This is a genomic window from Paenibacillus bouchesdurhonensis (genome assembly GCF_900155685.1).
Classification (GTDB): Bacteria; Bacillota; Bacilli; order Paenibacillales; family Paenibacillaceae; genus Fontibacillus; species Fontibacillus bouchesdurhonensis.
Genome location: NZ_LT732548.1, coordinates 596845 through 647330 on the forward strand (window position 1 = coordinate 596845; position 50486 = coordinate 647330).

The window sequence follows — 50486 nt, forward strand, 5'->3', positions numbered from 1 at the left end:
GCGGCCCCGCTGCCGGCAGCACTGCCCGGCAGCGAATTGCCCTCGGTCAGCGTCTACCTGACGCATACCGGGGGCATCGAAACGCTGCCGCTCGAACAGTACGTCACCGGCGTGCTGGCGGCGGAAATGCCGGCTGACTTCGAGCTTGAGGCGCTCAAGGCTCAGGCGATCGCCGCCCGGACGTTCATCGTCCGCCGACTGGCAGACGGTGACCGTAGCGGTGTTCCGGTCAAGGGGGCGGACGTGGTTGACTCGGTAGACCATCAGGCCTACTTATCCAGCAAAGAGCTGAATAAGTGGCCGGAGCTCGGCAAGAGCGAGCAGTTGGCGAAGCTCCGCCGTGCGGTGGAGGAGACGAAGGGGATCATTATGACCTACCAGGGCAAGCCGATTACCGCGACCTTTTTCTCCGCCAGCGGCGGCTATACCGAGAACTCAGAGGAATATTGGTCGTTAAAACTGCCCTACCTGCGCAGCGTGCCTAGTCCTTGGGAGAAGACGGTCAATCCTTCCTTCAAACAGACAGTTACGATATCGGTGAGTGAGCTGTACGCCAAGCTCGGATTGAAGGCTTCTGCTCTACCCGTAACGGCGTCTGTCAAAGATAGGCAGTCATCGGCATCGTCACTCTTCCAAATCAAGTCGTATACGGCAGGTCATAGCATTAAAAAAATGCTCATTGGCGATCAAACCTTTACCGGACGCGAACTGCGGGAGAAGCTGGGTCTGCGCTCCGCTCAGTTTATGATGTCTCTGGACGGCGACAATGTGCAGATCACAACTTATGGCAATGGGCACGGCGTAGGAATGAGCCAATGGGGCGCCCATGGGATGGCCAAGCAGGGCTACACGACGACGCAAATTCTCAAACACTACTACACCGGCATATCATTTGCCCAAGCATCATCGCTTTTAAAGAGCTGAATTTTAAAAATATTACTATAATCCAAGTATAAAAGAGTCACCCTCGGTAACACTGGTTATTGAGGTGATAGCCATGAATGAACAAAAACCAAAAAAACAACCCCATGAGGAATCTCCCAAAAACATAATGGGCGAGCCGGAAGCACCGGTATCCGCATGGAAAAAAGTATTGTCCAAAAGATGGGTATATCCGGCAGCGTATGTGGCGGCAGCGGCAATTATACTAACCTTAGTGTGGGTCTACCAGGATGCAGGCCGCAAGCCTATGGAATCGACCCCCGCCAGCGTAACGGATACCGTTCAGCTTCCGGATGACGAAATGGTGCGAGACAACGCTTCTGACAATACGGATGCCGCAAAGACAGCCAGCACAGAGGATTTGATCTGGCCTGTAGCTAATGTTTCCGAAGTGTCTATCGTCAAGCCGTTCTATGAAAAGGAGGGCTCGGCAGAGGATCATCAGGCAGCGATGGTCGAATACAAGGATACCTTTACACCGAATACCGGCATCGATTTGGCTCGTGAGGATGACAAGCCTTTCGAAGTCAAGGCAGCGCTTGCTGGTAAAGTGACCCGAGTTGAAGAGCATCCGCTGCTCGGTTATGTTGTGGAAATTACCCATGCAAACAACCTGAAGACGGTATACGAGAGCTTAACCGACGTTAAGGTGAAGCAGGATGCTGAAGTGAAGCAGGGTGATACCATTGCCAATGCCGGGCGGAACGAGATGGAGAAGGATCTCGGCAACCACGTCCATTTTGCAGTATATGAGAATGGCGAGTTAGTCAACCCGGTTACTGTGCTTCCAGAAAACTAAATTCGGTTTTTCCGATCTGAAAAGGCGGAGAGCTTTATAGCTCTCCGCCTTTTCTTGCCGTTTGGCGCGGGTATGTAAAATAAATGATCTTGTCCGGGCTTGTCAGGCCTCCGAAACCGTGAATATATGGGCACGCCCCTCATATAATGTACCAAACTATCTCGAGTAGGGAGGCGGGAGCGTGCACGATTACATCAAAGAACGGACGATTAAAATAGGACGCTGCATCGTGGAAACTCGGCACACGGTTCGGACAATTGCCAAGGAATTTGGCGTATCCAAGAGCACGGTGCATAAGGATTTAACCGAGCGTCTTCCGGAAATTAATCCGGATTTGGCAGATCAGGTGAAGCACATTCTCGAATATCATAAGTCCATCCGGCATCTCCGGGGAGGAGAGGCAACCAAGATTAAGTATAAGAAGAAAGGGCAGAACAAACGAGAGGCGATCGGCTCGGTAAAATAACTTGAATTATAGGCACTGCGCATCTATTTAAACCATAGGATTGTCATTGAACACATCCCCCAAAGTATGGTATTTTTAAATATGGCATGGAAAAGTGGATTTTTATCTATAAATCGCGAAATATAAAGGATTAATCAGATTTTTTGTCGAATAATAGTGGAATAACGAGGGAAACTTTTACCATATACTTAAGGCAGCGTTTTCCATGATTTATAAAATACGCTTTGGGGGAGCATCGGGATGATGAGCAAGGATATTGGTATTGATTTAGGCACGGCGAATGTATTGATTCATGTGAAAGGAAAAGGGGTCGTCCTCGATGAACCGTCTGTTGTAGCGATAGAAAGCGACACGAAGCGCGTTCTTGCCGTCGGCGAGGATGCAAGACGCATGGTCGGGCGGACGCCCGGAAATATCGTTGCGATCCGGCCGCTTAGAGACGGTGTCATTGCTGATTTTGATATTACGGAAACGATGCTGAAGCATTTCATCAATCGAGTCGGAGCGAAAAGTTGGTACAGTCATCCCCGTGTTCTCATATGTGCGCCAACGAATATTACGTCGGTCGAGCAGAAATCGATCCGTGAAGCGGCAGAGCATAGCGGCGCTAAAGATGTATTTTTGGAAGAAGAGCCGAAGGCAGCGGCGATCGGCGCAGGAATGGACATATACGAGCCGAGCGGCAACATGGTCGTTGACATCGGTGGTGGAACGACGGATGTGGCGGTGCTCTCCATGGGAGACATCGTCACGGCTTCGTCGATTAAAATTGCTGGGGACACCTTTGATGTCGCTATTATTAAATATATTAAAACGAAGTACAAGCTTTTGATCGGGGAACGCACAGCCGAGGATATTAAGATTGCCATCGGCACGGTGCATCCGGCAGGCGTAGTGGCCGAACTGGACATTCGCGGAAGAGATATGGTATCCGGCTTGCCGTTAACGGTTACGATTACCTCGAAGGAGGTTCAGGAGGCGTTGTCGGATCCTGTCTATTCGATCGTGACTGCGGCGAAATCGGTGCTGGAGCGGACGCCGCCAGAGCTGTCTGCGGACATTATCGATCGGGGCGTTATTTTGACCGGGGGAGGGGCTCTCCTAAATGGACTGGACGAGCTGTTATCGGAAGAACTGCGGGTTCCCGTGCTGATTGCGGAGGATCCGATGCACTGTGTCGTTAAAGGTACAGGAATGATGCTGGATAATTTGGACAAAGTCATTAAGAAAAAGTTCTAAGCAACCGATATATAAATGAAGAACGCCATTTTGATCTTTATTAAACACTAATTATAGATAAGTTAAACAGTTTGGAGGTTGTCCCATGTTAAGAGGTCTCTACACCGCAGCATCCGGTATGATCACGGAGCAAAGACGCCATGATACGGTGACGCAGAACATAGCTAACATCAATACACCGGGCTACAAGCAGATGAACAGTGTAGCGCGAGCTTTTCCAGAAATGCTTGTATCGCTCGTGGGTGATAATACAACAGGTACGCGGCAGATTGGAAAGCTGAATACCGGGGTCTTTGTGGAGGAGAGTTTGCCTTCTTATATGCAGGGGGACCTAATGGAAACGGGTAAAAACTCGGATTTCGCTCTCATTTCCAATCTGGAATTAGATGATCCAGCTACGGGAGAGCCTATTGCGTTCGATGCATCAGGGAAATATGTGACTGAGGACGGAGAGATCATCTACCGCCCGGCGGCATTTTTTTCCGTCATGGACAGCAGTGGGAATGTTCGATATACTCGGGACGGAAGTTTTTACGTGAGCCCTGAAGGCGCACTAAGAACCATGCAAGGCTTTCAAGTGCTTGATTCGGAAGGGAATGCGATTATCCTGGGGCCGGATCAACCGATTGAATCGCTAAAGATTGATGCGCAAGGAAACCTGCAAATCAATGGCGAGGCGATTGATATTCAAATGGGAATTGCCGTTGTTACCCGGCCGCAAGCGCTCTTTCGCGAAGGAAACGGCGTGTACCTCGTTCAGGATGAAGAAGCAGCGGGAGTTCGTGCGCTGGAGGAGGACGAGCAGGTTCAGGTACAGCAGGGTTACGTCGAAGGCTCTAACGTGAGCATCGCCCAATCGATGGTCGATTTGATGGCTGCGCAACGGGCTTATGAATCCAATCAGAAAATGATCCAGTATTATGATAAAAGCTTGGAAAAAGCGGTTAATGAAATCGGCCGTGTATAGTATAGGAGGGCCACATGAATAACTCAATGATTAGTGCCATGGTATCCATGAATGGAATTCAGCAGCGTCTGGATTTAATTGCCGATAATATGGCCAATGTTAATACTGTAGGATATAAGCGCAAGGAAGCGGCCTTTCAAGATACGCTGAACAGCGTCATGCAGCAGTCCTCCGATTTTCAACTGGCCGGTCGCGCTACTCCGCTTGGTGTAAATATGGGATTCGGCTCTCGCATGTCGGAGCTTTCGCTGAACTATACGCAGGGAACAATGAAAGAGACCGGCAATATGACGGATCTTGCGATTCAAGGCAATGCGATGTTCCAGGTTGTAACTCAAGATGGCGAAGTCGGTTTCACGAGAGCGGGAAACTTCAATCTCCAGCCCAGCCCTGAGGATCCGGCAACGAGCTATCTCGTGACAAGCTTGGGGAATCCTGTATTGGATACGGATGGAGAACTCATTGAGGTTCCTTCCGGCTCCAATCTGCATATTGACGGAGCAGGGAATATTATAGCTGTAGATGGAACGACGGAAACAGAAGTTGGACGTATCGGGCTGGTTACTCTACTGCGTCCCGATGCGTTGATTCAGAAGGATAGCAATTTGTTTGTACTGCCTCCAGGCGAGATGGAGGGTGTAATTATTGCCACCTCAGATTTGGCTGAGGGAGAGCAGGCTACGATTCGGCAGGGCGTCCTTGAGAACTCCAATGTCGACCTGGCAAATGAAATGGCTGAAATGATGAAAGTGCAACGAGCCTATCAGCTTGCTGCACGCGCGCTAACTTCCAGTGATACGATGATGAACTTAGCCAATAACTTGCGTGGATAGGTGGAGAATTTCATGAGGCAAGACAAGAAACCGGTTAAGAAACGCTCCGGCTGGATTGTACTCCTGCGGATCTTTCTCATCCTGCTGTTCCTTGGCCTGGCACTGTTTGGAGGAGCAGTTGTAGGTTATGTCGTACTCGGCAAACAGGATATCAGCGGTGTCCTCGAATGGAGTACATGGAGACATGTGTTTGACTTAGTTTTTGCTCCGTAACAGGTGCTAAATCATGATATAATTGCAAAAATTGACGAACGACTCCCGGAAATCGGGAGTTTTCTTTTTTAAAGCGGAAAATGTATAATGATGGGGGTACTGTATACTAGGGAAAAATCAAAAGGGCTTGCTCCATAATCGGCACGAATGCCTCTTATGGATCAGCCCCTTATCTTAACCCTCGCTTCTGCAGAGGCGAAGGATAATTACAGTTTGGCCGTTCCCCGTCTTTTTTATACGGCAGGGCGAGTGAAAAATAGAATAGTGAAGGGAGCAGTACATATGTTAGACTCAAAGCAAATTCAAGAAATCATTCCGCATCGTCCTCCATTTCTATTGGTGGATCGCATTATCGAAATGGAGGATGGAAAAAGGGCCGTCGGTATTAAAAATGTTACGGTGAATGAGCCGTTCTTTGCGGGGCATTTTCCGGAATACCCGGTGATGCCGGGTGTGCTTATTACGGAGGCCCTTGCTCAGGTAGGGGCGGCAGCGATACTGAATGTAGAGAGCAACCGGGGGAAAATCGGTTTTCTCGCTGGTCTTGATGGCTTCCGTTTCCGCGGACAGGTTGTTCCTGGCGACACTTTGCGTCTTGAGGTGGAGATTACCCGATTAAAAGGCTCCATTGGCAAAGGCCGGGCTGTAGCTTCGGTGGAAGGCAAAGTCGTGGCAGAAGGCGAGATTATGTTTGCACTATCCTAATGGGCTTTGTTTTAATTCCACGACAAAAGTGGTTTGTATATGTATAGAGATAAGTTTAAGGAGGAGCGTTAACCATGGCTGAATTGAGTCATAACGTTGAAGAGAAAGTGAAAAGTTGGCTTCAGGATCCTTCGATCGATGAGGCGACAAAAGAAGAATTGAAAGCATTAGCTGATGATCCTGCAGAGCTGGAGGATCGGTTTTACCGGGACTTGGAGTTTGGTACTGGCGGATTGCGGGGCGTTATCGGAGCAGGAAGCAACAGGATGAACCGCTATACCGTGGGGCGGGCAACACAGGGCTTAGCCCAATATCTGCTTAAAGTACATGGTAATCAAGAAGGTCGGCCGTCGGTCGTGATCGCACATGACAGCCGCCACTTTTCTCCGGAATTTACGCTGGAAGCCGCATTAGTGCTAGCGGGGAATGGAATTGAAGCAAAGCTGTTCCCGTCCCTTCGCCCGACGCCGCAGCTATCCTTTGCGGTTCGTCACCTCGGGGCAACCGGTGGAATCGTCATTACGGCAAGCCATAATCCGCCGGAATATAACGGTTATAAAGTGTATAATGCCAACGGTGGTCAGTTGGTGCCGCATGAGGCGGAGCAAGTTATTGCGAATATCAAGGAGCTTACCTCCTTTGAACAGGTACAGCGTTTGACGAAAGAGGAGGCCGAGGCTCAAGGCTTGCTTGTCTGGCTAGGGGAAGCGGAAGATGAGGCATTTTTTGATACGGTGGCTGGCGTTAGCTTGAATCCCGAACTGCTTTCTTCCGAAGCAGGCAAAGATATTGTCGTTGTATTTACTCCTCTCCATGGTACGGGCAATGTACCCGTGCGCCGCGTGCTGGATAAGCTGGGCTTCACGCAGGTTCATATCGTCAAGGAGCAGGAGCAGCCGGATGCGGAGTTCTCGACTGTAAAATCGCCAAACCCGGAAGAACGGGATGCCTTTAAGCTGGCGATTGAGCTGGGAGAGCAAGTGGGGGCTGATATCCTAATCGGTACAGATCCAGATGCGGATCGGATGGGTGCTGTAGTCAAAAATGCAGCGGGAGAGTATGAAGTTCTGACAGGCAACCAGTCCGGCGCAATTCTTGCTCATTATATACTGAGCCAGATGAAAGAAGCCGGCAAGCTGCCAAGCAATGGCGCTGTCGTAAAGACGATCGTCACGAGTGAATTCGGCGCTGTAATCGCCCGTCATTATGGAGCGGAAGTCTTCAATACGTTGACCGGGTTTAAATACATCGGCGAAAAAATGGATCAATTCGAACAGTCCGGGGATTACACATATTTGTTTGGTTATGAGGAAAGCTACGGTTATTTGGCTGGCAATTATGCCCGGGATAAAGATGCGATCGTTGCTTCTACGCTCATTTGCGAAGCAGCCGCTTACTATAAGCAGCAAGGCAAATCACTGGTCGATGTGCTTGAAGAATTGTACGCCAAGTTCGGCTATTATCGCGAATCACTAGTGTCGCGGACATTGAAAGGCAAAGACGGGCTGGCGCAAATCGTTGCGCTGATGGATCAGTTCCGGAACGATCCGCCAAAGAGCATTGGTGCTGTTCCCGTAACGAAAGTAGAAGATTTTTCTCTGGGGCTCTATGGGTTGCCGAAAGAGAATGTATTGAAATTTTCACTTGAGGATGGCTCATGGTTCTGCCTTCGCCCTTCTGGCACAGAGCCAAAGATCAAGTTTTATTTCGCGGTAAGAGGATCTTCAGGAGCCGATGCCGCAGCGCTGTTGGAGCATTTGCAGGAAGAAGTGCTGAAGCACGTTGGCGAATGAGCTCAGCTTTATAAAGCAGAATTGAATTCGATTGAATAGTTTGCATGAAAACTCGCCATTGTAGGCGAGAGTGGATTTCATTTTGTCTTCTCCCGGGTACTTCAGCCAGTTGGATGTTGAACCGGGAGGAGGCGGGATTCATATTGAGGAGGTACCTTTGTGATCCAAGGTTGGCCGCGGTGGAATAATGCTTCCCGCAAATGGTTGTGGATATTAGTTGTAGTCGGCATCGTCGCTTCTTTGCCTGTTATTTATCAGCGCGTTCAGACGGAAGCGTCGGCGAAGAAGGTAGAATTTGTTTTTAATTATCGCGGACTGCTGGAGGTAGCATCCTATCAAGCTGATCCTACGGCCTTTATGGACGAGCAGCTCGCTCGTCTGAAGAAGGCAGGCGTCGGCTCGATGGCGATGTTTGAAACGAATTTGGACGAGCTGTCCAAAGCACGCCGGATTATGCTGTTTACGGCTGCGGATGTAGCCAAGCAGAATAATGCCGTGATTGCCGAGAATGGCAACTATACTTACGTCGCTTTTACGAACGAGGAGAATGAACGGCAGCTTAGACCGCTCATTGAGCAAGGGCTGCGCAATTTGGACATTGCGGTTTCCTCATGGCAGTATGGGGAGCACGGCGGTCTTAGGATTGCGGCGGGGCCGGAGGATGCGGTGCTGAAGCCGCTTCTGGAGACGGACCCGATTGCGTTCGCGATGCTGCGGGATAAAGGCTTTAGCATCGTGCCTCGCCTTAGTGATAATGTACCGTTTAATGAAGAAGATGTAGACAAGCTGCTGTCTTTTTATAAAGATAACGGGGTAGTGCGGATTATGCTCGACGGGGAAGGCGTAAAGGGCTATCGCGAGGATGAGGAGAAGAACAGTGTTGAGACGATGGCGGAATTATTGAACAAGCATGAGCTTGGGATCGTCGTCATTGAAAATATGAAGGTTCAGCCAAAAGGCTTCCATAAAATCGCTTATTTGACTGACTATAACGCGGTTCGCCTGTTCTCGCTGTCAGATACCGACGTTAACCTGGATAAAATGGTCGTTGCAGACAAGATCGCGTTAGCGACTAAGGATCGCAACATTCGCATGATTTATATTAATGCCGCTCCAAGCAAGGATTTGCAGAAGGGGGCGGTAACGAATCCGCTCGACAATATCGTGCATACGCTTCTGGAGCCGGGTAATGCCGTGGAGCGCGTAAAGAATAACGGCTTTGAATTAGGACAAGCCGAAGCGTTTCAGGTCGTTGATGCCTCATGGCAAAAATATTTGAAAGCCGTTGTCGTGGTAGGCGGAGTGGCGTTTGTGGCGCTCTTGGTGTCCATCTTTGCTCCATCGCTGACGCTTGGCTCGTTCCTGATCGGATTGGTGGGCTCCGCTGGACTATATGTATTGAAGCCTACTTTGCTGGAGCAGGCTCTGGCTTTGGGCGTATCCATCAGCGCGCCGACGATTGCGATGATTTTAGCCATTCGGAAGGTGAGAGAGCTCAATAGGGCGATACCGGATATGTCGGCAGGCCGCAGGCTGACTCACACGCTTGTACTGTATTTAAAAACAGCGGTGTTGTCATTGTTGGCTGTACCATTTGTAATTGCCCTCCTCAACAATATTACGTACAGTTTGGTTCTTAGCCAGTTCCGAGGGGTTAGTCTGTTGCATTTGGCTCCAATATTCTTGGTTGCTGTTTATATTATGTTGTATAAGGGTACTAACTTGGTGCAGGAATTACGGGCATGGATGCGCATGCCGATTACCCTGGTGATGGTAGTGGCAGCGGTTGTGCTCGGCGCCGCCGCATTCTATTATTTGTCACGTACCGGGAATGCGGGCACGCCGCTTCCGGGAGAAGCAGCATTCCGATCGATGCTGGAGAATACATTTGGTGTAAGGCCTCGTAATAAGGAGTTTTTATTAGCTCATCCATTGTTCATTGTCGGTATTTTTGCAGCTTTCCGTTATCGCTGGGCGTTATATGCTATGGTTGTGGCGGTAATTGGGCAGCTGTCGATGGTAGATACCTTTGCTCATATTCATACGCCGGCCGTGCTGTCGCTTATTCGCGGCGTGCTTGGATTAGGCCTTGGCTTGATCTTTGGATTACTGGCCGCTTTAGTATGGTATATCCTTGAAAGGTGCTGGGAGAAATGGTCACCTCGTCTTCTCAAACCATAGTTATTTCGGGTTACTACGGATTTCGCAACATAGGGGACGAGGCGGTGCTGCAATCGATTCTGGCTGCTCTTGAAGAAGAGAGTAAAGCGGCTGGAATCAGACTCGACCCTGTCGTCTTATCGATTGATCCGGAATGGACGACCCGAACCTATGGCGTCAAGGCTGTGCACCGGATGAAATTTGGTGAAATAAGGAACGCTATCAAGAGTAGCAGCGGTCTTATTAGCGGTGGGGGCAGCCTGCTTCAGGATGCGACGGGCATAAAGTCCATACCTTATTATTTGGGTGTCATTAAGCTGGCGCAATGGATGCGTAAGCCGACCTTCATTTATGCGCAAGGGGTCGGGCCTGTGAATCGCGGAATTTTCCGTCCACTCATTGCTTCCGTGTTTCGCCGCTGTCAGTATGTCTCTGTCCGTGATGTCGAATCGGCAGCTTTGCTAAAGGATATCGGTGTTCCAAAAAATATGATCGAGGTTGTTCCCGATCCGGTAATGGGACTGTCCTTGCCAGGCGATACGAATTCAGAAGCAGAAGCGAGCTTATCGGATAGCGCGGCTTCCCCGGCAAGCACTGAAGCTTCTGGGGCGAGCGGCGAAGCGAAGAGCGCAGCAGGAGCAAATTCTGCTAGCCAGCGTGAGCTTCCGGTTGTCGGCGTTTCCGTCCGCTACTGGAATCCGCAGCGCGCAGAGCTGATGAAGCTGGCTGAGGGGCTGAATGCGATCATGAATAGAATGCCGCTGCACATTCGCTTTCTGCCGTTCCATCATCCTATCGATGTGGAGGCCTCACGATTCGTGATGAATATGTTGAATCCTGCCGAGGAGCATGGCGGCGAAGTGAGTATCGCGCCTCAAAGCGAGACTCCGCTGGAGATGCTGGAGGAAGTCAAAAAATGTGATTTACTGATCGGCATGCGGCTTCATAGTTTGATCTATGCAGCTTCACAAAATGTGCCGCTGCTCGGTATCTCGTATGATCCTAAGATCGACCACTTCCTGGGCCGTCTCGGCAGTGTGCCTGCGGGAACAAGCTTTGATCTGGATCATCGCATCGTCGCTGCTGAGAGCGAACGCCTTCTGTTGGATCAGGAGGGGTGGCGCGCATCGCATGCAGCACAGCTGGAAGAGCTGCGGCGCGAGGCGCAGCTTCCGGCGAGACGAATCGCGGAATATTTACGAAAGTAAGGAGAGCTTGGCGTGGATGGCGACAACAACATCGTAACGATTTTTGGAATTCCCTTTTCTAAAGGGGGAATGCAGGGGACGGTTCAATATTTGACCGATGTGATTTCCGCTCGTAAACCGCATCAAGTCATTACTGCAAACCCGATTATGGTTATGGCTGCTTTGGAGGATCCTGCTTATAAGCAGATGATGCAGCAGGCGGAGCTGATCGTACCTGATGGTTCAGGCGTCGTTTGGGCTTCCCGGGTCGGTGGCGACCCGGTCGCGGAACGAGTAGCTGGCTATGATCTCCTGCATGAATTAATGAAGCAAGGGGAGCGTCACTGCTGGAAGGTCTATTTGCTTGGAGCAAGCCCCGAGGTTGTGCAGGAGACGGCGAAGCGGCTCAAGGCACAATACCCGAGGACGGAAATCGTAGGATATCGCGACGGTTATTTTGGCTTGGAGCAGGATGATGAGGTTATAGAGGAAATACGTAGAACAAGCCCGGATCTGCTGTTTGTTGCCCGCGGTGCGGATACTCAGGAGCCATGGATCGCCAAATACAAGCATCGGCTTGCCGTGCCCGTCATGATGGGGGTGGGCGGCAGCTTCGATGTTATATCCGGCCGAACCAAACGGGCCCCAAAGGTGTTCCAGAAGCTTCGGCTTGAATGGTTATATCGTTTGTTGAAGGAACCAACCCGGTTCCGTAGAATGCTTGCGCTGCCGAAATTCGTAGTTCGCGTGCTGTGGGAGAGAGGAAACCTGACAAAATCGCGTTAAATAAGTTGCTTTTGCAGGATAACGGCGCAATATTGCTCGATTACGGACTTGGTGATTTACTTTTAAACAGAGTATAATTCATTCCGGGCATAACAATTGGGGGTTGAATTTTACATGTGGCTTATATACATCATCGGGTTTATCGTGTCGCTCGGCCTGGCGCTGGGTTTGACGCCGCTCGTGAAGAAGTTTGCTTTTAAGGTCGGCGCGGTTGACGTGCCGAATGCGAGGAAAGTGCATACGAAACTAATGCCGAGATTGGGTGGACTGGGAATATATTTAGCATTTATCGTTGCTTTTTTTATCGTTCTCCCATTTATCCCTGAATCCTTCTCCGTGCGCGAAGTGAATTTTGTTAAAGCGTTTCTTGTCGGCGGCACAATGATTCTGTTGCTCGGAGCGCTGGATGATCGTTTCGATCTGTCGGCCAAATTAAAGTTTCTTGTGCAGATCGCTACGGCGTGTGTCGTCGTATTCGGTTTCGATATCAAGCTGGAATTCGCCAATATTCCTTTTCATACGTATTCATCGGTAGAAAGCTGGATCGCTATTCCGTTCACCATTCTGTGGATCGTTGGCGTCACGAACGCCATTAATTTGATCGATGGCTTGGATGGGCTGGCTGCAGGCGTTTCGGCGATTGCGATCGGTACGATTGCGGTTATGGCCTTCCTCATGGGGAATGTTGTTGTAGCTTTACTATGCTTATTGCTGCTTGGCAGCATTATTGGATTTTTGTATTTCAATTTTCATCCGGCTAAAATATTTATGGGGGATTCGGGAGCGCTCTTTCTAGGATTTAGTCTGGCGCTGCTCTCGCTTCTCGGCTTTAAGCAGATTGCGATCGTGTCCTTCTTGACGCCGCTCATTCTGATTGGCGTACCTTTATCTGATACGCTGTTTGCCATCGTTCGCCGCTGGATGCAGAAGAAGCCGATATTCTCGCCGGACAAAGGCCATTTGCACCATTGCTTGCGTGAACTTGGATTCTCTCATCGTCAGACGGTGCTAATCATTTACGGCATTGCTGCATTCTTCGGCGTGCTTGCTGTCATCCAGTCGTCGGCTGCTATGTACAATGCGAACTGGGTCACCTTTGTCGTCATTTGCATCATGGTCTTCTTCCTGCAAATTGGCGCCGAGGTCATCGGCCTGATCGGCAAGACCAAGCGCCCGCTGCTTGATTTCTTTGCCCGCCTGCGCATGAAGGTTAATGCGGAGCGCGGCTCGAAGTAATGTTGTTTAACGCAATTATAATTTTGACTTTTTATCGGACAACCCTTGCTGCTTCTTAATTGCAGTAAGGGTTGTTTTGTGTTGAGTGAGTGGACTGCTTAACGCGCGCGGAAGTAGTTGCTGCACGCACTAGCTGTATTTATGGTATTTAAAGGACCGGGTATCGCCAAATGTGAAAAACTAGTTGGAATTCTTGTATTTAAATTGCGGCCCAGGGACATGGAGAGCCCAAAGCAATGCCTTTAGTACACAAAATACAGCTGATTCTTGAAAATGCTGCGGAAGGGGAAAAGTTATAGCATGAAATCCATTTGAATCTAACGATGGGTGATGCTATTAAAGTGAAAAATTGAAAATAAACTTAGAGAAGGGCATCGGAAATGTTATTTTCTTGTTCTTACTGAATGAGACCGATCATACCACTAGAGCGATTCGTTATCATCAGGACGGGATGGATGCGAAGTTAAATGACTTTAGTATAGTTGTTCATAAACTTCGGGAGTGGATTAATCCTAATCTATTTTACATAATTCCTAAAAATTTGGATGTTATTCGCCGATAACTATTCTATACGACTCTTGGACGGTTTCCGACACGTGTTGCGGGAATCACTCAAAATTATTAGTAAAAAAGGAGAGATTATACTCATGCAGCGCATCAAGAAACCTTTCGTATGGCTTATGCTAATGGCATTGGTTGTTACGTTAGTCCCGGTTGGCATAGCTAAGCCGGTTCATGCAGCAACAAACACTTTTATGCTCGATGACAGAGAGCTTCAAGCGACTTCCTCGCTTACGACCGAAGCCGGGCCTAATCAAATCAAGCGGGAGAACGTATTGGTAACAACCAGTTCCACGCTGACCATTACAGGAACGTATACGACAGTTAGTGAAGAATCCCTGAGAGCTCGGGTGGAGCAATTGACATCTACCAAAAATGCTAATGGGGATACGGAATGGGTTACAGACAGCACACACTTCAAGGAAGGCTCTATTTCTAAAGATACTTCATCTACAGTGTTGAGATTTAAAGCGACGAATTTGTCATTGTTTCCTGGCTTTAACAAGATTACTTTGTCTGGATCGCAGAACGGAATAACCCGTTCCGACGTGTTTTATGTCCTTTATGACCAAGTGCCTTACGTTCAGGAACTGAAAATGCTAGGTTCCAGCATCGGCGAAATTTATTTGAATGAAGGAATCAAGGTGGTTTCCGACCGGGAAAACATTTCGATTCAGGGTGAGGTTAAAAATGCGACAGATGTAACGGTAGCCATTAATAACGAGAACCCGCTCATGTCGACATTGACTCAGACCGGTAAGTTTTTCTCGCCTTCCCTCAAACTAAGCACCGGACTTAATACATTGACTATTGTTGTTAAGACTGGCGCTGATTCAGTGACGCTTAAGCGCGAAGTATATTACTTTGATAAAAGCAGTCCTTTTATAAAAATTATGATGGCTCACGACGGCAAGGACTATGACCTGTTTCAAAAGACACCTACTGTAACAGGAGCAGTGACAACAAGTCCTACGGGTGTACTTGAGGTAGAAGTCCTACTGCCGGATACCGGGAAATCATTTGCCAATGCTGGTGTCGTGCATATTGATAGCACGCTTGTTTCGGCGTCGGATATAACTGATATTGCTATTCCTGCTCCAGACGGCATTAGCGCGGCATATCGCTTGGTGACATTTAAGGTCAATTCTTTTGATTTTAAGGAAGATCCGACCAATCCAGGGGTATTTTTAGAGAATCAAAATGCAGTCTTAACAGTAGCTTATGATAATGCCTTGAATGCATCTTACTCTATGAGCTTCAAATACTTGCCGGGCAGGATCGGTATCACGGATATGAAATATCTGAAAAATTTCGATCCAGCAAAAACATTGGATGAACAAAGCCAATTAGCTCTAAACGGTGCTGAAGTTGACAAGGAAGAGTTCTATATTCTAGTTACTGCGGATCAAGATATCAGCGGCGCGAATCTCGGGGCACAATACTTGCCGATCGGCGGGGCAGTAGCTTTAACGTCGGGGCCTTCTATTACTGGCTTGGCCTCCAACCAGCGAATTTACAAAGTTGAGGGCTTTTCCAGTGGGAAGCAGCAGGTAAGATTCTCATTTAATGGCTCTAATGCCTACTATGTTGCGACGATTTCATATGCAACGAAGAACTTTATCTACATTGAAAATATGTATGATGGACAGACCTTTGAAGTAGATTCGTCGGTTCCAACGACCCAAACGATCAAAATCAAGGGCGAGTATAAAGATTTCGAGAACGTGGAGAATGCTGAGTTTTTTGTGAACGGAAAACCGGGCAAGGAATTAAGTTCGCCTGTTGATTTAATGGCTACGTATCCAAAAATTAATATCGATCTTGCAGTAGATATAGACGGCCCACTGTTCTATGGAGAGAACCGGATTGTCTTTACAGGTACGTCGGTGGACGGTCAAGGGAACTCCCGCACAGTTCGCAAAGAGCTGCGGATTTATATTTTGGATAAAAATCTATCCAATATTACGATATTCCGTCCTGCCTTGGCAGACCCGGACAAGCGTGAATCCTTCCTCGGGCTGGAACTAAATGATATGTCGGTCAATCCTAAGCTGGATCGCATTTTGGAGCTGTCTCCAGAATTCGAGCTGAAGGAAGGCAGCTATGAGACAAGTCAATTGAAATATGACCTTGTTCTGCAAGGCGGTGGAGCCAAAATTATTAATCTGAATTTGGGCTCGGCTAAATTCTTCTCATCGCAGGATATTTCAGCAGCTGGATGGAATAGCGGGGACTTATCAGCGAATGGACAAGGAGATACACAAATTGTTTCCGGTACTTTCAAAGACCGGAATAATGTGGAGTACAAATATAATTTAGCGGTGTTTAAAGACAAATTTGTGTTGCGGATTGAGGATGTCCCCTTTGATACACCGGGCAGCCATATTTACAACGTAGAATTGATTAATGCTACTGGATCTCGGACTAGCCAGCGTCTTGAAATAACACGGGTATTGGCTGCATTCCGTATTTTGTCTCCGAAGCCAACGGTAGGGGATCAAATTATTGTAAATAAAAACTTTGTCCGCTTCGATATCGAGGCTGAAGGTGCAACGAGGGTCATTGTTGACAAAGAGGATGCCACAAAGCGTACAGACATGAACAACCGCTTCTTCTATGACTTTGTAGGCTTGAAGCCGGATAAAACGACAAAGATCAAGATTCAAATTATACGTGGAACTGAGACCTTAAACCACACTGTCGATGTTTACTATGCAAGTGCGATAGCGATAGACTCTCAGTACATGACGGAAAAACCGGCGAATAAATATTCGGCCTTCAACAAAGCGTTAGAGCTGAGCTTTCCGAAGGGAACTGTACTGCAGACAGCAAATGTTGGAACCAATGAAGTCACAAAGTTCTATCCGGACAATAAATACTTGTTCGGGATTGCTGATCCCAAAAATGGGATTGTAGAAATTCGAAACGACTATGGAAATATTATTAATGTGAACAAGGATGATCGTACACCAAACGGCGAAAGCAGTATCCGTCTTCCAGCGGATCTCGTTGAGCTGTTTAATCTCCCGACGAAAACCTATAACTTTACTAGAGTCTCCAACGTGTATTGGATTAGCGGAGGGATTGGCGAGAAGGGTACTAAGACCGATCCTGGTTATAAACCGGCTACGAATGGTTTGCCGCCTTATTCCGTCCTGCCGCAGTATTCAGACTATGGTAACTTTAAGGATGTAGCGATTTTCGAGCCGGAAAGAAAGCTTGTTCCATCGCAAAGAGGTACTTTGAAGCTGGCATTCGATAAGAATGTGGTTGATGCAGCGGGTACAACGATTACTGTGTTCCGGTTTAACGATAAAGCGGAATGGGAAAATATTGGCGGTGCAGTCAATACCAAAGATAACACGATCACTGTTCCGTTTGATGAATTTGGATATTACGTAGTAATGAAACAAAGCCGGGGCTACAGTGACATTACTAACCATCCGTGGGCACGGAATATTCTAAATGCGCTGTATGCCAAGGGGATTATGACTAACGTACAGGCAAGTGCGTTTGGCGCTGATGACCTGACTACGCGCGGTGAATTTGCTACCCTTATCGTGAAGGGATTAAACCTCCCGTTGAACTATGATATGAACGTTCAAACTTACTTTGACGTTGTCCCGGGTGCCAAGACGGATACTTGGGATTTCAAGTATATCGAGACGGCCTCAAGAGCTGGTATTATTTCCGGTCTCGGTGAAGGATACTTTGGCGTTGAGGAGCCGGTGACAAGACAGCAGGCTGCTATGATGGTTGCCCGAGCGCTTAAATTAAAGCTGCCTGCGAATGACAACAAGCTGAGAGATGCTCTTGCCAAACAGTTCCTTGATTCCGGCCGTATAGATCCATATGCCCGTCCAGCTGTACAAGCTGTATACAAGGCCAAAATTATGGATGCCCAACAAACCATGCTCCCAGGGCAGAAGAAGGCTTCCTATAACTTTAATCCTGAGAGCAGCATGACTCGTGCGGAAGCGGGAAAAATTGCCGTAGAGCTGCTTAAAAAGAGCACGAGCATATTCCCTAAAAACTTAAGCTAGTTACCAAAGAGCCTTACCCGTGGGACGATAAGCGGGAAGGCTTCTTTTTTTCCAATTACATCATTTTGTAATTTGTTGGAGATTACGTTACAATAGCAAAAGGAAGTAGTAGACATTTTAGCAAAAGGGTGAATATGGACAGATGAAACCGATCCTATCGAAGGCTCAGCTAGGCTATATGAAAGCAAAGACAAAATTCGAGGATAAATCGAAAGTTTTAGAGAAAAAGATCGAAGAAACGGCTAAAGCCCAAGAAGTGACGCAGGAAGTCATGGAAGTTCTAGTAGTAGAAACTGGATTCCATGAAGCATTCAACGCACTTCGTAATGCCGAGAATGAGCTCATCGATTGGTCACATGTAACGATGAAGCATGAGAAGACTTATAAAGATAATAAGAAGGCAATTGAAGATATGTATGCAAAGCTGGATACAGACCCTCAAATGCGCGCCCGGATTATTCAACTGGCGATGAAAGTTAGATAATAATCTTATAATGAATTAATCTTTATGTTCTTGAGTGAATAAGGCGTCCAATTGGGCGTCTTATTTATGCTATACGAGCATAGGATAGTAATATTGGGATTTTGGCAAATGTTGCTTAATGACTGGGATAAACAGGTATGTTATACTAATTTCCGTAAGGCGGTAAGGAAAGAAATAAGATGTAAACGAGGATAAGCTTAGAAAAGTAACAAAGTTGCAAATTTTTTTAAAAAGGGCGCAACTTTTTGAATTCTGCTGCGTTTAAGATGTAGAGCATTTACAATGATGACCAATTTATACGACGAAATTAGACAACCAAGATGTACCTTATGGGGAAACTTGTCTATCTATTAGAAAAATTAGCTTTACGGTTGTTGGTATACATTGTATAATGTCTAGGTAGGATTAGGTAACTAGTCTAGTTCTACGTTCTATTTGCTTGCATTGTTTACAAGTTTCTGCGGCCCACCCGCAGACCTAATTTATAGGAACTCGCTCAAGACTCTGGAAAGGAGGTGCAATGGCTAATGAGTAACACGAGCTATTCATTTAAAGAAAACTCTCATATGAAGGATATTCAAGGAGGAGAAAAAAAGGTTATGAAGAAAATTTTATCCGTAGCTTTGTCTACAGCAATGGCATTCTCCATGTTTGCTTCCGTAGCATTCAGTGCCGATGCAAAATTGACACCACAGCAACAATTTGATGCATTGAAATCCGCTGGTATCGTAACTGGATACCCAGATGGAACAGCAGGTCTTGATAAATCTATTACTCGCGCTGAGTTGGCAACAATCATCGTTAAAGCGATCGATCTTGAGCCGGTTACTGGCGTAGCTACTTACAAAGACAAAAACTATGATGTTAACCACTGGGCTGCTAAGTACATCGAAGCTGCTACACAAGCTGGCATCCTGACAGGTAAAGATGCTGTTAAGCAACTGTTTGGACCAAGCGACAACTTGACAGTTCAAGAATTGGCTGTAGTTTTGGTTAAAGCTCTGGGACTAGAAGTTCCAGCTGAAACTGATAACACTGCTACTGAGTGGGCTAAAGGCTATGTTCAAGCAGCAATCGATGCTGGCTTGCTCGAGTCCGGCATCAACTACCAAGCTAACGCAACTCGTTCGCAAGTAGTTGTAGCTGCTCATGCAACTTACGAAGCTAACCAAGTTCCTACTGTTGCTTCCTACACAGTATCCGAAGCTGGTAAAGTTGTTGAGTTCAAACTCTCCAACGACGAAGTTGTGAAAGTAACTTTGGAAGAAGCTCTTGCGCCTAACAAAGAAACTGAAGTGAAATTCACTCACAACGGTGCTGAGTACACGCACAAAGTAACTTACGTTACTACTGTGGCTCAAACAGTTCGTTCTGTGTCTGCTGCTGACCTGAAACAAGTAGTTGTTGAGTTCGACGGAACTGTAGATGTTGTATCTGCTGGTTTGAAAGACAACTACAGTGTTGATGGTGGTAAAAAGATTGATAAAGTAACAGTGTCTGAAGACAAAACATCTGCAACGATTTTGTTGGCTGAAGCTGACAATGCAACTCTGAAAAACCAAAAAGAAGTTGAACTGAAAATTAAAAATGTTAAAAACGAAGATGGAACAAAAACATTTGAGCAAACTATCAAATTTGTTCCTTCTGATGTAACTGCTCCTACAATCAAAGAAGTTGTAGGTTTGGGTACTAAAGCATTTAAAGTTAAATTCAGCGAGCCGATTAAAGGTCGTGAAGCTTCCATCTCCAGTAACTTCAAAATTGATGGAAAGGCAGTTGGAGCATACATCACTTACTCTTACCCTGATACAGTGATTGTATCTACTAACTTAACTGAAGGTGAGCATAAGGTTAGCGTAAGTAACGTTGAAGACTTCTCTGGTCTGAAAGTTGCTCCGGTAGAAAATGACTTTACTGTAGTTGTTGATAATGCTGCTCCTGAAATTGTTTCTGTGAAAGCTAACGATCTTCGTGAAGTTGTTGTTACCTTTGATGAAACAGTTAAAAGTGTAGAAAGTGCATACGCTAATGTTTCATCCCGTAAAGCTACAAGCATTGAAATTAGAGACAATGTAGTTACTTTGAGATTTGACAACAAAGACCAGCCATTGAATTATGGCGAAAACACAATTCATTTGACAGGTGTTTCTGACTATAGCGACAACAAAACTGATCGTGATGTTAAAGTAACTCCTGAATTGGATACTATCCGTCCAACTGTTGTAGGCCAAGAACTGAAGACTGAAGATGGATTCATCAAATTGGTTATCAACTTCAGCGAAACTCTGAATAGAACTAAAGCTGAAGACCGTGATAATTATGTTTTGAAAAATGCTGATGGTAAAGTTGCAGATAAATCAGGTGTAAATGCTGATGGTAAACCAGTTTACCAACCAATTTACAATTCTGATGATAAAACTGTAACATTGAACCTTGGTTCAGTTGGAAGTCTAGACGACAACACTGACTATATTGTTTCTATTTCTAACTTGACTGATGATGCATATGTTCCAAACACTATTCTTCCAGTAGATGTTCAATTTAATACTAAATCTGTAGCAGTAGCCGGTATTGATCGTGTTTGGGTACAAAATGTAAACTCCAATGAATCTTACATTTTTGTTCAATTCAACAGAAGTGTGAAGGTTGACGGAGAAGGTAGTGCATTGCAACCTGAGAAATATGTATTTGCAGGATCAGGAAAAGCAGTGACAACTGATAAAAATGATGTTGTAGCTATCACTAGTGATGTTATCCGTATTACTGCTAAAACAGATGATGTATATTCTAGTGTTGCTGCTAATACATTGAAAGAATCAGAACTTACTATTAGCTATGTGGCTGATGTAGATGGTAAATATTTCGTTTCTGGAAATAGCTACCACATCACAAAGGACATCAAGAGTACATCTGCTGATATTCTAGGTCTAGACAAAGCTGAAGCAAAAACTCGCAAGGAAATTAAACTTTCCTTTAACGGCAAACTGAGCACAACTAGTAGATATGACTTTGTTCTAGTTACAGGAAGCGGAGATATTACTCCTGCTACTGCTACTTTGAGTGGAGACCAAAAAAGTGTTACTCTGACATTTGATGATAAAGTGATTAAAGCTGATGCATCTAACGTTCAAATTAAAACAGCATCAAATGTCGTTTCACAAGACAGCCTTGGTAACAAATTATCGTTTGCGGCTACAACTCTAATCGATGATATTAGACCAGAGCTTGAGTTTAGCAAAATTGAGAAAGTTAACACTGTTACAAATGCAACTTATTATGACATCACGTTGACTTCTGATGAAGACATTAAACTCTCCGGCTTCTCTACTTCTGAACATATTGCTAACAACTTGTTCAAGGTTAAGTTTAATGAGGCTGAAGCTAAAGCTATTGATGGTTCTACAGCATTCGAAATTACTGGCCCTACAACTGCAGTACTTAGAGTGTATGTAACAGAGTCTGCAAAAACACCAGATAATGGTGACTTCACTGCAGCTAACTTGACAATTACATTCGATGGTGATAAGAACGATAGTTCTAAAGCGCTTGTAGATAATGGTGTTAATGCTAAGCCAGTTAATAAACTTAATGTTTCTAGAAATGTAACTATTAATTAAATCAATACAATAAAGAACGGGCTCTCTGAGCCCGTTTTTTATTGTATTGCAGTTACTAAAAATTAAGTCTAATACTTCATCTGCTACAGCAATGGTATAACTTTAAATTTGGCTTAGTTAACGTTTCTATCTTAAAAATTTGTTGGAGTATAGATGATTTATTCTTAAGAATGATTGATTGTAATTATAATTCACTACAAAACTACATAATTTTCTTGAACTTTTTTTAATTTAATGCGTATATACTATATACGACTTTTTAAATTAGGAGGTTTAATCTTGAATAGGACGAAGATGGTTGTAGCTTCATTGGCTGTAGCTGCTTTAATGGCACAGAGCGCAACTGGAATTGCAGGGGCGGCCGCTACAAAGTCGCAAACGAATACGTCAGCAGCGCAGGTAGTTAAGACTCTAGGCAACTTAAGTGGGGTTAAGATTTCAGGCAAGAGTACTGTGAAGTTAAGCAATGTGAACATTTTATCTCAAGCTGATGGTAATGTACTAACGTATACCCTTACTTATCACAATAATGATAGTAAGAGCTTATCACTCATTGATTATTGGACGAAAGTCAAAACGAAATCAGGTACGGTATATAGTGTAAGTGTTGTAGGAGCGGATAAGGAGAAGAAGAAGGTTGTACCAGGTTCTTCAGTTAACGTAACCTATACGACCAAAATAGCCAAGCATCTAAAGTACAGTGATCTGAATTTCCAAATCGTTAAATGGAATTTTAGCGTTGCCGGTTATGAGCAAGTGTTAGGAAGTATCAACATTCCATCTACATATGCTGTAGCAACACCTGTGAATACCACTCGGAAGTTAACATTGAATGAGTTTTCAGCAAATGCAAAAGTTATGTCAGTTAATGTTTTAGGCTTAGGTGATTCTAATTATGTGAATATCGCTCTGTACTTGCAGAATACGGGGTCAAGCTCCATTGAGAATCCTAATCTCAAATACGTGGTTCAGACAGCGAGTGGAACCGCATTTGCTGTGACACCCGATTCATCCAGCTCGAATATTAAGATTTTACCACAAGAAAACAAGATGCTAAATCTGATTGCTAAGATTCCTAAAAACGTTAATTTAAATAATTTGCAGCTTTTACTTGTACAAAATGATGAGGCGTCAAAAAGTGAACTTCCTGTAGCATCCATGGGACTGGGTACGAAGCAAGGACAAAGCTCTAAGACAGCCGCTAACAAAGAAAGATTGTTAAAGATTGATAGTACGAATATTACGACTAGAATTGAGAGTATTGCTAGAAATCAAAGCTTTGGCAAAAGTGATTTATCGATTCAATTTGCAATTACTAACAAGGGAGACAAGGCTATCACCATTCCAAATTACTCCTTTGAAATTCAAGCAGGCACTAAATCGTATCCACTTGTTGCCAGCGGCTTAGAGGGAACGGTATTAGAACCGAATGATGAACAAATTATTTCGATTGACGGAACGATACCGGTTGTTGTTAATGCAGAAGAGTTAGATCTTGTATTAAAAACGCCAACTGGCGGTTCACAAGGCTCAACTGATGAACCGACAGCACCAACCACGGGTAATAGCTACCCAGTTGCCATGTATAGCTTGCCAGAATATACTGAAATGCAGTATGCCCAAGGCCAAGAGCGTACGATTAGAAATAATGATGGTGTATTTGGCGTTACACTAGATGCAATTCAAAAACTTCCGTGGAATGACGGAAACCTGCTAGCAACCAAGATTACAATCGTTAATAAAGGTACGAAGGCGGCAAAGCTGCCTGAATTCGCTGGAGCCTATAAAATGGATTTAACAGCACTTAGCAGCACAGTACAGTTGGTAAATACGAATACAACTCAAATTCTGGGGCCAGGAGAGAAGACAAGCGTATATGTTGTAGCAAATGTACCTTCAAGCCTGAATTTCTCTCAATTGCAGGTACAATTGTTACAGAAGACTGGAACTGACAAAACGAGTAATTGGGTTATGTTCTCGAATTACGGAAAAACTAGCGATCTCAAACAAATCACAGACGGGTCATATTTTAACCTAGACACAGCTGGCAAGAAGTCCGACCTTAAAACTCGCAAGACTTATTTGTACAAGGGCAGCACCAGCGATATCATCTACACGGAACTCATTATGCGAAACCTTGAGAATAAGCAAGCGAACTTGTCTCAGTTGACGGGCTACTTCCAAACAGATGATGGACAGTACTATAAAGCCGATGTCAATCATGTCAAACATGCTGTTGGGCCGCAGTCGGCTAGCCTAGTATCATTCTCTGCGAAGGTACCTAAGGGAACTACCGTATCTAACTGGAACCTGGTTGTAGGTGAGAGTGTAACTGAAGATAAATTTACAGAACTAGAGGGTAAGCCTACAGGTTTTGTAAATGCATCGGCCATGGAATTGAATTTGGATAGTAGAAGCATTCAGAGTACGTTGAAGGATGTTGAGTTGTTCCCTTACACGCTAACCGTAAAAGAAATTGAAGGACGTACGAATTCTTCAGGTTTAGAAGTGAAGATGAAATACGATTTGAAACGAGATTTGACATTTGATATCGGTGAATTCCAGCATAAATTTATTCTTGAAGTAACTGATTCTAGTGGGGCTAGATTCGAAAAGGAAATTGAGCTGGAAAAAGACTTTATTGTTGGCGGTAACCAAAGCTTCTCTTATGTTATAAATGATCCGATCTTTGCAACTTCAAGATCAGGAGGCTTCCAATTCTCGATCTATGATTCTTATCAAGGTGAAAAAACAAAAATCGCTACTCAATCAGCATACTTTGTTAACTCAGATTTATATAACTAAAATTTCAAAACAAGCAAAAATCCCTACTAAAGGGATTTTTGCTTGTTTCCGTCCCTTAAACCTACTATCATGAAAGAGATGGATAATGATCCGAAACGGGATTAATAGAGCCCCGACACATAATAGGAGGTACATAATGAAATCTACGTGGAAAGTAGCGGCAGCAGTCGTTTTAATAGGCGGTGGGATATGGGTTGGATCTTTATTGAATGAGAATGTAGAAGGGGCACCTGTAACGAATCAGCCGGGAACCGCCGATGATCCTGTTGTGACGAAGAGCTATGTGGATCAGCAGATCCAACAGGCCTTAAAGGGAGGTGGCAGCAGTTCTGTGCCTTCTACAGGGGCTACTGATTCAAGCTCGAATACGCCAACGGGAAACAATACTGCAGCAGAATCTTCAGCTGAAGTGAAAATCGTTGAAGTGAAGCCGGGACAGAAGTTAATTGCTGCAGCAGGCTCTGAATTTGTCGTACGGGCAGGAAAAGCTGTTATCTATAGTGAAGATCAAAATGGCGTAGCAGATTTAACAGACGGCAAAGATATCACAAACGGTGGTACGGTTACGAACAATCATTTGTTATCCTTCCCAAGGGCAGGCCGGGGTATTCAGCATCAAGAGGAACAGACACATCCATTGACTGTTATGGTGCGTGGCGGCTATTCTATCAAATAATTCCTTGGCAATGGGGATTGTCTCCATGGAAGAATAGTACCAGCAGTAACAAACATTGTGACGGCTATTCAATTGTTCTTAACGCATACTACCCTTGAGACATTTATTTTTATAGGGAGGTGCCAAAGAATATGGCTAGAAGTAATCGTAAAATCATTCCGGAGAGCCATCAAGTACTGCACCAATGGAAATATGAGATTGCCGCCGAGTTTGGGCTAGCAGTGGGCCGCAATGCTGGAGCGTCTGGCTCTGCCGATACGGAGTTTGCAGGTGAACTGGGTATGGATGGGGCTGCATCAGGCTATTCGAGCTATTGGGGGCATCTGACAGCCCGAGAGAACGGCTCGGTTGGTGGGGAAATTACCAAAAGACTAATTGCACATGCTCAACGGAATTTAATGAATTAATTTTTCTTCAATTTGCTTTTTTTATTTTGACATGACCTGGTAAATGCGTTAATATGACTTTTAAGGATTGTCAAATCAACCTTTTCCGCTATGGAAAAGGTTCATTTTTTGCTGTTGGCTTATTTTTGGGAATCCTCACAATGTTGCAGGGTAGCCCATTCAACTATGAAGCGCATTGTACAATATTTTTAGTATTGGGTACTTAGGCAAATGCCATACTATCCACATGGGGAGGTTGATTGAAATGTCCATCAAAGGACGCCATTTATTTACTTCTGAATCCGTTACAGAGGGACATCCGGATAAGATTTGTGACCAGATCTCCGATGCGGTGCTGGACGCTTTTCTAAAGGAAGACCCTTATGCGCGCGTTGCGTGCGAAGTGTCCGTAGCTACTGGCCTTGTACTTGTCATTGGTGAGATTAGTACAAAATCAGAATATGTGGATATTCCAGCTCTAGTACGGAAGACGATTAGAGAAATTGGTTACACCCGTGCGAAATACGGTTTTGACTCTAATACATGCGCTGTATTGACATCATTGAACGAGCAATCAGCCGACATCGCCCAAGGTGTAAACGCAGCTCTTGAACACCGCGATCCGGCTCAAATGGATAAAGAAACGGAAAATATCGGAGCAGGCGATCAAGGATTGATGTTCGGCTTCGCAACGAATGAAACTCCAGAGTTCATGCCACTGCCGATAGCTCTTTCCCATCGTATTGCTCGTCGTTTGGCTGCAGTGCGTAAGGATGGAACGTTGAACTATTTGCGTCCTGACGGCAAAACCCAAGTGACTATTGAATATGAAGATGACAAAGTGGTTCGCGTGGATACGATTGTTGTATCGACACAGCATGCTGAGGAAATTACACTGGAGCAAATCCAGAGGGATATTAAGGAGCATGTCATTCTTCCGGTCGTTCCAGCAGAGCTGTTGGACGAGCAGACCAAATATTTTATTAACCCTACAGGTCGTTTTGTTATCGGCGGGCCGCAAGGGGATGCTGGTCTTACCGGCCGTAAAATTATCGTTGACACGTATGGTGGCTATGCTCGTCATGGCGGTGGTGCATTTTCGGGCAAGGATCCTACAAAAGTGGATCGCTCTGCAGCCTACGCGGCACGTTATGTAGCTAAAAACCTCGTAGCTGCTGGCCTGGCGGACAAATTGGAAATTCAGCTTGCTTATGCGATCGGCGTAGCGACTCCTGTCTCCATCAACGTAGACACGTATGGAACGGGGAAAATTCCAGAAGAGAAGCTAGTTGAACTGATTCGTGAGAACTTTGACCTTCGTCCTGCGGGTATCATTCGCATGCTGGATCTGCGCCGCCCGATTTACCGTCAGACAGCAGCTTATGGACATTTTGGCCGTACAGATCTTGATCTGCCATGGGAGCGCCTAGACAAGGTAGAAGCTTTGAAAGCACAAGCGGGGATTTAAGTTTAAATTACTTGTTGGTCTAAAATAGAAAACGGATATCTATTGCGATTTAGCGTGGGTATCCGTTTTTAAATTCTAGTCGTCTTTCTTATTTTTTTCCCAGTTCAGAACGGCTTGAAACAGGTTCAACGCTAATGTATGATCATCCGTAGAACGGTTGGATATTAATTGAATCAATTCACTAAGGCTGCCTGTATAATGATTGCTATTGAGAATCCGCATAGATGGGAACAGGAGCTGCAAAATATGTGATATACTGAATAATAGCCTAACATATAGGGACAGGATAAATACTATAATTTGTTGAATAAAAGGAGGGACAAAAGTGAGCGAGCAAAAGCTTGATCTGATACTCAAAGAGCTTGGAAGTATTAATGGTAGAATGGATGGGATAGACCAGCGATTAGATGGCATAGACAAACGATTAGATGGCATAGACAAACGATTGGATGGCATAGACAAACGATTGGATGGCATAGACCAAAGACTAGATAGTCATGAAGGGCTGATAACACAACTGATTGGTGTGGTAAAGTCTACGAATGAGAAAGTAACGGTTATGCAAGAGGATCTCGCAGAGTTAAAAGAAGGCCAAGGTCGGCAGGATCGAATATTGGAATCTTTAGCTTTGCATTCGTTAGAGCAGGAAACGATCATTCGGGAACTGAAGCGCATAAAATAATGAGCAGGATGAACAAAACATGAAAAAACATAGGATTCGGTAAACTCCTGGACAACGAGCAATAAGTGGCCAGGAGTTATTTGTGTCGATGAACTATTAAATACTGTCGGCGAATTTGTCCCTTGTTCTAAACTTGAGGGGCTAACTTGCCGTTATTATACATAGGTGTGTATTTGGCTACCGTGCACGGTGTTATATACAGAATCATGGATCGGAAGGAAAGGGGAACGTGAAATGCAAAGGAAGATTTCATTTCTGATTGTTGCAGTTTTAATGTTGAATATGTTAATGGGGGCGACAACTGGAGCGACTTCTGGTGATGAATATCGTGGCGGAGATCGGCAAGTTGCCTTGGCATCAACAAATTCATTGAACTCAGAAGGATTGTTGTTGAACAAGGGATTGCTGTCCGTTGTGAGTAGCACATCCTCTACTTACAGCCCAATAGGTAACGAGGTGCCGATAAACACGAAATTGGTAGTAAATTTCGGAGCTGAAAAAGTACGGACGAATGGGAAGCAAACATTCACGATTTCTAGAAGTATTTCTGGTTACATTGAAAAAATGGAGGTAGAGATACCTCAGGTAAGCAACGCCAACTCCATAATTTTAACGCCGCCCACCAATTTGCAATATGGGAGCAATTATACCATTATAATTCCTGCAAATGCCTTTATTGTTGGAGAAAGTAATGCTGCTAAATCATCAGAGATTCATTGGTCATTTACGACTGCGAGTGCACCGGCTACCGCTGCGTTGAATGCTACAGCGTTTAGCCCGACCAGTGGTAGCAGTACTGTAAGCGTTAATGCGAAGCCGGTGATTACGTTTAACCGTAACGTGAGCTTGAATCGCAATATTTCTAATGCAGGGATTACACTCAAGAAGTCATCCAATCATGCCACTGTTCCTATTACAGTGACTTCCAGCGGTAATCAAGTAACGATCTCTCCGAGCAGCTCACTGGAAACGGGGATCAGCTACTACATAGAAATCCCAAGCAACGCTGTCTATGATGCCCAGAACTCATCCATTTACTACGCTGGCCTTTCAGGTACAAATAGATGGACGTTCCAGACCGGAAGCACAGACAAAACCGCTCCTGTCCTTCAGAGCGCAACGATGTACTCGAACACGTCAATCCGGCTTTTGTATAATGAAACGTTGGAATCCTATTATAGTCTATCGACCTCTAGCTTCAAGGTTAGTGTAAATGGAGAGGATCGTCGTATAAGCAGTGTATCTGCGTCAGGTTCAAGTGTATATGTTTACTTAGAGACTGGCGTAGCCGTAGGGCAAAACGTCCGAATAAGTTACACGGCTGGCGGCGTACGTCCAATTCAAGATTTAGCCGGCAATGTGGCTGTGAGTTTTGCGAGTCGAGAAGTTACAAATGGCATCGACTCTGTCATGCCCAAGCCGCAAGAAGGATATATATCAGGTACCACATTGACACTACGCTTTAGCGAGAGCCTGAAGGATGTATCCAGCTATGCATATGAACAGTTTAACGTGACTGCAGATGGGCAAACCAAAGGAATTAATAGAATTAGCAGAAGCGGATCATATGTTTATCTTTATTTGAACAGCTCTGTATCCAATGGTGAAGTGGTTAAAGTATCCTATACTCCAGGTTCTTATCCGTTACAGGATTACCGGGGTCAAAATATTTCGCCGTTTAGCGACTATTTTGTTCGGAATTATAATGACACGAAGGCTCCGGAATTCACAAAAATCGAGGGTTCCGGTACTAAAATCGTAATTACCTATAACGAAGCACTAAGAAGTACAAGCATTCCAATGAAAAGCCAGTATTCTGTATTGGTCAATAATTCGCCTATATATGTAACAGGTATTGAAGTTTTGACGAACCAGGTAATCCTTACATTGGCATCCTCCTTCTCGAAGGAGCAGAGTGTAACCTTATCCTATGTATCCGGTGTAGGGGGAATTGCCGATTTAAACGGTAATCTTGCAGGCTATATTAATTTGGAACCTGTAAATTACAGTATGGTGGCTGAGGGAATCCGTTCAGCCATTGTTCGTGGCGACACGATCACAGTCACCTATAATTCAACATTGAGAGCTACGAGCTTCGTTCCCGCTAACCAGTTCAATGTAAATGTGGATCAAGTTAATCGGGCGATACAATCCGTGAGTGTTAACGGGGATACGATTACTATAAAACTAAGTACGGCGGTGCTTCCGGGACAAGTTGTAGATTTGTCTTATATGCTGGGTTCTACTCCGCTCTATGACAATGTTGGGAATACCATTAAGGCATACAGCCGAATTCCAGTGCAAAATCTTACGCAAGGAGAAGCAGGGAGCAGTTCCAGCAGTGGGCAGCCATCGTATATTACAGTTTTCTCTCCTTCTGAGTTTGGAGTGGGCGGATATTTAATGAGCCTGAATACCGCACAAGCTCAAGAGAGCTTAACTCGCAACAAGCAAAATATTAAAAAATATGTACTCGATGGAGCTAAGCTGCAAGAAGCTTATCAGTTTCTCATCAGCAACAATTCAGCGCAGCGCAAATTAGTATTCGAAGTTCCACGGACAGAAAAAGCAGCAGAGGTTATTATTCCGATGAGTGCGCTTGTGGATATGTATAGCCGTGGTAAGACGGGATCATTAGCGGTACGCTATCAGGAAATGATGTACGAGCTTCCTGTCGAAAAAATTCCGTTTGCGGAGATTTCAAGATCCCTTTACGTCAATAACTTAAATTCAGCATATCTTAAAGTGGAAATCGAACCAGTTGCTAGAGTTCAACTGCCGACGCAGAATTATAGCAACGGAGTAACCATTACTCCGACAGCCGATCCTGTTCAATTATATGTATCTGTCTATAATGGCACTGCAACTCAAAACGCAGTAAATGTGGCTCATTCAGGACATGCCTATTTCAGAGTGGTTAATCAAGGAACTACGAGCCAAGTATCTCTCTTAAAGTATGACCTGACAGCCCGCACCTCTTCCTTTGTCCCTGGCAAGGTGACGAACAGCGGCAGCATCGTTATTCTTAGTGGAAAAATAAACGGGGATGTCGTTATTGGCCCGGCAGCTGGATATAGTTATTTTACAGATACTAAAGATCATTGGGCGAATGCATCCATCAATAGTTTGGCAGGTAAACTGATTGTTGAAGGCCGACAAGGAGCTAAGTTCGATCCGAACAGCAACATTACCCGGGCTGAGTTTGCCGTATTCATCGCTAAGGGATTAGGTCTTGAAGGAGATGAGGCTAGTGCCCGGCGCTTCCCGGATGTACCATCAGGTACCACGGGAGCTTATATCGGGGCAGCAGCCAAAGCAGGCATCATTGCAGGTAACATGGACGGTACGTTTAAGCCGAATAGCTACATTACCCGTGAGCAAATGTCACTGATGATGGTACGGGCCATGGCTTATGCAGGTCATGATATTTCCCTGAACGGCTCTTCAGCGCAGACGCTGAACCGATTCAAGGACAGTGCCAAGATCCAGTCCAAGGACAATGTGGCCAAAGCAGTGAAGGAAGGTATTATCCAAGGCGTTAGTCTTGATACATTCCAGCCTCAAGGCAACGCTACGCGCGCTCAGGCAGCTGTCATGCTGAAGCGGGTATTGGAGAAGTTGAATTATATTTAGTTCATATCGAATTGCATAGAGTAATAAAGGGGTTGTCTAGAAAGTCAGTGAAAACTGACTGCTGGACAGCCCCTTCTTTTGTAGAAATAACTTGTCATGAAACAATAACTCAATGTAATCCACGGCTATCGGATAGATTACTTTAATAACGAGCGTAGCTCAGTACATGCTTCTCTCAGTGATTCCACCTTTTCCAAGTACAGTACCAAAGCTTCTATTACAACGTTATTTTGGGATGACTCGAACGACTCTTCCCTTATTTTTTTTAACGCTTCCCTGTAGTTTGCCTTTTCTATGTCTGTCAGCAATTCGCTCTCTCTAATAATGAACTCCAGCTCTTCGAACACTTCATTCAAGCGGCGGGCTTTTTTTATGGCCGTTTTGTCTCTGCAATCCCCTATTCTTTCTAACAAAGAAGAGTCGAACAGAGAGACATTGTTCATTTCAGGAGTGTTAAACCCCTCTACCAGGATGTGGATAATCCGCCCGACATATACGGCAAGGCTGCGGCATTGTCGATCAGGGAGATCGGAACCAATAAGCCGGAAATATTCCAACAAAATGCTGCCTGCGATAAAGATGATGTCCATAGCATGCTTCTCAATATCTTTGCCATACTTGTCCGTCATGCAATCTTCAAACCAAAGATAGAACTTCTCCTCTAATTCCGTCCATGCTTTTCTAATTTTCTCGTCGCGTGAGTTTTTAAGTGTAGGCATGTTGAACATTAGCGTCTGGAAGTTATGATTCAGGACAACCTTCAAATAGGTTGCCATAAGTTCAACGATACGTTCGCCGGGGGAGAGCCCTAAGTTACGATACAGTTTGCTAACCTCTCTATCCAATGACTCGCTCAAATTTGAGATGCTTTCTAACAGCAATGTCTCCTTGCTGTCAAAATACTTATATAAAGAAGGTTTGGTCATCCCGCTTTCTTTGGCGATTTCATCGACCGTAGTCAGCGCAACTCCTTTTTCGCCAAATAGCCGCAGCGCATTTTGTAGAATGATTTCCTTTTTATCCTTGTTCATTTAAGAGTTCCTTTCATTGTAGTAAGTAGCGAAGACCCCGCTCGCAAGGCTGCAAGCGAGGTCGCCGGTTACATAGAGACAGTGTCCGTAGCTGTAGAGATAGATTGATCTGGCTGTTTCGGAGTACGTTTGCGTTTATGCCGATTTTCTTTCCAATTCGCAACGACCATGTATATGGAAGGCACTACGACCAGCGTCAGAACTGTTGAGAACATTAATCCAAAAATAATCGTGTAAGCCATAGGCCTGAACAGTATGCTACCTGCAACAGCCAATGGCAGCATTCCGATCATTGCTGTAAATGAAGTGAGGACAATCGGACGGAAACGAGCACTTGCTGCTGAAATGACCGCTTCGTACAAGCCGATGCCTTCCCGCCGTGCATCCTCGATAAATTCAAGGAAGACAATCCCGTTGCGTACGACAATACCCGCTAATGAGATAATACCCATTATACTCATGAAACCGATGGAAGATCCAGAGACAAAGATCCCAATGATCCCGCCAGCTGCAGCCAGATATACTGTAGTCATTATAATAATCGGTGCCGATAGGGAATAGAACTGGATCGTAATCATAATGAATATTAAGAAAATAACAACTACGAACAGCATGGCCAAATCCCCGAATATATCCGCCTGGTCTGAAGTTTCACCGCCAAACTCAATCGAATATCCTTCTGGAATCATCATGTCATTCAGAATAGCGCGCACCTCGGCGTTAAGCTCCGATGCTGTCTTTCCGACCGCATTAGCTTCCACTGTGATCATACGTTCAAGGTTATAATGCTGAATTTTTTGCGTTGTAAATGACGCCTTCATCTCAGCCAGCTGTGCTAAAGGAACTTGAATTCCTTGTTTGTTGGTAATAAAAATTTGTTGGAACAATTCATTAGGACTTGCTCCCCGATCCGAAGCCTGAAAATTAATATCGACGATTTGCTTGCCCGTATCAAAGTCGCCGATGTCGAGCCCATCACCCATAAGCCGCAGTGTTTGGGTCAGTGTACTGTAATCAATCATGTATTCGTCCATGGCCTGGTTGTTCACTTCAAACTCTAGTGTATAGCTCTGGTTGCCGAAATTGTCTTTGATTCCCGTTGCGCCCTCCAACTTGGAAATTCTCTCTTTTAACTGCTGTGACAAATTTTGCAGTGTACCCAGATCTTCACCGGCAATCCGGACGGATACCGCAGAACCCACGGGAATTCCGAGTCGAGGGACATGGGTCGATATTGTTGCGCCTGGGAATTGCCGCTTCAGCTCTGATTCCCAAGCGGAGACCGTTGTATTTAATTTAAATAAACCCGGCTTGCCAATAACAGTAACCTGTCCGACAGAGGCTGAAGGGGCCAGAGCATTTGTAATGTCGGAATATATTTGGGGTGCCTTGCCGCCAACCCCTACGCTTACAAACTCGGTTTCCGGCTGTTTTTCTACCCACTTGGTAATCTGATTAACCATGCGATGAGTCTCCTGGAAGGAGGTGCCGACAGGCATTTCTACATTGATGCTAACATAAGGATCCTCAGACTCTGGGAACAAATCAATCGGAGTAATTAAAGCTAAACTGAAGGAGGCAGTTCCGATTAGGAGGCCTATGCTTGCATACAATTTAGGCTTTTTTAGCACCTTTGGGATCAGAGTACCGGAGTACCACTGGGTTATCGTCTGGATTTGTTTTCCGAGCAGGCCGGCAGGCTTTGGCTCCACGGAAGAAGGCACATTCAGATCATCGTTGACTTCTTCATCCACTGAACTGCTCTTGGCTGCAGCCTTTTGTCTTCGCCGTTTCTCATGCCACTGACGGAAGATCGGTACGATGGTTAACGACATAATCATAGAAGCAAGCATGGAGCAGGAAATAACAATGGGAAGCGGCTTAATAAAGGAACCGATATCTCCCGTTAAAAATAGCAATGGCGCAAAGGCAAAAATGGTCGACAGGGTAGCGGTTAGGATCGATATGGCTACTTCCTTTGCCCCCTTGATAGAGGCGACTTCAGGGCTTTCTCCCAGCACGCTCAGTCTTCGTTCGATGTTATCGTTGACCACAACGGCATCGTCGACCAGAATCCCTAGCACAATAATCAAAGCTACAATAGAAATTTCATTGATGGTAATTCCCGTGAAGGGCATTACGATCATACCCATGGCAATAGAAATCGGTATGGCCGCCGCCACGACCAACGAGGTCATAAGATTAAGCCCTAATGTGCAGACCAAAATTACGGCAGCGATGGCGACCAGCATCTCCTGAAGCAGCTCGCTGAACATTTTGCTGACGACTTCCTTCTGACCGAAGGCAGGAGCAAAATGTGCGCCGCTGGGCAAGCTTCCCTTGAGCTCATCTAGCTTGTCAGAGATCAGTTTATCCATCCTCGGAACGTCCGAGCCGGTCTGTGCGGACACATTGATTGAAATGGCCGGCTTTCCGTTGTAATAAGCGAGATAGGTTGGCTTCTTATCTGCCAACTGAACCTGGCCGACATCCTTTAGGTACACCGGCGATCCGCTCTGGGTTCTGCTAATGAGTATCTCATTCAGCTCTTCGACCTTTTCAATTTCGGGGACGACTAATTCATAGGTGCGAGAATCATAATCCATCGAGCCAAGCGGTGTACGGTTATTCATATTAGTTACGGCCTGCACTACCTGTTCCCAAACGATTCCATACTGCTCCAATTTTTGCAGGTCAATCTTGATGCTCACTTCTTTGTCAGGAATACCATCGATCTTTACATCCGCAACACCGCTTACCTGGCGTATCTTATCCCGCCATTCGATCATGAGGTCGCTGAGTGCATGCAATGTATCTGGGTGATCGGCATGGATGACATATGAGCCTATAAAGGAGGAGAATAGGTCGTCGTTAACAATAGGCTTCAGAGCGCCACTCGGCAAATCGGCAGTGGCATCCTCCACCTTTTTTCGCAATTGATCCCATGTTACAGCCGCATCTGCTTCCGGATATGCATATACCATGATGGAGGAAACGCCACTTGAGCTGGTCGATTCAATCGTTTCAATGGTTTCGACCTGCTTGATGCTCTGTTCCAGAATCTTAGTGACCGATTGCTCTACCCGCTCTGGCGTAGCTCCCGGGAAAACAGTGATGACTGCGGCTTGCTTCAATACGACGTCAGGCATATCCTGACGGGGGAGAGTAGTCGCACTAAAGATGCCGAATACAATAAAGATTACAAACAATAATATGGTGATTTTTCTTTTTTTTACGAAATATTCGATCATTCTGCATTATCCTCCACGATCGTGATCGTGTCTCCGTCAAACAAACTATCTGCCCCGACGCTGACAACGACGTCCCCTTCATGAAGTCCAGAAGCGATGCTCAAGCGATTATCCTCACTCATACGAGCCCCTAGTTCAACCACTGTTTTGACGGCTTTGCCGTTGGCAAGCCTGAAGACGTAGGGTTCCTGTCCATTACTAACCACCGCTCCGGCGGGAACAAAGATTCCTTCCTGCCCAATGGAGGATAGGCCGACGCGAACGACTTGGCCTGGAATCCAATCCTGTTCAGCATTGGGAACGCTCACTTCCACGGTTAATGTTCCCGTGCCTTGATTGGTTGCCGGGGAGACACGGACGACAGTCCCTTGTCGTTTGGTGCCGTTCTGTTCCAATGCAACCACTTGTCCTGGTTTCCAATCAGCTGCTTGCTCGCTCGGAACGGCGATCGGAACCATCAGTGTGTCGAGCTTGCCGATGACATAGGCTTCTGCTCCAGCAGGTGCCATTTGGCCGACGACAGCCCTTTTACTCAAAACAACGCCATCTAGCGGCGCGGTCAGTTTTGTTTTGCTTAATGACAATTGGACTTGCTCCAGCTGAACCGTTGCCTGATCGTATGCTGCTTGCGCTTGGATTTGCGCACCTTTGGCCTGGGACACGGCTGCCTCGGCCGCGCTTTGGCCGGCTTTGGCCTGTTCAACCCCAGCTTGTGCCGATTTTCGCTGCTCTGCGGTAGCACCTTCGGTCAACTCGGATAGCGATTGCTTGGCGTTTTCCAATGAAGTTTCGGCATCTTTAAATTGCAATTGAAACTTTTCGTAATCATCCAGTGATATTAAACCGGCAGAATAAAGATTCGAATAACGCTCCTCATCCGCCAGGAATTTATCATAGGCACTCTGCGCCATAGCGACTGCATTCTGTGTCTGAGCAAGTTTTTGGGCGGATGCTCCTTTCTCCAAGGCAGTAAAGCTTGCCTCGGCCGTGTCCAGTTGTGCCTTTGCTGCCTTGGCCTGTGCCTGTGCTGCTTCTACCCCCGCTTTAGCGGCGCTGAGCTGACCAGCAGCTTGGGCTACACCGTTCTGCGCTTGCCTCAGTTGCAATTGCGCATTCTCATCATCAACGATGGTCAATACGTCCCCCGATTTGATGCGATCCCCGACCTCTGCCAGCGTTTGTTTAATCTCTCCCGATACTTGAAAGGAAATGCTCGCTTCCAGTTCCGGTTTCAGGGTTCCAGAGAAATTGTATTCCGCATTTAAAGGTTCTTTTTTAATGGTGATTACCTGTACAGTGGTAGCTTCTTCTTTCGAAGCAGTTTGGTTATCTGCAGAGCTGCATGCTGCTGTTATTATAATCATTGAAAAGGCTAAGAATAGAGCCGACCATCGTCCTTTCATTCCGTTTCTCTCCTCTTGATTTTTATTATAAAGTAAAATTTTTAACCTTAAAGTAACCCAGTCGTGACGCGCTTGTCAAGCGAAGTCTAAAAAGTTGATTTCTAAATTTTATGATGATATTATGGGAGCGGTATGACTAGTTTGAATTGGGAGAGAGAGGTTAAAATTCTATGAAGAGATGTCTATCGGCAATGATATCGTCACTGCTATGTTGGAGTCTTTTATCAGCAGGGCCGGTAGCAGTCCATGCCGCAAAGGCGGACGAAGACAACACGATTCGTACCGGGAAGGAAGCGACAGTTAAAGAGGTGTTAAAGGATTCCTTTATCGATTCGGGCACCCTGGCACCTATAAAGCGGTTAGACCTTGACACGGTGTTGAAGTTATCGTTGGATCATTCACTGAATTATAAACTGTTAACTTTTAAGCTGACGGCTGTAAAATTAAATGAAGGAAGTCTGAAAGAGCAGAAAAAAGAGCTTGATGTCGGCGGAGGAGCGGGCAGTTCATATACATTACCGGAATCCATTGAGGAGATACAGGAGAAATATGGCGAGATTCCGGAAGAAATGCTGCCATCCTTGTATCCGACGTTAGAAACTAATATGGTTGTTAATCAGTTGCTGAATGGTGTTGGAAATATCGCCGATGCCATGAATAAGCAATTGCAGGGACAACGTGACCAGTTGATAGTTGCTTTAAGGCAGGTTGAGATGGAACAGGCCAACACGGTTCTTGATCTGGAGGAGGCTCGCATAGGAATTAAATTGCAAGTGACTTCACAGTATGCGGAACTGCTTGCGTTAAATAAACAACGGACTGTGGCGGAGAAGTACTTGGCGATCCTGAAGGCCGACTTGAAGAGAGCTGAGCTGCTGCAGGAAATGGGCATGACTTCAGCGGCCAAGGTTACCGAGGCGCAAAGGGAAGTACAGAAGCAGGAGCAGCAGATGGACGGGTTACAAAGTAAGTACGAGTTGGCATTAGTTCAGTTTTGTTTTGACCTAGGCATCGCTTATGACCCGGATATCGTACTGGCAGACATCCCGGACTTTACCCCGCAGCCAATCACCTATATGAAGCGGGAGCGTGTATTGGAAAAATCATTTGAAATGAAACGACAGTGGAATTCAATTATTTTGGCGCAGCAGCAAGTGCATTACACCAACGCCTCGAATGATGATCAGAAAGATTTGCTAGAGTTGAATGTGCGTATTGCAGAGCAGCAGGCTGAGAAGGCGCGAATTGAGCTCAACCGAAAAATCGATGAACTGTACAGTAATGCGGAGCTGGCTTATAAGGCTTACGTAAATGCAGTGAACGATTATAATAACGCTAAGCAAGATAGCATACACATGATGAAGCGATACGATAACGGATTAGTATCTCGCCATGATTATGACAAGTCCGCATTCATTTTGACGCAGCAGGAGATGGCGGAAGAGCTGGCTCGAATTCAACTCTTCGTGGTGGAGCGTTCCGTAGATGCGCTTGAAGAAGGCTTCATTATGTGAGTTTAGTAGCTTATGAGTATATATATAAACCTACTTCCATTTTGATGACGATGTGAATTAGTCGGGCATATAAAACGTCCTTCCATTTAAAAGATGGCGGGACGTTTTTACGTGTATTTACTATCTGATCAGATCATTGCTTGATCCACCATCAATAAGTTTGCGCAAGCAGGGGATATGACTAGTGCGCCGTGTGCGCCGTCCGATTGAGCGCTGTCGAATGTAAACTACTGTGGCCGGCGGGTGTAAGAGGAAGATTCGCGTAATAACTGGATTTACTGTATGCCAGCGAGTGTAAGAGGATGTTTGCGAAATAACTGGATTCACTGTATGTAAAATTTGCATTTTGTTGCTGAGTGAACGATTAGCTGGATTTCATGTAGCTAATATGGGGTGGAAAGGGAAGTAAGTCAATAAACAATGCGATAGATACACGAAATCCAGCTATTTTTATCTCATCGTGCAATAAAGCATAAATAGAGACTAGAAATCCATTTAAAGCCTAACCTTTCGATGCGGAAGTAAGCCAAGCTGGATGTAATCGACGTTTTTCATAAGGATCAGTAAGTCATAAGATCAGTAAGTCATAAGATCAGTAAGTCCTAAGGATCGGTAAGTCATAAGAGCCAGTAAGACATAGGGTCAATGAGTCATATGTGTCAGTTTATTAAGTCCCAAGCGTTTCTAATGAGTTCATACTGATGCACGCGCAATCCTGCGCCGGAGTAAATGGGTCGAAGCCAACCTTTTTGAGTAAGTGAATGTAAAATTCGAATGGCGGTGCGATGATCAATACAAAGATGGGCTGCTACTTGTTTGGGGCGGATGGGCTGCATGGAACTTAGGCATAGACGAATAACCGCTGCTTCTTTCAGAGCGCCTGGCTCAAGGGGCTGCTGTTGTGTCAGGTGACGGTTGAAAAGCAGCGTCAGCAAATTGCGGCATATTTCGGGTCTATGGGCAACGTCATCGTATGCTAGGGATATTACCCGGTAGCCAAGTGTTTGCAGGAAAAGCTCGCGATTCAATTCATTGCTATATTTTGTCCGATCCATCTCAGTGACATGTGGGCCATAACCCTTAATTTCAAGGATGAATCTTAGATGGCCTGGTAAGAAGGCAAAGTCACCGAAATAAGAACGCCCGCGCCAGTCAGGGACTTCGTATTCGGGATGAAGATGATCGAGATTTCTGTAGAGAGGCCACCAGACATTTTTCAGGAAGAGTGTCTCTCCGTGTCCGTGACCTTTCTCAAGACGTGCCCTACGTACTCCCTTACGACGCAGAATATGATTGTCAATAAACTGCCTATGAGCTTTTTCGAATGCCATGTTTACCTGCCTCCCGATAGATTATGATGGATATTAACATGTATACTAAAACACAAAAACGTCCTACCCATTAAAGATGGACAGGACGTTCTTCGTCATGTATAGCCCCATTATACGAGTATGTATTACATTTAGCTAGCAGTAACAGTATTAGACTTTCTTTTTGTGGGAGAGGGAGGTTTAGGTAGGAGGGGAGAAAGTCATGTAATGTGAGTGGCAGTTGTTAATTTGGAAAAGGGATGTAAACATGAACTAAGGTTAGGAAACGGTCGATTTATGTGCAATGGACGTTTGTTAGGAGGGGGGAGGGCGAGCTATATGGGAGATAAAATTGGCTGGAAAGACAGGCTTTCTTTTTCTTCTGGCTCGGGGGGGTGTATGTTATACTGTTGATTAAAGAGCGGAAGTACTTTATGACAGGGGTGACATCGAATGGAAAAGGTTAATTCACCGGAAGAGTTAATGGAGAGCATTGCAAATATGAGCCGCGACAACTCTGTGTATCAATTTCATGTTCCTGGAAAAGGGAGGTTCGCTCTCGTCTTGCAAGAGGAAGAGCAGCAATCCATTCAAGCTGATGTGGAGGCGAATCTGGAACTGAAGGTCATAATTGAACAAAGCAGGAAGGAATTCAAGCATGGCAAAGCCATGAGCACATCAGAGTTACTAAAATCCTTATCTCCCAAGGACTTTCGATAGTGAACCGTATAGTTCTATGGTCTCCGGCAGTAAGAAACAAACTCTCCCAGTTTCGCAACGAGCGATATTCCCCCGAGGAAACGTTTGATTTCATTTCTCAATTCATTCTTGAAACCGAAGCCATACTTTCCAATCCGATCTTAAGCAAAGCTTATACGGAGCAAGGCGGCACTTATGCAGGAGTGTCGCGTATCGTTGTGAAGAGGTTTAGGATTTACTTTGAAGAGCAGGAGAGTGAGGTTCGGATTATTGCTGTTTTGTTTCCTAGTGAGAAATGAAAACGGGTTGCTCTATTGGGAAGAGGACACTTGGCTATGCCCCTGCCAAATAAGCAAACCGACAAACGTATAAGGACGATTACACCATTGATGATATCATTGAATCGACTGGGGTTTTATCTCCGCAAGAAGAGTGGGGAAAATCTAATTAGTCTACTCATTGCAATCTCATTGAGTATACAGTGGGCTTGTTCCTGCTTTACGAAATACAGCAAAGGAGAATAGAGGATCATGGCTTATGTATGCAGAATCGAACTAAATGGGATTGGCCCGAAAATTTGGCGGGAGTTTCAATTTCACCCGGACGTGACATTTCATCAGCTTCACAAAATCATCCAATCGGTCATGGGATGGGAGAATTACCATTTATACGAATATCATGTCAATGGACAAGTTATCGGGCTGCCTGATCCAACATTCGCAGATCTGGAGGATCGAGAGGTTCTGAATGCACGGAGAGAGGTCGTTAAGAAGCATGTTCAGAAGGAACATACCGTTTTTACGTATGTCTATGATTTTGGCGACGATTGGCAGCACACGGTTACGTTGATCAAAATCGACTCATCGACATCTGATCCAGCCCCAATATGTTTGGATGGAGCGCGCAACTGTCCTCAGGAAGATGTGGGAGGCGTCTGGGGGCACGAACATATGAAGGAAGTACTGCTTACTCCTAATCATCCAGAGCGAGAACATTTTTTTGACTGGGTTAAAGAGGGCTATGATCCCGAGCATTTCTCCTGCAAAGAAGTGAATCAGGAGCTTCAACGGCAGAAGGACAAGCTTATCCCCAAGTCACTTATTAATCGGCCGGAAGGCAAAAAGCCCGTGAAGCTGACGAAGTCCGTTCTGAATAAGCATCTGAAGCAGCTAAGCAACGATCAACTCATCGATTTGGTGAAGGCTTGTTATGGTGCTAGTAAAGACATGGAGAAGTTTCTTGCCATAAGAATACTCGGCGATGAAGCGGTAGAGTCTCTCTTTCGAGAGTCTCGCAAGAAAATTGAGAAGGAATTTTTCCCCGAGCGGGGGTTTGGAAAGCTGAGACTTCAGGAAGCGAAAAATGCGATCTTGGAATTCGAGAGATTGACCGGAAATGCCAGGTATGCCTTGGAACTGAGGCTAATATACGTTGAAAATGGTGTAGACTTCACCCTAAGCTACGGGGATATCGATGAACGCTTCTACTATAGCATGGCCTCCATGTATGCCGACATCATTGATCAAGTGAATGAAGATGAAACGGCCGAATTATTCGACGAGTATGAGGAGCGTCTCGAAGCCGTTGTGTTCAAAACAGAAGGAATAGGCTGGGGTTTTCATGATAATTTGGCAGAAATTCACGCTCAAATACGATGGATTTAGGGGGGGGACTTAATGCGTGGCAAGAAGAAAAGGAAGCAGGTTGACCAGAAAATGGATAGTAATGGGCTAATTGAACAGGATGAGAACTTCTACTTTATCGTCGGGTATACAGATGGCGGCGTCCCCTACGGAATCACGTGGGAGGAATATGAAGCGGAACGACGCGGTGAGTTGGAAAAAATGAAAGAAGGCGAAGGTGATCGCTTGAAACAATTGAAAATGACCAAGTAGCAGTTTCAGGGAATGGTGGCTACCTATGATATATACATAGAAGGAATGGAGTCCTTCCTGAATATCGAAACAGGCGATATCGTCATGGTAAATTGGAAGCGATAGATGTAGAGTTACTTCTATTAAGGAGTTAATGAGGATTAGACGGCGAATGGAATGGTATGGATCGCATCACAGATTTGTCATGATAATACGAAACTCATCAATCCTCCATCCATAATTCACCATCAGCCAACATCAATTCCACCAAACGGCTATATATAGACGAAATTTTGTTGGGCAATGAGGCCGTACTCGTTAATGCGAGCGAACTAGACCGATGGATTAAGTTCTTTTCCGCTTGGATCAGGCCACCGCACGAGTGCTTTTGTATGAATTTTCACTTTTCAGATCCCCTATACCGGACTGGGTGGCTGATTAGCAGCAATTACCCGATTGGATGAACGAAATTATCACAATAGTTAGGTATTAAGCCTTCTACATGTTTACATTGTCAATTCCCTCAACAGATCCCAACCCGGCCCAGTTACATTAAGGCTTACTTGCAGATTTCAAGCTGCGAAAGTTGAGTTAATCATTGATCTTCACTTCATCCCCAAATCAACAACCTTGATTCGCAACATCAGTTCACACCCTCAATTCCTCCATCATCCATCACGAGACACTGCCCCTCCAAATTGTCCAAAATTTCGGTTAGTTGCATCAATCTTGTGATTTTGCGTAACTTTTCCGTCTAAAAGTAGTCTATTATTTATGTACTAGATTCTTGGAATGGAAGAATAGGGATCTAATTTCTGCATAAAGCATACAGATGGGAGAGTAATGAAATAAATGGTAGTTCGCAAAGACGCAAAATTGGCACGGGTCGCGGCACGAAGCGGAAAGAAGCTCGCTCTTGTTACGCTGGCCGGTTTGATATGGATTCAGCCAGTGTGGAATGTGGGGACAGAATGGTTTGGGCCTGTTTCATCGGCTCATGCGGCTTCGGAGCAGGCAGTCAAGTTGAGTGAAGAATATATTACGTCTGGCGCCAAGCTATTAAAATATCAATATACGACAACTAGATCCGGCAAGTCGGTGAAGGTGCTCGCCGATGTCATTCAAGTAGATCTAACGAACCCCTATGTCCATCTAGATGTCATGACCGGGAAAGAAGGGCAAGTGACTACGCGTCAATCCGTTCAGGGGATGGCTAGAGAGACAGGGGCGGTTGCCGGCATCAACGGTGATTTCTTCTCGACAACGGGGCAAGGCGTTGCACTAGGCGGTGCGGTAACACAGGGAACACTCGTGACGAGCCCGTCGCAGCTAACGGGGATGTACGCTTTTGCCGTACGCAATGACGGAACGCCGTTCATCGATCGATTTGAGTTCCAGGGCAGCGTATTGACGGATAATGGTTTGGCCTTTCCGCTGTCCGGCATAAATCAGGAAGCGTATATAACGGAACCTGATAAGTCCTACAGCCATGCTAATAAGATGTATATATATACAAGTGCTTGGAAGTCCGAGGATCGGCCTAAGGACAGCTCAACAACGCCTACAGAGGTGCTCGTCCAAGGTGATGTAATTCAGCAAATATCGATCAAAGCGGCGCTCCCGGGCCAAGTCCCTTCGGATGGGTACATATTGCGAGCGCATGGTGCGGCGGCCGACTTTATTGCGGCTAATATGTACGTTGGGCAGCGTCTGGATACAAGCTATCGGCTGCGTTCTGTTGCTAGCGGCCAGGAGCTGAATCCTGCTGATTTAAAAATGATGATCGGCGGACATACGCTGCTTGTGGATCAGGGAAAGCCCTCTTCCTTTACCCGCTCTATTACCAGCATTAGCGGCAGCAGTGCGGTGGCCCGTACAGCGGTGGGCTATTCCAAGGATGGGAAGTACGCCTACCTGATCGCCGCCGAGAAGAACGGCAGCAGCTCCGGTATGACCCTGGCTGAACTGCAGAAGTTCATGACAGCGATCGGCGTGTGGAAAGGACTGAATCTGGACGGCGGCGGCTCCACGACGATGGTTGATCGCCCGCTGGCAGAGAATGAGGCTACCCTGACTTTTACAACGTCGAACGGAGACGGCTCGCAGCGTGCGGTGGCCAACGGGCTGGGCGTATATACGACCGCCCCTCAAGGCACCCTCAAGGGACTTAAGGTTAGCGGCGCATCGTCCATTCTAATTGGACAGACGGCTACTTATTCACTTAAAGGGTATGACAACTACTATAACCCGGTAGACACTTCAGGCATTCAAGTTGCCTGGAAGGCGGATAATGGCAATGTGAACTGGACAGGGGAGAGCTTCAAGGGCGTGAAGGCGGGCACATCCCAAATTACAGCGGTCAGCGGGGATACAAAAGCAAGCATGGCGGTCAATGTTCTGGGCGGCAAGGATCTGGACAGCCTGTCTTCAACGACGACCTATGCTCCGCTTGAAGCGGGCACGAGTGTATCCGTACCTATGACGGCCAAGTTAAAGAATGGACGTACAGTAGAGGTGCCGGCAGAATCACTGACTTGGGAGTTTAAAGGAATGAAGGCTTCGGTATCCGGCGGCGTTTTAACCGTGCAATCCGTTAACACGGGGGCGAAGGTAGCCTATGCTACGGCAAAATATGACGGATTCAGTTCAACTCCAATCGTTCTGTCGACTTCGGCCGAGCAAATATGGGAGAACTTCGAGAGCATAACGTATCCGGTTTCTTTCAAGGGATTGCCTGCGGAAGCGACAGGATCGGCCTCCATCGTTCAGGGAATGGAGGATCGTCAAAACTCCAAAGTGCTTAAGCTGGATTATGATCTGACAAACGGCGTGGGCAATAAATTTGCTTATGCAGAATTCAACGGAACAGCAGGCAAGAGCATTCCAGACGGTTCCACAGCGATGTCGGTAGATGTGCTGGGGGATTCCAGCTTGAACTGGCTGAGAGCCGAATTTGCCAATCCAGATGGCAGGGCGGTGTATGTGGATCTGGCCAAGCCGCTTAACTTCTCGGGCTGGAAGACGTTGACTGTCGATCTGACCTCGGCAGGCCTGGAGCCTTCCGCGAAGCTGAAACGCCTGTATCTCGTTAATTTGGAAGAAGGACAGGATGAGCGGGCGCTAACGGGAAGCGTATCTTTTGACAATATTAGATTCACATCTCCTGTTATGGATGGAGACACAGGTGTGCAAAGCGCGAAAGTAGTCATGACGGTAGGTCAGAAATCATTGACCGTCAATGGCACGAAGCAATCCATCGATGTAGCTCCGCTACTAAAGGATGACACAACCTATGTACCGATTAAATACGTGCTTGATTCTTTCGGTGGACAGTCGGAGTGGAATAGTACGGCGAAGAAAATCACCGTGATGTCCGGCAGTACGTTACTGGAATTAACGGTTGGCAAAAAAGAATTTACGCTGAACGGAGCACGAAAACAATCAGCGGTTTCGCCAATTATCGTCGATGGAAGGACTTTAGTCCCATTAAGATTGGTGTCGGAAGCACTTGGTATCGATGTAAAATGGGAAAAGAAAACCAAATCCATCACCCTTGAATCATGATATGATTAAATATGGCATATATGGATACAAGGAAATGGAGAAGGTGTAATTGGATTTTCAAGCCGATGCTATAGATCGCGTAATTAAGAACGCCATAGGCGTTATGGAAAACAGCAAACTGCAAATGCTGGAAATATTGGATTCGGCACGAAATGAGCTGAAGACGCTGAATAATGAGCTTCAGCAGGTCATGAAGGAAACCGCAGAGACTGTGGAGAAGGTCGACCAGCTTGAAGTGAATTACAGACGTTCCCGCGTCCGGCTGACAGAAGTCAGCCGGGATTTCGTGCGCTATAAAGAAGAGGACATCAAGCAGGCCTACGAGAGAGCAACACAGCTGCAGCTCGACCTGCTTATTTACCGTGAAAAGGAAATGTATCTGAAGGCCAGACGTGATGAATTGCAGAAGAGGGCTCGCAATGTGGATAAATCCGTTGAACGGGCGGAGACAATCGGCACGCAAATGGGAGTTGTGTTAGAATACTTGTCAGGGGAGCTCGGACAAGTTACACGCATACTAGAGTCCGCCAAAAACCGCCAAATCATCGGCTTGAAAATCATTCTCGCACAGGAAGAAGAGCGGAAAAGAATCTCCCGGGAAATTCATGATGGACCCGCCCAGTTACTTGCAAATCTAGTACTTAGGACGGAAATTGTAGAAAGAATGCTAGCTAGGCAGGAATTTAAGATGGTTCAGGACGAAATAATAGATTTGAAGGGACAAGTGCGCTCCAGTTTGGAAGAAATGCGAAAAGTCATCTTCAATCTTAGGCCGATGGCTCTGGATGATCTGGGGCTCATTCCGACCTTGCGCAAATATGTGCATGACTATGAAGAAAAGACCAAAATTCGGACGACCTTTGAGACAAGAGGCAAGGAATTCCGTTTGACCTCTGCCATGGAGGCGGCGGTGTTCAGATTGGTCCAGGAAGCGCTCACTAATGCGGCAAAACACGCCTTTCCAACGTATGTCGTCGTAGAAATTACGTATCAGGCCCAGATGGTTAAAATTATGGTGCAGGATAACGGACTGGGATTCAAGGTGGATCAACTGGAGCAAAAGAACAAAGAGCATACCCATTTTGGATTAATTGGCATGCGGGAAAGAGTAGAATTGCTGGAAGGAAGAATGGAAATAGAATCAACGGCGAATTTGGGTACCAAAATCGTCATCCATATCCCGACAAACGCAGAGAAGAGGAAGGAGTTACAGGATGGATAATCTAAATTCTAACACTAAACAGACAATCAAAGTTCTCTTGGCTGATGATCATCAACTTTTTCGTGAAGGCCTTAAACGGATCTTAAACATGGAGGAAGATATTGAGGTCGTTGGCGAATGCGGCGACGGATCCCAGGTCTTGGAGTGCTGTCAGCAATTTTTTCCTGAAATCGTCTTGATGGACATTAACATGCCCCAGTTGAATGGGGTGGATGCAACAGCCGAGCTTCGCGATGCTCTCCCAGAGATAAAGGTCATTATTCTATCTATACATGATGATGAGAGTTATGTGTTTGAGACGCTTCGTAAAGGGGCAACAGGCTATTTGCTCAAAGATATGGAGGCAGAGTCGCTCGTAAATGCGATTCGCACAGTAGCTGAGGGGAACGCTTTTATTCATCCGAAGGTAACGGGCAAATTGATTCAGCAGCTGCGCCGGATGGAATATTTAAGCGAGACTGGTGCTATTGCTGAAGATAGCGCAATTCGTGAGGCTGGAGTTAAATTCGTAGCCGGAGATGACAATCCACTGACAAGACGCGAGGCAGAGGTACTTCGTCTTATGGCGGAAGGACGCAGCAATAAGATGATTGGCGAACACTTGTTTATTAGTGAGAAGACGGTCAAGAACCATGTCAGTAGTATTTTGCAGAAAATGGATGTGGATGATCGAACACAAGCGGTAATCAACGCGATCAAGTTCGGTTGGGTAACTTTATAGAATGAGGAATTTTGCTATAGCCGATACAGCCGCCAGCAGGGAGAGCTAGCGCTTTTCACTTCCAATATTTTCTTTTTATTGAAATGTGAGGTCGCTTTGCGCTTAGTAGTTGATAACAGTTTGGCCTGTACATACAGCTAGGCAGCATGATTCTTATACGACAGATTGAAATTTAAGTCCCGTCTTACAAAACCACCGGGGTTCAGATGAAAGCCCAGTAACCGACCTTCTTACGGCGGCATATATTGTCGCATAAGGAGGTTGAGTCGCATGGTTCCTTACATGGCTTGGATCCTGTTAAGTTATGGCGTTGCCGGATTAATCGTACATCTTTTCCACAGCAGGCATTTAAAGTATAAGCCGAATTCCCGCAAGCGGGTTCACTATATTCTGGTGGCCCATAACCATGAGAGTCAGATGGAGTGGTATTTGCGGGCGCTGCTGTGGTACAGCTGTTTAAGAGCACAATCGCTAAGGGTAACTGTACTGGATGAGGGATCGCAGGATGACACGCTGGCTATCATTGAACGGATGAAGTATGCCAATGGCATGAATCTGACCGTGATTGGCACAGCTGAGAATCAGGAACAATATGAGAGCATCCAATACAGTAACCCTGAGGATGGAGAGCAATCAAAGTTCATTGATCTCCGCATACCGCAAGAAGCGGCAAAAATACCATATGTTCAGGTATAGCTCGAATCAATTGAATATGCAGGTGAATCGTAAGATGTGAAGCACACTCTTGGGTCAGGGCCGAGGGGTGTGCTTTTTGCATTTATTTAGAGCCGGTGAGGCTGGATTAGCACGATGAGACTGGATTAGCGCCGATGAGGCTGTAACTGGGGCAGAGTGCGTATGTACGCCCATAAATGCACACAGATGTGCAAGGATGAGACGCATGGGGTTGACCAGCCGCCGTCATGCAGCGAGGCAGTGCGCTGGAAGCTGCGCTGCACGCTGTCGCGGATTGCGCGCTCTGCGTGTACGCTCACGCTGCTGCAGACTGCTGCTCACTGCACGCTGCTGCACACCACCGCACACCACCGCACACCACACACCACACACCGAACACCGAACACTGAGAGCTGGGCGCAGTTAGGTAGGAAGGGGGCGGTAGCTTGAAAGTGACTGGAGTTTGAAATAACTGGATTTGTCGTATTTAAAAGCTTCTCTCTGGGATTGTGTGTGTAATTAGCTGGATTTCTCGTATTTAGAATGTGTTCACAAGGAACGTAAGTCCAATAACTAGGCATTAGATACATGGAATACAGCTAATTTATCATGGTCGGCAAAAAGGGCAAAAATAATGGCAAGAAATCCATCTACACCTAATCATGGCCGTTGAAAAAGTAAGCAGGGTGGGAATGATAGATCCTTAAAGTATCGTAAATCGCTTATCGCTTATTGCTTCTTTATATGGGAGGGGGAGAAGGTTGAAAATTTGTTTGTATGCAGTTAGGCGTAAAGAAGGATGGGAGGCAAGAGTGAGCCTTGACTTTGCTATTGATCTTGAATGGTGGACGCAGGAGAACCAGAGGGCTGCTGGTTGGGGTGGCGCAGGCGGGAGGGGGCTAGATAGTCAAGGCATGAAGGCGGCTGGGGCATATGAATGGGGCATAGTCTCGGCTGAGCATGAAAGGGATACAGGAAGGGCAGATATTCTTCTGTTATTAGCTGATCAGCTGTCACTTGGTCTAGCTATGAGTCTGCGTGATGGACTTGTGCATAATGATGCCATGGACGATTGGGGTCCAAGGGAGTGGAGAGAGTATATGCAAGCAGAATGGGGAGCGCAGCTTGAGAAGGGGGGAACTGATGATCAAATTCTTCTCCGGGAGCTCAATCCTGTGCAGCTCCTGTGGACAAGGTTAAGTGGGATGACACCGGAGGGGCGATGTTTCGAAAAGGAGCTGAGAGCAAAACAGGTTCAAGCTGGCGAGGCGGAAGTTGAGCTGATTGCGAGATTGGACATGGGTGCTGTCGGGCAACAGGCACGGGATATGCAGATGCAGATGTTTGATAGGCAATTGACGGACGCAAGAATGCAAGATGTGGAAATGCGAGATGCAGAAATGCAGGCTGCGGAAGTGGTGGATTCGGGAAGGCCGAAAATGTGGATGCCGAGCGCAGAGGCATTGGAGCAAGGTGCGTCATGGCTTGCGGACGCGCTGGCGGGGCGCTCGCTGCTGGCGGCGGAGCTGCAGCAGCTCCTC

At 45.9% G+C, this 50486-nt stretch carries 35 protein-coding genes and 1 pseudogene; 32 read left to right on the forward strand and 4 right to left on the reverse strand.

Annotated features, from left to right (window positions below):
• Nucleotides 1-36 precede the first annotated feature (36 nt).
• The 22 genes from spoIID (at nt 37) to CZ379_RS07150 (ending at nt 31681) form a co-directional block, all read left to right on the forward strand.
• Nucleotides 37-924 carry a stage II sporulation protein D gene (spoIID, locus tag CZ379_RS07045; RefSeq protein WP_234404849.1) on the forward strand — a complete coding sequence of 296 codons (888 nt, stop codon included), beginning with the start codon at nt 37-39 and terminating at the stop codon, nt 922-924.
• A 73-nt stretch (nt 925-997) separates the two neighbouring features.
• Nucleotides 998-1741: a M23 family metallopeptidase gene (locus CZ379_RS07050; RefSeq protein WP_110931011.1), complete on the forward strand. Its 744-nt coding sequence runs from the start codon at nt 998-1000 to the stop codon at nt 1739-1741.
• A 181-nt stretch (nt 1742-1922) separates the two neighbouring features.
• Complete coding sequence (spoIIID, locus tag CZ379_RS07055) at nt 1923-2207, forward strand: sporulation transcriptional regulator SpoIIID (RefSeq protein WP_110931012.1); 285 nt, start codon at nt 1923-1925, stop codon at nt 2205-2207.
• 240 nt (nt 2208-2447) lie between these two features.
• Nucleotides 2448-3446, forward strand: a complete 999-nt coding sequence (gene mreB, locus CZ379_RS07060; protein WP_110931013.1) for a rod shape-determining protein — start codon at nt 2448-2450, stop codon at nt 3444-3446.
• An 85-nt stretch (nt 3447-3531) separates the two neighbouring features.
• The gene (locus CZ379_RS07065; RefSeq protein ID WP_110931014.1) at nt 3532-4413 is read left to right on the forward strand and encodes a flagellar hook-basal body protein; all 882 of its coding nucleotides are present in this window, start codon (nt 3532-3534) and stop codon (nt 4411-4413) included.
• 14 nt (nt 4414-4427) lie between these two features.
• On the forward strand, nt 4428-5246 hold the full coding sequence (locus tag CZ379_RS07070; protein WP_110931015.1) for a flagellar hook-basal body protein: 819 nt from the start codon (nt 4428-4430) through the stop codon (nt 5244-5246).
• A 12-nt stretch (nt 5247-5258) separates the two neighbouring features.
• Nucleotides 5259-5459 (forward strand): DNA-directed RNA polymerase subunit beta, encoded by a 201-nt coding sequence (locus CZ379_RS07075; protein WP_110931016.1) that lies wholly within the window; start codon nt 5259-5261, stop codon nt 5457-5459.
• 282 nt (nt 5460-5741) lie between these two features.
• On the forward strand, nt 5742-6164 hold the full coding sequence (fabZ, locus tag CZ379_RS07080) for a 3-hydroxyacyl-ACP dehydratase FabZ (protein ID WP_055106090.1): 423 nt from the start codon (nt 5742-5744) through the stop codon (nt 6162-6164).
• 74 nt (nt 6165-6238) lie between these two features.
• Nucleotides 6239-7957, forward strand: coding sequence for a phospho-sugar mutase (locus CZ379_RS07085; protein WP_110931017.1), 1719 nt, complete (start codon nt 6239-6241; stop codon nt 7955-7957).
• 159 nt (nt 7958-8116) lie between these two features.
• Nucleotides 8117-10138: a DUF5693 family protein gene (locus CZ379_RS07090; protein WP_110931018.1), complete on the forward strand. Its 2022-nt coding sequence runs from the start codon at nt 8117-8119 to the stop codon at nt 10136-10138.
• Nucleotides 10111-11325, forward strand: a complete 1215-nt coding sequence (gene csaB / locus CZ379_RS07095) for a polysaccharide pyruvyl transferase CsaB (RefSeq protein ID WP_110931019.1) — start codon at nt 10111-10113, stop codon at nt 11323-11325. Before CZ379_RS07090 ends, csaB begins: the two co-directional genes overlap by 28 nt.
• 69 nt (nt 11326-11394) lie before the next feature.
• Entirely contained in the window at nt 11395-12090 is a 696-nt protein-coding gene (locus CZ379_RS07100; protein ID WP_110934271.1) for a WecB/TagA/CpsF family glycosyltransferase, read from the forward strand.
• 114 nt (nt 12091-12204) lie between these two features.
• Nucleotides 12205-13326 (forward strand): glycosyltransferase family 4 protein, encoded by a 1122-nt coding sequence (locus tag CZ379_RS07105; RefSeq protein WP_110931020.1) that lies wholly within the window; start codon nt 12205-12207, stop codon nt 13324-13326.
• 647 nt (nt 13327-13973) lie between these two features.
• The gene (locus tag CZ379_RS07110) at nt 13974-17930 is read left to right on the forward strand and encodes an S-layer homology domain-containing protein (protein WP_199925508.1); all 3957 of its coding nucleotides are present in this window, start codon (nt 13974-13976) and stop codon (nt 17928-17930) included.
• A gap of 142 nt (nt 17931-18072) precedes the next feature.
• Nucleotides 18073-18414, forward strand: coding sequence for a hypothetical protein (locus CZ379_RS07115; protein ID WP_110931022.1), 342 nt, complete (start codon nt 18073-18075; stop codon nt 18412-18414).
• Between the two features lie 527 nt (nt 18415-18941).
• Complete coding sequence (locus CZ379_RS07120; protein ID WP_110931023.1) at nt 18942-22031, forward strand: S-layer homology domain-containing protein; 3090 nt, start codon at nt 18942-18944, stop codon at nt 22029-22031.
• A 279-nt stretch (nt 22032-22310) separates the two neighbouring features.
• Entirely contained in the window at nt 22311-24836 is a 2526-nt protein-coding gene (locus tag CZ379_RS07125) for a hypothetical protein (protein ID WP_110931024.1), read from the forward strand.
• Nucleotides 24837-24972: 136 nt separating this feature from the next.
• Complete coding sequence (locus CZ379_RS07130; RefSeq protein ID WP_110931025.1) at nt 24973-25512, forward strand: hypothetical protein; 540 nt, start codon at nt 24973-24975, stop codon at nt 25510-25512.
• A 131-nt stretch (nt 25513-25643) separates the two neighbouring features.
• Nucleotides 25644-25919: an alpha/beta-type small acid-soluble spore protein gene (locus CZ379_RS07135; protein WP_110931026.1), complete on the forward strand. Its 276-nt coding sequence runs from the start codon at nt 25644-25646 to the stop codon at nt 25917-25919.
• Between the two features lie 244 nt (nt 25920-26163).
• Complete coding sequence (metK, locus tag CZ379_RS07140; protein WP_110931027.1) at nt 26164-27366, forward strand: methionine adenosyltransferase; 1203 nt, start codon at nt 26164-26166, stop codon at nt 27364-27366.
• A 325-nt stretch (nt 27367-27691) separates the two neighbouring features.
• A complete protein-coding gene (locus CZ379_RS07145) occupies nt 27692-28048 on the forward strand; it encodes a hypothetical protein (RefSeq protein WP_234404850.1) in 357 nt (118 codons plus the stop codon).
• Between the two features lie 234 nt (nt 28049-28282).
• Nucleotides 28283-31681 carry a SwmB domain-containing protein gene (locus tag CZ379_RS07150; protein WP_110931028.1) on the forward strand — a complete coding sequence of 1133 codons (3399 nt, stop codon included), beginning with the start codon at nt 28283-28285 and terminating at the stop codon, nt 31679-31681.
• Nucleotides 31682-31818: 137 nt separating this feature from the next.
• Here CZ379_RS07150 and CZ379_RS07155 read toward each other — a convergent pair whose 3' ends face one another.
• The 3 genes from CZ379_RS07155 to CZ379_RS07165 form a co-directional block, all read right to left on the reverse strand.
• The gene (locus tag CZ379_RS07155; RefSeq protein WP_110931029.1) at nt 31819-32712 is read right to left on the reverse strand and encodes a TetR/AcrR family transcriptional regulator; all 894 of its coding nucleotides are present in this window, start codon (nt 32710-32712) and stop codon (nt 31819-31821) included.
• A 68-nt stretch (nt 32713-32780) separates the two neighbouring features.
• The gene (locus tag CZ379_RS07160; RefSeq protein ID WP_110931030.1) at nt 32781-35963 is read right to left on the reverse strand and encodes an efflux RND transporter permease subunit; all 3183 of its coding nucleotides are present in this window, start codon (nt 35961-35963) and stop codon (nt 32781-32783) included.
• Entirely contained in the window at nt 35960-37366 is a 1407-nt protein-coding gene (locus CZ379_RS07165; protein ID WP_110931031.1) for an efflux RND transporter periplasmic adaptor subunit, read from the reverse strand. The genes CZ379_RS07160 and CZ379_RS07165 overlap by 4 nt, the downstream gene beginning before the upstream one ends.
• A gap of 170 nt (nt 37367-37536) precedes the next feature.
• On the opposite strand from CZ379_RS07165, the gene CZ379_RS07170 reads away from it, so the two are divergent.
• Entirely contained in the window at nt 37537-38880 is a 1344-nt protein-coding gene (locus CZ379_RS07170; protein WP_110931032.1) for a TolC family protein, read from the forward strand.
• Nucleotides 38881-39539: 659 nt separating this feature from the next.
• Here CZ379_RS07170 and CZ379_RS07175 read toward each other — a convergent pair.
• Nucleotides 39540-40211 carry a hypothetical protein gene (locus CZ379_RS07175; protein WP_110931033.1) on the reverse strand — a complete coding sequence of 224 codons (672 nt, stop codon included), beginning with the start codon at nt 40209-40211 and terminating at the stop codon, nt 39540-39542.
• Between the two features lie 432 nt (nt 40212-40643).
• Between CZ379_RS07175 and CZ379_RS07180 the strand changes: the two genes are divergently transcribed.
• The 9 genes and pseudogenes from CZ379_RS07180 to CZ379_RS07220 all read left to right on the forward strand — a co-directional run.
• Nucleotides 40644-40910, forward strand: a complete 267-nt coding sequence (locus CZ379_RS07180; RefSeq protein WP_110931034.1) for a hypothetical protein — start codon at nt 40644-40646, stop codon at nt 40908-40910.
• A complete protein-coding gene (locus tag CZ379_RS07185) occupies nt 40910-41188 on the forward strand; it encodes a hypothetical protein (protein WP_110931035.1) in 279 nt (92 codons plus the stop codon). The genes CZ379_RS07180 and CZ379_RS07185 overlap by 1 nt, the downstream gene beginning before the upstream one ends.
• Nucleotides 41189-41419: 231 nt before the next feature.
• Entirely contained in the window at nt 41420-42553 is a 1134-nt protein-coding gene (locus tag CZ379_RS07190) for a DUF6155 family protein (RefSeq protein WP_110931036.1), read from the forward strand.
• Nucleotides 42554-42565: 12 nt separating this feature from the next.
• Nucleotides 42566-42784 (forward strand): hypothetical protein, encoded by a 219-nt coding sequence (locus tag CZ379_RS07195; protein ID WP_110931037.1) that lies wholly within the window; start codon nt 42566-42568, stop codon nt 42782-42784.
• 831 nt (nt 42785-43615) lie between these two features.
• Nucleotides 43616-46327: a stalk domain-containing protein gene (locus CZ379_RS07200; protein WP_110931038.1), complete on the forward strand. Its 2712-nt coding sequence runs from the start codon at nt 43616-43618 to the stop codon at nt 46325-46327.
• A 49-nt stretch (nt 46328-46376) separates the two neighbouring features.
• Nucleotides 46377-47549, forward strand: coding sequence for a sensor histidine kinase (locus tag CZ379_RS07205; protein WP_110931039.1), 1173 nt, complete (start codon nt 46377-46379; stop codon nt 47547-47549).
• Nucleotides 47542-48270: a response regulator gene (locus CZ379_RS07210; protein ID WP_110931040.1), complete on the forward strand. Its 729-nt coding sequence runs from the start codon at nt 47542-47544 to the stop codon at nt 48268-48270. The genes CZ379_RS07205 and CZ379_RS07210 overlap by 8 nt, the downstream gene beginning before the upstream one ends.
• A 270-nt stretch (nt 48271-48540) precedes the next feature.
• On the forward strand, nt 48541-48966 hold the full coding sequence (locus CZ379_RS07215) for a glycosyltransferase family 2 protein (RefSeq protein ID WP_110931041.1): 426 nt from the start codon (nt 48541-48543) through the stop codon (nt 48964-48966).
• A 740-nt stretch (nt 48967-49706) separates the two neighbouring features.
• A pseudogene (locus CZ379_RS07220) lies at nt 49707-50486 on the forward strand (hypothetical protein); the annotation flags it as partial.

Bases quoted from the DNA above. Each gene is read 5' to 3' on its own strand.
- mreB (WP_110931013.1), top strand. From the start codon at position 2,448: ATGATGAGCAAGGATATTGGTATTGATTTAGGCACGGCGAATGTATTG.
- csaB (WP_110931019.1), top strand. From the start codon at position 10,111: ATGGTCACCTCGTCTTCTCAAACCATAGTTATTTCGGGTTACTACGGA.
- metK (WP_110931027.1), top strand. From the start codon at position 26,164: ATGTCCATCAAAGGACGCCATTTATTTACTTCTGAATCCGTTACAGAG.
- CZ379_RS07120 (WP_110931023.1), top strand. From the start codon at position 18,942: ATGAGTAACACGAGCTATTCATTTAAAGAAAACTCTCATATGAAGGAT.
- CZ379_RS07085 (WP_110931017.1), top strand. From the start codon at position 6,239: ATGGCTGAATTGAGTCATAACGTTGAAGAGAAAGTGAAAAGTTGGCTT.
- CZ379_RS07075 (WP_110931016.1), top strand. From the start codon at position 5,259: ATGAGGCAAGACAAGAAACCGGTTAAGAAACGCTCCGGCTGGATTGTA.
- CZ379_RS07215 (WP_110931041.1), top strand. From the start codon at position 48,541: ATGGTTCCTTACATGGCTTGGATCCTGTTAAGTTATGGCGTTGCCGGA.
- CZ379_RS07115 (WP_110931022.1), top strand. From the start codon at position 18,073: ATGAAACCGATCCTATCGAAGGCTCAGCTAGGCTATATGAAAGCAAAG.
- CZ379_RS07050 (WP_110931011.1), top strand. From the start codon at position 998: ATGAATGAACAAAAACCAAAAAAACAACCCCATGAGGAATCTCCCAAA.
- CZ379_RS07170 (WP_110931032.1), top strand. From the start codon at position 37,537: ATGAAGAGATGTCTATCGGCAATGATATCGTCACTGCTATGTTGGAGT.
- CZ379_RS07105 (WP_110931020.1), top strand. From the start codon at position 12,205: ATGTGGCTTATATACATCATCGGGTTTATCGTGTCGCTCGGCCTGGCG.
- CZ379_RS07065 (WP_110931014.1), top strand. From the start codon at position 3,532: ATGTTAAGAGGTCTCTACACCGCAGCATCCGGTATGATCACGGAGCAA.
- CZ379_RS07070 (WP_110931015.1), top strand. From the start codon at position 4,428: ATGAATAACTCAATGATTAGTGCCATGGTATCCATGAATGGAATTCAG.
- CZ379_RS07200 (WP_110931038.1), top strand. From the start codon at position 43,616: ATGGTAGTTCGCAAAGACGCAAAATTGGCACGGGTCGCGGCACGAAGC.
- CZ379_RS07135 (WP_110931026.1), top strand. From the start codon at position 25,644: ATGGCTAGAAGTAATCGTAAAATCATTCCGGAGAGCCATCAAGTACTG.
- CZ379_RS07165 (WP_110931031.1), bottom strand. From the start codon at position 37,366: ATGAAAGGACGATGGTCGGCTCTATTCTTAGCCTTTTCAATGATTATA.
- fabZ (WP_055106090.1), top strand. From the start codon at position 5,742: ATGTTAGACTCAAAGCAAATTCAAGAAATCATTCCGCATCGTCCTCCA.
- CZ379_RS07150 (WP_110931028.1), top strand. From the start codon at position 28,283: ATGCAAAGGAAGATTTCATTTCTGATTGTTGCAGTTTTAATGTTGAAT.
- CZ379_RS07110 (WP_199925508.1), top strand. From the start codon at position 13,974: ATGCAGCGCATCAAGAAACCTTTCGTATGGCTTATGCTAATGGCATTG.
- CZ379_RS07160 (WP_110931030.1), bottom strand. From the start codon at position 35,963: ATGATCGAATATTTCGTAAAAAAAAGAAAAATCACCATATTATTGTTT.
- CZ379_RS07180 (WP_110931034.1), top strand. From the start codon at position 40,644: ATGGAAAAGGTTAATTCACCGGAAGAGTTAATGGAGAGCATTGCAAAT.
- CZ379_RS07130 (WP_110931025.1), top strand. From the start codon at position 24,973: ATGAAATCTACGTGGAAAGTAGCGGCAGCAGTCGTTTTAATAGGCGGT.
- CZ379_RS07195 (WP_110931037.1), top strand. From the start codon at position 42,566: ATGCGTGGCAAGAAGAAAAGGAAGCAGGTTGACCAGAAAATGGATAGT.
- CZ379_RS07175 (WP_110931033.1), bottom strand. From the start codon at position 40,211: ATGGCATTCGAAAAAGCTCATAGGCAGTTTATTGACAATCATATTCTG.
- CZ379_RS07100 (WP_110934271.1), top strand. From the start codon at position 11,395: ATGCAGGGGACGGTTCAATATTTGACCGATGTGATTTCCGCTCGTAAA.
- CZ379_RS07155 (WP_110931029.1), bottom strand. From the start codon at position 32,712: ATGAACAAGGATAAAAAGGAAATCATTCTACAAAATGCGCTGCGGCTA.
- CZ379_RS07190 (WP_110931036.1), top strand. From the start codon at position 41,420: ATGGCTTATGTATGCAGAATCGAACTAAATGGGATTGGCCCGAAAATT.
- CZ379_RS07210 (WP_110931040.1), top strand. From the start codon at position 47,542: ATGGATAATCTAAATTCTAACACTAAACAGACAATCAAAGTTCTCTTG.